General features: G+C 69.5%; 52 protein-coding genes, 1 pseudogene and 1 riboswitch (2 of these 54 cut by a window edge). Of the genes and pseudogenes, 37 read left to right on the top strand and 16 right to left on the bottom strand.

The genetic code is table 11. From position 1 onward, the window contains the following. Nucleotides 1-165: the beginning of a 5-methyltetrahydropteroyltriglutamate--homocysteine S-methyltransferase gene (gene metE / locus ON34_RS18135; RefSeq protein WP_063821700.1), read on the bottom strand. Its footprint begins 2103 nt before the window's first position; the window shows 165 of its 2268 coding nt (coding positions 1-165); the start codon lies at nucleotides 163-165; its stop codon lies beyond the left edge, outside the window. Nucleotides 166-335: 170 nt separating this feature from the next. Then, a riboswitch (cobalamin riboswitch) is annotated at nucleotides 336-518 on the bottom strand. 450 nt (nucleotides 519-968) lie between these two features. Here metE and ON34_RS18130 point away from each other — a divergent pair. From ON34_RS18130 to coaD, 3 genes are read left to right on the top strand one after another with little or no spacing between them, the layout of a single operon-like run. Then, nucleotides 969-4373 (top strand): pyruvate carboxylase, encoded by a 3405-nt coding sequence (locus ON34_RS18130; protein WP_040780717.1) that lies wholly within the window; start codon nucleotides 969-971, stop codon nucleotides 4371-4373. Beyond that, complete coding sequence (gene rsmD, locus ON34_RS18125; protein ID WP_040780716.1) at nucleotides 4370-4933, top strand: 16S rRNA (guanine(966)-N(2))-methyltransferase RsmD; 564 nt, start codon at nucleotides 4370-4372, stop codon at nucleotides 4931-4933. The genes ON34_RS18130 and rsmD overlap by 4 nt, the downstream gene beginning before the upstream one ends. Nucleotides 4934-4985: 52 nt before the next feature. Next, nucleotides 4986-5471 carry a pantetheine-phosphate adenylyltransferase gene (gene coaD, locus ON34_RS18120; protein ID WP_040780715.1) on the top strand — a complete coding sequence of 162 codons (486 nt, stop codon included), beginning with the start codon at nucleotides 4986-4988 and terminating at the stop codon, nucleotides 5469-5471. 22 nt (nucleotides 5472-5493) lie between these two features. Here the strand turns inward: coaD and ON34_RS18115 are convergent, their stop codons facing one another. Next, nucleotides 5494-6012: a GtrA family protein gene (locus ON34_RS18115; protein WP_040780813.1), complete on the bottom strand. Its 519-nt coding sequence runs from the start codon at nucleotides 6010-6012 to the stop codon at nucleotides 5494-5496. Nucleotides 6013-6384: 372 nt separating this feature from the next. On the opposite strand from ON34_RS18115, the gene ON34_RS18110 reads away from it, so the two are divergent. From ON34_RS18110 to ON34_RS18055, 12 genes and pseudogenes are all read left to right on the top strand, one after another. Then, the gene (locus ON34_RS18110; RefSeq protein ID WP_040780714.1) at nucleotides 6385-7131 is read left to right on the top strand and encodes a DivIVA domain-containing protein; all 747 of its coding nucleotides are present in this window, start codon (nucleotides 6385-6387) and stop codon (nucleotides 7129-7131) included. A 97-nt stretch (nucleotides 7132-7228) separates the two neighbouring features. Then, entirely contained in the window at nucleotides 7229-7867 is a 639-nt protein-coding gene (locus tag ON34_RS18105; RefSeq protein WP_083889533.1) for a YceD family protein, read from the top strand. Between the two features lie 2 nt (nucleotides 7868-7869). Further along, nucleotides 7870-8052: a 50S ribosomal protein L32 gene (gene rpmF, locus ON34_RS18100; RefSeq protein ID WP_039799574.1), complete on the top strand. Its 183-nt coding sequence runs from the start codon at nucleotides 7870-7872 to the stop codon at nucleotides 8050-8052. 22 nt (nucleotides 8053-8074) lie between these two features. Continuing rightward, nucleotides 8075-8788 carry a ribonuclease III gene (gene rnc, locus ON34_RS18095; RefSeq protein ID WP_040780713.1) on the top strand — a complete coding sequence of 238 codons (714 nt, stop codon included), beginning with the start codon at nucleotides 8075-8077 and terminating at the stop codon, nucleotides 8786-8788. 1 nt (nucleotide 8789) lies between these two features. After that, on the top strand, nucleotides 8790-9650 hold the full coding sequence (mutM, locus tag ON34_RS18090) for a bifunctional DNA-formamidopyrimidine glycosylase/DNA-(apurinic or apyrimidinic site) lyase (protein ID WP_040780711.1): 861 nt from the start codon (nucleotides 8790-8792) through the stop codon (nucleotides 9648-9650). A 64-nt stretch (nucleotides 9651-9714) separates the two neighbouring features. Then, complete coding sequence (locus tag ON34_RS18085; protein ID WP_040780710.1) at nucleotides 9715-10296, top strand: dihydrofolate reductase family protein; 582 nt, start codon at nucleotides 9715-9717, stop codon at nucleotides 10294-10296. Between the two features lie 4 nt (nucleotides 10297-10300). Beyond that, a complete protein-coding gene (locus tag ON34_RS18080) occupies nucleotides 10301-11362 on the top strand; it encodes a PHP domain-containing protein (RefSeq protein WP_051022808.1) in 1062 nt (353 codons plus the stop codon). Nucleotides 11363-11467: 105 nt separating this feature from the next. Then, a complete protein-coding gene (locus ON34_RS18075; protein WP_051022807.1) occupies nucleotides 11468-13009 on the top strand; it encodes a PstS family phosphate ABC transporter substrate-binding protein in 1542 nt (513 codons plus the stop codon). Nucleotides 13010-13072: 63 nt separating this feature from the next. Next, nucleotides 13073-14181 (top strand): annotated as a pseudogene (locus ON34_RS38540) (winged helix DNA-binding domain-containing protein). Nucleotides 14182-14511: 330 nt separating this feature from the next. After that, nucleotides 14512-15678 (top strand): glycosyltransferase family 4 protein, encoded by a 1167-nt coding sequence (locus ON34_RS18065; protein ID WP_040780805.1) that lies wholly within the window; start codon nucleotides 14512-14514, stop codon nucleotides 15676-15678. A 14-nt stretch (nucleotides 15679-15692) separates the two neighbouring features. Then, the gene (locus ON34_RS18060; RefSeq protein WP_040780708.1) at nucleotides 15693-17804 is read left to right on the top strand and encodes an amylo-alpha-1,6-glucosidase; all 2112 of its coding nucleotides are present in this window, start codon (nucleotides 15693-15695) and stop codon (nucleotides 17802-17804) included. A 98-nt stretch (nucleotides 17805-17902) separates the two neighbouring features. Then, nucleotides 17903-18091, top strand: a complete 189-nt coding sequence (locus ON34_RS18055) for a hypothetical protein (RefSeq protein ID WP_040780707.1) — start codon at nucleotides 17903-17905, stop codon at nucleotides 18089-18091. A 65-nt stretch (nucleotides 18092-18156) separates the two neighbouring features. Here the strand turns inward: ON34_RS18055 and ON34_RS18050 are convergent, their stop codons facing one another. The 8 genes from ON34_RS18050 to ON34_RS38115 all read right to left on the bottom strand — a co-directional run bounded on the left by ON34_RS18050 (nucleotide 18157) and on the right by ON34_RS38115 (nucleotide 25017). After that, complete coding sequence (locus ON34_RS18050) at nucleotides 18157-18612, bottom strand: DUF350 domain-containing protein (RefSeq protein WP_040780705.1); 456 nt, start codon at nucleotides 18610-18612, stop codon at nucleotides 18157-18159. Between the two features lie 65 nt (nucleotides 18613-18677). Further along, nucleotides 18678-19841 carry a glutathionylspermidine synthase family protein gene (locus ON34_RS18045; protein WP_040780704.1) on the bottom strand — a complete coding sequence of 388 codons (1164 nt, stop codon included), beginning with the start codon at nucleotides 19839-19841 and terminating at the stop codon, nucleotides 18678-18680. Then, complete coding sequence (locus ON34_RS37185; protein ID WP_051022806.1) at nucleotides 19842-20651, bottom strand: hypothetical protein; 810 nt, start codon at nucleotides 20649-20651, stop codon at nucleotides 19842-19844. Nucleotides 20652-20682: 31 nt separating this feature from the next. After that, on the bottom strand, nucleotides 20683-20961 hold the full coding sequence (locus ON34_RS18035) for an acylphosphatase (protein WP_040780702.1): 279 nt from the start codon (nucleotides 20959-20961) through the stop codon (nucleotides 20683-20685). Then, entirely contained in the window at nucleotides 20961-21428 is a 468-nt protein-coding gene (locus ON34_RS18030; RefSeq protein WP_040780701.1) for an OsmC family protein, read from the bottom strand. The genes ON34_RS18035 and ON34_RS18030 overlap by 1 nt, the downstream gene beginning before the upstream one ends. A 95-nt stretch (nucleotides 21429-21523) precedes the next feature. After that, nucleotides 21524-22252, bottom strand: coding sequence for a response regulator (locus ON34_RS18025; RefSeq protein WP_281032456.1), 729 nt, complete (start codon nucleotides 22250-22252; stop codon nucleotides 21524-21526). Beyond that, entirely contained in the window at nucleotides 22249-24801 is a 2553-nt protein-coding gene (locus ON34_RS18020; RefSeq protein WP_051022805.1) for a sensor histidine kinase, read from the bottom strand. The genes ON34_RS18025 and ON34_RS18020 overlap by 4 nt, the downstream gene beginning before the upstream one ends. 90 nt (nucleotides 24802-24891) lie before the next feature. Next, nucleotides 24892-25017 (bottom strand): hypothetical protein, encoded by a 126-nt coding sequence (locus ON34_RS38115; protein ID WP_281032455.1) that lies wholly within the window; start codon nucleotides 25015-25017, stop codon nucleotides 24892-24894. A gap of 266 nt (nucleotides 25018-25283) precedes the next feature. Here ON34_RS38115 and kdpF point away from each other — a divergent pair, with 266 nt between their 5' ends. The 4 genes from kdpF to ON34_RS18000 are packed head-to-tail and all read left to right on the top strand — an operon-like array spanning nucleotide 25284 to nucleotide 30178. Next, nucleotides 25284-25478 carry a K(+)-transporting ATPase subunit F gene (gene kdpF / locus ON34_RS38535; RefSeq protein WP_083889526.1) on the top strand — a complete coding sequence of 65 codons (195 nt, stop codon included), beginning with the start codon at nucleotides 25284-25286 and terminating at the stop codon, nucleotides 25476-25478. Then, nucleotides 25479-27149, top strand: a complete 1671-nt coding sequence (gene kdpA / locus ON34_RS18010; protein WP_040780699.1) for a potassium-transporting ATPase subunit KdpA — start codon at nucleotides 25479-25481, stop codon at nucleotides 27147-27149. A gap of 1 nt (nucleotide 27150) precedes the next feature. Further along, entirely contained in the window at nucleotides 27151-29307 is a 2157-nt protein-coding gene (kdpB, locus tag ON34_RS18005; protein WP_040780698.1) for a potassium-transporting ATPase subunit KdpB, read from the top strand. 1 nt (nucleotide 29308) lies between these two features. Beyond that, nucleotides 29309-30178 carry a potassium-transporting ATPase subunit C gene (locus ON34_RS18000; RefSeq protein WP_040780697.1) on the top strand — a complete coding sequence of 290 codons (870 nt, stop codon included), beginning with the start codon at nucleotides 29309-29311 and terminating at the stop codon, nucleotides 30176-30178. A 40-nt stretch (nucleotides 30179-30218) separates the two neighbouring features. Here the strand turns inward: ON34_RS18000 and ON34_RS17995 are convergent, their stop codons facing one another. Next, nucleotides 30219-30848: an MBL fold metallo-hydrolase gene (locus tag ON34_RS17995; RefSeq protein ID WP_218003905.1), complete on the bottom strand. Its 630-nt coding sequence runs from the start codon at nucleotides 30846-30848 to the stop codon at nucleotides 30219-30221. Next, complete coding sequence (locus tag ON34_RS17990) at nucleotides 30842-31927, bottom strand: S-(hydroxymethyl)mycothiol dehydrogenase (RefSeq protein ID WP_040780800.1); 1086 nt, start codon at nucleotides 31925-31927, stop codon at nucleotides 30842-30844. Before ON34_RS17990 ends, ON34_RS17995 begins: the two co-directional genes overlap by 7 nt. A gap of 226 nt (nucleotides 31928-32153) precedes the next feature. On the opposite strand from ON34_RS17990, the gene ON34_RS17985 reads away from it, so the two are divergent. Further along, nucleotides 32154-32579: a DUF1707 SHOCT-like domain-containing protein gene (locus ON34_RS17985; protein WP_040780695.1), complete on the top strand. Its 426-nt coding sequence runs from the start codon at nucleotides 32154-32156 to the stop codon at nucleotides 32577-32579. A 174-nt stretch (nucleotides 32580-32753) separates the two neighbouring features. Here ON34_RS17985 and ON34_RS17980 read toward each other — a convergent pair whose 3' ends face one another. Continuing rightward, nucleotides 32754-34481, bottom strand: coding sequence for a hypothetical protein (locus ON34_RS17980; protein WP_157172328.1), 1728 nt, complete (start codon nucleotides 34479-34481; stop codon nucleotides 32754-32756). Between the two features lie 428 nt (nucleotides 34482-34909). Here ON34_RS17980 and smc point away from each other — a divergent pair, with 428 nt between their 5' ends. Continuing rightward, entirely contained in the window at nucleotides 34910-38530 is a 3621-nt protein-coding gene (gene smc / locus ON34_RS17975) for a chromosome segregation protein SMC (RefSeq protein ID WP_040780693.1), read from the top strand. 223 nt (nucleotides 38531-38753) lie between these two features. On the opposite strand, the gene ON34_RS17970 is transcribed toward smc, so the two are convergent. Then, nucleotides 38754-39671, bottom strand: coding sequence for an NmrA family NAD(P)-binding protein (locus tag ON34_RS17970; RefSeq protein WP_040780692.1), 918 nt, complete (start codon nucleotides 39669-39671; stop codon nucleotides 38754-38756). A 105-nt stretch (nucleotides 39672-39776) separates the two neighbouring features. Here ON34_RS17970 and ON34_RS17965 point away from each other — a divergent pair, with 105 nt between their 5' ends. Continuing rightward, nucleotides 39777-40550: a TetR/AcrR family transcriptional regulator gene (locus tag ON34_RS17965; RefSeq protein WP_040780691.1), complete on the top strand. Its 774-nt coding sequence runs from the start codon at nucleotides 39777-39779 to the stop codon at nucleotides 40548-40550. A 310-nt stretch (nucleotides 40551-40860) separates the two neighbouring features. Here ON34_RS17965 and ON34_RS17960 read toward each other — a convergent pair whose 3' ends face one another. Next, nucleotides 40861-41250, bottom strand: coding sequence for a DUF2237 family protein (locus ON34_RS17960; RefSeq protein WP_019048221.1), 390 nt, complete (start codon nucleotides 41248-41250; stop codon nucleotides 40861-40863). 193 nt (nucleotides 41251-41443) lie between these two features. Here ON34_RS17960 and ftsY point away from each other — a divergent pair, with 193 nt between their 5' ends. The 13 genes from ftsY (at nucleotide 41444) to trmD (ending at nucleotide 54942) form a co-directional block, all read left to right on the top strand. Next, the gene (gene ftsY, locus ON34_RS17955; protein ID WP_040780686.1) at nucleotides 41444-42958 is read left to right on the top strand and encodes a signal recognition particle-docking protein FtsY; all 1515 of its coding nucleotides are present in this window, start codon (nucleotides 41444-41446) and stop codon (nucleotides 42956-42958) included. Nucleotides 42959-43347: 389 nt separating this feature from the next. Beyond that, entirely contained in the window at nucleotides 43348-44676 is a 1329-nt protein-coding gene (locus tag ON34_RS17950; protein WP_085997094.1) for an ammonium transporter, read from the top strand. 5 nt (nucleotides 44677-44681) lie between these two features. Further along, nucleotides 44682-45020 carry a P-II family nitrogen regulator gene (locus ON34_RS17945; protein WP_040780799.1) on the top strand — a complete coding sequence of 113 codons (339 nt, stop codon included), beginning with the start codon at nucleotides 44682-44684 and terminating at the stop codon, nucleotides 45018-45020. Nucleotides 45021-45140: 120 nt separating this feature from the next. Continuing rightward, nucleotides 45141-47567: a [protein-PII] uridylyltransferase gene (locus tag ON34_RS17940; protein ID WP_040780798.1), complete on the top strand. Its 2427-nt coding sequence runs from the start codon at nucleotides 45141-45143 to the stop codon at nucleotides 47565-47567. Nucleotides 47568-47701: 134 nt separating this feature from the next. Then, nucleotides 47702-48016: a hypothetical protein gene (locus tag ON34_RS17935; protein ID WP_040780683.1), complete on the top strand. Its 315-nt coding sequence runs from the start codon at nucleotides 47702-47704 to the stop codon at nucleotides 48014-48016. Between the two features lie 104 nt (nucleotides 48017-48120). Beyond that, the gene (gene ffh / locus ON34_RS17930) at nucleotides 48121-49683 is read left to right on the top strand and encodes a signal recognition particle protein (RefSeq protein ID WP_040780681.1); all 1563 of its coding nucleotides are present in this window, start codon (nucleotides 48121-48123) and stop codon (nucleotides 49681-49683) included. Between the two features lie 51 nt (nucleotides 49684-49734). Beyond that, nucleotides 49735-50829, top strand: coding sequence for an amidohydrolase family protein (locus ON34_RS17925; RefSeq protein ID WP_040780797.1), 1095 nt, complete (start codon nucleotides 49735-49737; stop codon nucleotides 50827-50829). A gap of 122 nt (nucleotides 50830-50951) precedes the next feature. Beyond that, complete coding sequence (locus tag ON34_RS17920) at nucleotides 50952-51935, top strand: LLM class F420-dependent oxidoreductase (protein ID WP_040780680.1); 984 nt, start codon at nucleotides 50952-50954, stop codon at nucleotides 51933-51935. A 49-nt stretch (nucleotides 51936-51984) separates the two neighbouring features. Then, nucleotides 51985-52716, top strand: coding sequence for a class I SAM-dependent methyltransferase (locus ON34_RS17915; protein WP_040780679.1), 732 nt, complete (start codon nucleotides 51985-51987; stop codon nucleotides 52714-52716). Between the two features lie 211 nt (nucleotides 52717-52927). Continuing rightward, a complete protein-coding gene (gene rpsP / locus ON34_RS17910) occupies nucleotides 52928-53362 on the top strand; it encodes a 30S ribosomal protein S16 (RefSeq protein WP_040780677.1) in 435 nt (144 codons plus the stop codon). Between the two features lie 40 nt (nucleotides 53363-53402). After that, nucleotides 53403-53645: an RNA-binding protein gene (locus ON34_RS17905; RefSeq protein WP_040780676.1), complete on the top strand. Its 243-nt coding sequence runs from the start codon at nucleotides 53403-53405 to the stop codon at nucleotides 53643-53645. Then, entirely contained in the window at nucleotides 53646-54170 is a 525-nt protein-coding gene (gene rimM, locus ON34_RS17900) for a ribosome maturation factor RimM (protein WP_040780675.1), read from the top strand. 64 nt (nucleotides 54171-54234) lie between these two features. Further along, a complete protein-coding gene (gene trmD / locus ON34_RS17895) occupies nucleotides 54235-54942 on the top strand; it encodes a tRNA (guanosine(37)-N1)-methyltransferase TrmD (protein ID WP_040780795.1) in 708 nt (235 codons plus the stop codon). Between the two features lie 67 nt (nucleotides 54943-55009). Here trmD and ON34_RS17890 read toward each other — a convergent pair whose 3' ends face one another. Then, nucleotides 55010-55861, bottom strand: coding sequence for a helix-turn-helix transcriptional regulator (locus tag ON34_RS17890; RefSeq protein ID WP_040780674.1), 852 nt, complete (start codon nucleotides 55859-55861; stop codon nucleotides 55010-55012). Between the two features lie 100 nt (nucleotides 55862-55961). On the opposite strand from ON34_RS17890, the gene ON34_RS17885 reads away from it, so the two are divergent. Next, nucleotides 55962-57596, top strand: a complete 1635-nt coding sequence (locus tag ON34_RS17885; RefSeq protein WP_040780673.1) for an AMP-binding protein — start codon at nucleotides 55962-55964, stop codon at nucleotides 57594-57596. Beyond that, nucleotides 57596-57671, top strand: partial view of an AMP-binding protein gene (locus ON34_RS17880; protein ID WP_040780672.1) — the 5' end (the start) only. The gene runs 1574 nt beyond the window's last position; only the first 76 of its 1650 coding nucleotides appear in the window; its start codon is at nucleotides 57596-57598; the stop codon falls past the right edge of the window. The genes ON34_RS17885 and ON34_RS17880 overlap by 1 nt, the downstream gene beginning before the upstream one ends.

The following is a 57671-nucleotide window of genomic DNA, read 5'->3' as shown; positions in this document are numbered from 1 at the left end:
GGTGAGCTGAGCATGCCGTAGATCACGTGCCACGGCGTGCAACTGCTCGGCGTCTATCTTGCCTGCCCAATAGGCCTCCGTGGCCCGTTTGAGCTCTCGCCGCGGCCCCACCCGTGGTAGCCCGAGAACCGTTGCGGTGAACGGCTTTTGCTGTGAAACAGTCACGATGTTTCTCCATTGCTGAGGACGAAAGCCATCGCCATACGGGCAGGCGGAGAACCTTATGACATGCCGGAGATATTCCCGGCCGAGGAGCCCGACACGTCAACTGGTGATCCGCGCGCCCAATCCACGAGGCGGTGGCCGCCGGATACGGCGTACCCGGCACGGCTGGCAGGTCTTCGGACTCGCGGGCACCGGCCGAGGGAGTCCAGCTCGCGCCGCTGTTCCCTATGGCCGACCTACTGGCCGTCGCTTCCCGAGTCGCGGCCTTCCGGCCCGGTGAACTCAGTGCCTGGTGACGGCGGTCGTTCCTGCATACCGCTGCGGGACAGTCCCGGATTCCCACCGGGTTCCCTCTCGCCCGCCGCTCGGACGGGCTCGACTCCGTCGCGCGACGTCGGGGCTCCATCTCGCCGCGCACCGGTGAACCAGCTGCCCCCTCAGCATAGGCTCCCCCGCCTCTCCGGGTCTTTAGGCCGTACTGGTGGGGTGAGACGGAGTTGCGTTCAGGTCCTGCGTTGGGTGCCGCTCGAGTTCTGGGAGTTCCCGGTGAGTTACCCATGTGCTCACGAAATCACTCGTTGCGCTGGGGGGCGTGTGGTGGCTCGGCGTCGATCCGGCGGCAGCGGCCGGTGCGGGCCAGAGGCCGATCCAAGTAGCAAACTGGGGTGCACGGTTGCTGTCGCGAAGCTCATGTGTCGGGCTCGTGAACGCAACTTCGCAACGGTGCTAGGGCCCTTTGTGAAGACCCTTGCGAAGGGGGATTCCTTGTCCGTGCGGTTCACGGAGCCGGGTACCTTAGGTCAATGTTCTCGAAAGTCTTGGTTGCCAACCGTGGCGAGATCGCCATCCGCGCCTTCCGTGCGGCCTACGAACTCGGCATCGGGACGGTCGCCGTGTTCCCCTATGAGGACCGCAATTCGGTTCATCGGCTGAAGGCGGCGGAGTCGTATCAGATCGGGGAGCCGGGCCATCCGGTCCGGGCGTACCTGTCCATCGATGCGATCATCGAGGCGGCCAAGTCGGCGGGGGCGGACGCCATCTACCCTGGCTACGGCTTTCTCTCCGAGAACCCGGACCTGGCGGCGGCCTGCGCTCGCGAGGGCATCACCTTCATCGGGCCCTCGGCTGAGGTACTCGAGCTGGCGGGAAACAAAGCGCGCGCCATCGAGGCGGCCAAGGCGGCCGGGCTTCCGGTGCTGCGCTCCAGCGCGCCGTCGGCCAACGTCGACGAGCTGATCGCCGCGTCCAGGGAGCTGGAGTACCCGATCTTCGTCAAGGCGGTCGCCGGCGGCGGCGGACGCGGTATGCGGCGTGTCGCCGCCCCGGAGCAGTTGCGCGAGTCGATCGAGGCGGCCTCGCGGGAGGCGGAGTCGGCGTTCGGCGATCCGACCGTATTCCTCGAGCAGGCGGTGGTGAACCCGCGGCACATCGAGGTGCAGATCCTGGCCGACCAGCACGGCAACGTGATGCACCTGTTCGAGCGGGACTGTTCGGTGCAGCGCCGCCACCAGAAGGTCATCGAGCTCGCGCCGGCGCCCAACCTGGACCCGGCACTGCGGGAACGCATCTGCGCCGACGCGGTGGCGTTCGCACGCCAGATCGGCTACTCGTGCGCGGGCACCGTGGAGTTCCTGCTCGACGAGCGCGGCAACCACGTCTTCATCGAGATGAACCCGCGCATCCAGGTGGAGCACACGGTGACCGAGGAGATCACCGATGTGGACCTGGTGCAGTCGCAGCTGCGCATCGCCGCCGGCGAAACCCTCGCCGACCTCGGATTGAGCCAGGATGCGGTGACCATCCGGGGCGCGGCGCTGCAGTGCCGGATCACCACCGAGGACCCGGCCAACGGATTCCGTCCGGACACCGGCCGCATCACCGCCTACCGCACACCCGGCGGCGCGGGCATCCGGCTGGACGGCGGCGCGAACCTGGGTGCGGAGATCGGCGCCTACTTCGACTCGATGCTGGTCAAGCTCACCTGCCGTGGTCGCGACTTCCCCGCGGCGGTGGCGCGGGCGCGGCGGGCGCTGGCGGAGTTCCGCATCCGCGGTGTGGCCACCAACATCCCGTTCCTGCTCGCGGTACTCGATGACCCCGACTTCAAGGCGGGCCGGGTCACCACCTCGTTCATCGACGAGCGCCCGCAGCTGCTCACCCTGCGCCAATCCGCCGACCGCGGCACCAAGATCCTCGAGTACCTGGCCGATGTCACCGTGAACAAGCCGCACGGTGAGCGGCCGACCACGGTGTACCCGCACGACAAGCTGCCCGCGATCGACCTGAGCGTGCCGCCGCCGGACGGCTCCCGGCAGCGGCTGCTGGCGTTGGGGCCGGAAGGGTTCGCTCGGGCGCTGCGCGAGCAGAAGGCGGTCGGCGTCACCGACACCACCTTCCGCGACGCGCACCAGTCGCTGCTGGCCACCCGGGTGCGCACGAACGGCCTGCTCGGCGTGGCCGGGCACGTCGCGCGTATGACGCCGGAGCTGCTGTCGATCGAGGCGTGGGGCGGCGCGACCTACGACGTCGCTTTGCGGTTCCTGTACGAGGACCCGTGGGAGCGGCTGGCCGCCTTGCGCGAGGCGATTCCGAACATCTGTTTGCAGATGCTGCTGCGCGGTCGCAACACCGTGGGTTACACGCCGTATCCGGAGCAGGTGACCCGCGCGTTCGTCTCCGAGGCGACCGCGACCGGTATCGATATCTTCCGGATCTTCGACGCGCTCAACAATGTCGACCAGATGCGTCCGGCCATCGACGCAGTGCGCGAAACCGGGACGGCGGTCGCGGAAGTCGCGATGAGCTACACCGGTGACCTGGCGAATCCGGACGAATCGCTCTACACCCTCGACTATTACCTGAAGCTGGCCGAGCAGATCGTCGACGCGGGCGCGCACGTGCTGGCCATCAAGGACATGGCCGGTCTGCTGCGCGCCCCGGCCGCTACCAAGCTGGTCACCGCGCTGCGCAGCAACTTCGATCTGCCGGTGCACGTGCACACGCACGACACGCCCGGCGGTCAGCTGGCCACCTACCTCGCCGCGTGGCAGGCCGGTGCCGACGCCGTCGACGGCGCCAGCGCGGCGATGGCCGGAACCACCAGTCAGCCCGCGCTGTCGGCGATCGTCGCCGCCGCGGCGCACAGCGAGTACGACACCGGCCTCGATCTGCAGAACGTGTGCGATCTGGAGCCGTATTGGGAGGCGCTGCGCAAGGTCTACGCGCCGTTCGAATCCGGGCTGCCCGCACCCACCGGCCGGGTGTACACCCACGAGATCCCCGGCGGTCAGCTGTCGAATTTGCGGCAGCAGGCCATCGCGCTCGGCCTCGGCGACCGGTTCGAGGAGGTGGAGGCCAAGTACGCGGCGGCCGACCGGCTGCTCGGCCGTCTGGTGAAGGTGACACCGTCGTCGAAGGTCGTCGGCGACCTCGCGCTCGCGCTGGTCGGTACCGGCGTCGACATCGAGGACTTCGCCGCCGATCCGGGCCGCTACGACATCCCCGATTCCGTGATCGGGTTCCTGCGTGGCGAACTCGGCACCCCCGCGGGCGGATGGCCGGAGCCGTTCCGCAGCAAGGCGCTCGCCGGTCGCGGCGCGGCCAAGCCGGAAACGCCGTTGACCCCCGCGGACGAGAAAGGGCTGGCCGGTAGCTCCGACGAGCGGCGCGCCACGCTCAACCGCCTGCTGTTCCCCGGTCCCACCGCCGAATTCCTCGCGCACCGGGAGAAGTACGGCGACACCTCCGGGCTGTCGGCCAACCAGTTCCTCTACGGTCTGCGCCGCGGTGAGGAACACCGGGTGCAGCTGGAGAAAGGCGTCACCCTGCTCATCGGCCTGGAGGCGATCTCGGAGCCGGACGAGCGCGGCATGCGCACGGTGATGTGCATCCTGAACGGGCAGCTGCGGCCGGTCTCGGTGCGGGACCGCTCGATCGCCAGCGACATCCCCGCCGCGGAGAAGGCCGACAAGGCCAACCCGGGGCATGTCGCGGCTCCGTTCGCGGGCGTGGTGACTCTCGCTGTGTCCGAAGGCGATTCGGTCGCCGCGGGCGAGACCATCGGCACCATCGAAGCCATGAAGATGGAAGCCGCGATCACCGCGCCCCGCGCGGGCATCGTCGGCCGCGTCGCGATCGGCCCGGTGCAGCAGGTGGAAGGCGGCGATCTGCTCATCGAGCTGACCGTGCGGGAATCCTCGGCCCAATGACCCGGATCGTCGCGGGGACGGCGGGCGGGCGGCGCCTGCGGGTGCCGCCCTCGGGCACCCGCCCGACCTCCGATCGGGTACGTGAGGCGCTGTTCAGCGTCCTGGACGCGCGGCTGGACTTCGCGGGCGCCCGCGTGCTCGACCTGTACGCGGGCTCCGGCGCGCTCGGGTTGGAGGCGCTCTCGCGCGGCGCCGAGCACGCGTTGCTCGTCGAGTCCGACCGCAAGGCGGCCGCGGTGGTGCGCGGCAATATCGCCGAGCTCGGGCTGCCTGGCGCCGAGCTGCGGGTCGCGACGGTCGCGAGCGTGCTGCGGCTGGGCTGTGCGGGCGGCTTCGACGTGGTGTTCTCCGATCCGCCCTACGCCGTCGACAACGCCGCCGTGCTGGACGACCTGCGCGCGCTCGCCGAGCACGGCTGGCTGCGTCCCGGTGCCGTGGTGGTGCTGGAGCGTTCGGCGCGCTCGCCCGAAACAGCTTGGCCCGCAGGCTTCCTCCCGGCGAAGTCGCGCCGGTACGGTGAAACCCGCATCGACCTGGCGGAGTTCGAGCCGGAGGAGTAGACGCGGCGTGGCCACTCGTGCCGCGGGGCCGCGGCCCTGCTAGCGTCGGCTCATGGCAGGAGCACTGTGCCCCGGGTCGTTCGACCCCGTGACCTACGGTCACCTCGATGTCTTCACCCGGGCGGCGGCCCAGTTCGACGAGGTGGTCATCACCGTCATGATCAACCCGAAGAAGCAGGGCATGTTCACCGTCGAGGAGCGCATCGAGATGCTGCGCGAGTCGACCGCGCACCTGAGCAACGTCCGGGTGGAGTCATGGCACGGTCTGCTCGTGGACTTCGCCCGCGAGCAGGGCATCACCGCCATCGTGAAGGGCCTGCGAGACGCGGGCGACTTCGGCTACGAGCTGCAAATGGCGCAGATGAACAAGAAGCTCTCCGGCGTGGACACCTTCTTCATCGCCACCAACCCGTCCTTCAGTTACCTGTCCAGCTCGCTCGTCAAGGAGGTCGCCACATACGGCGGCGACGTCAGCGACATGCTTCCCCCGTCGGTCCACAAACGCCTTCTCGACCGCCTGGCCGAACGCAAGAACTGACTCTCGCCCGGGCAGCGGAGTTTCAGAAAACCAGGCCGCGCAGTGCCAGGAAGCGCATGCCGCCGACCGCGGCGGTGATGGCCAGGATGGCGGCGGCCTGCGCGGTGTCCCCGAGACCGGGCGCCCACACGCCGAGTGCGGCCAGGGCCGCGGTCGTGATGCCGAGACCGACCAGCGCCAGCCCGCCGCCTTCCCACTGCGCGGTGAACCAGCCGACCCGGCCCGCGGCGTGGAAGGTCAGCTGGCGGTGCAGTTCGTTGGCGATCATGGTACTGACGACCGAGCCGGCGACGTTCGCGATCAGCGGCCCGACACCGTGCATGGCGAAGAACAGCAGCACGTAGGCGACGTTGCTTGATCCGCCGACGAGCGAGAAGCGGATCAGCTGGGCGAAGGCGCGGTCACCGCGCAGGTACTGGAGCAGCCGGCCGAACGTCGCCGCGGCCTGCGCCGTCGGCACCAGCGGGTACGGGCTCACCCACGGGGTGAACAAGCTGGTGGCGCTCGCTCCCGCCGATCGCGGTAGTTCCAGAACAGTCATCGTCATTCCGATCGCCCACGAGCCCTCGGCGCGGGCACCTGCGATCGATCATCGCTTCCTTGCCCGTCGATTCTCGGCAGGTTCCGTTCGTGGCGCGTATTCAGCGGTCGCTGAATGGTCGGAGCCTGTCGACACTCGACGGGCAGGTGTCCGTTCCTCCGGCTCTTTGTCCGCGATCCCGGCAGGCTCGCGGTCCGTGCTGAAGATCCGAGTTCGATCTTCCAGACGAATGTAACACGAAGCGGAGAGGAGGGCTCCACTTGATTCTGTGGCGTGCAAGACACTGCCGCGACACACCGGAAATGCACTCGGCACGAGCCGTGACGAGGGGCACACTGGGTTTCGCCGTGAGTCCGCAGGAGGGTAGTGAGCATGTATCGCGTATTCGAAGCGCTCGACGAACTCGTCGCCATCGTCGAGGAGGCGCGCGGCATCCCGCCGACCCGCAGCTGCATCGTTCCGCGCGGCGATGTGCTCGAACTGCTCGACGACGTCCGTGACGCGCTGCCCGGCGAACTCGACGACGCCCAGGACGTGCTCGATCACCGGGACAAGATCGTGTCCGACGCCAGGGCCGCGGCCGAGACCACGGTGCAGAGCGCCAACGAACAGGCCGACCGCACGATCGGCTCGGCCCGCGAGGAGGCCGACCGCATCCTCGCCGACGCCAAGGCACACGCCGACCGCATGGTGGCCGAGGCCAGCGCGCACGCCGACCGCCTGGTCGCCTCCGCGCAGGAGGAGGCCGAGCGCGTGGTGGCCGACGGCAACGCCGAATACGAGGCGCTGACCGGCCGGGCGCGCACCGAGTCGGAGCGGATGATCGAGGCGGGGAAGGCCGCCTACGAACGGTCCGTGGCGGAAGGTCTCGCCGAGCAGGAGCGCTTGGTCACGCAGACCGAGGTGGTGCGCGCCGCGCATGCCGAATCAGCCAGGGTGATCGACGCCGCGCACGCCGAAGCCGATCGGCTGCGCGAGGAGTGCGACCACTACGTCGACTCCCGGCTGGCCGATTTCGAAGAGACGCTCACCAGCACGCTGCGCACCGTCGGCCGCGGGCGCACCCAGCTGCGCACCGGGGCGGGCGCGCCCGACTACGCCACCGAATTCCGCAGGTAGCGGCATCCGGGATGATCAGCAGCGTTTGGGTGAGAACCGCGCGGTCGCGTATTGTTGAGTGGTTGCCCATATCCCCCCGATCGTGAGTGAGTTCGTGATGTCCGCCGGATCCGGTTCCGCGTCGCGTTCCCATTCGGCCAAGCGCCGGATGCCGGACGCGGCTTTCGTGCTGGACACCCGCAGCCTCGGCCGCAGGCCGGGCACGATGCGCGAGCTGCGCCGCACCGTGACCACGCAGGAGCGGATCGGCCTGGATCTGGTCGCCGTCCCCGTCGGCGCGGAGGTGGAGCTCGACCTGCAGTTGCAGGCGGTGTCCGAGGGTGTGCTGGTCACCGGAACGGTGACCGCGCCGATCGAGGGGGAGTGCTCGCGCTGCCTGGAGCCGTTCACCGGCGAGGTCGGCGTGCGACTCACCGAGTTGTTCGCCTATCCGGACAGCACCACCGAGCAGACCACCGAGGACGACGAGGTCTATCGCATGGTCGACGACACCATCGACCTCGAGCCCGTGATCATCGACGCGTTCGGCCTCGAGCTCCCGCTCCAGCCGCTGTGCACAGCGGATTGCGCCGGACTGTGCCCGGAATGCGGGGTGCGGATGGCGATTGCGGGATCCGAGCACACCCATGAGATACTTGACCCCCGCTGGGCCGGACTGGCGAAATTCGCCGCCGGATCGCCCGGCATCGGCAGCCCCGACGAGGGTGACACAGCACATAGGACAGAGGAGAAGTAGTCGTGGCCGTTCCCAAGCGCCGGATGTCCCGTTCCAACACCAGGTCGCGGCGCAGCCAGTGGAAGGCCGCCGCGCCGACCCTGATCACCTGCCCGAACCGCGCCTGCGGCGAGAAGACCCTGCCGCACATCGCCTGCCCGTCCTGCGGCACCTACAAGGGTCGCCAGGTCACCGCCGCGGTCTGATCGTTCGACCTTCCGTAGCGACGTGACCGACGAACCCGACTCGTCCGGTGAACACGCGAGCCTGCTCGCCGCGCTTGGCGTCGACCTGCAGCCGGATCTGCTGCGCCTCGCGCTGACCCACCGGTCGTACGCGTACGAGAACGGCGGTCTGCCGACGAACGAACGTCTCGAGTTCCTCGGCGACTCCGTGCTCGGGCTGAGCATCACCGAGCGGCTGTATCACGAGCATCCCTCCAAGACCGAGGGTGAGCTGGCCAAGCTGCGCGCGAGCGTGGTGAACATGCGCGCGCTCGCCGAGGTCGCCCGCGGCCTCGGCGAAGGCGGGCTCGGTGCCCATCTGCTGCTGGGCAAGGGCGAAGAGCTCACCGGCGGCAGGGACAAGGAGAGCATCCTCGCCGACGGCATGGAGTCGCTGCTGGGTGCCGTGCATCTGCAGCACGGCATCGATGTGGCGCGCTCGGTGGTGTTGCGGCTGTTCGCCGAGTTGCTCGAGCGGGGCCCCCGCATGGGCGCCGGCTTGGACTGGAAGACCAGCCTGCAGGAACTCACCGCCGAGCGTGGCCTCGGCGTGCCCAGCTACGAGATCACCTCGACGGGGCCGGACCACGACAAGGAGTTCACCGCGACCACGGTGATCGGCGGCCGGGCCTACGGGCAGGGCGTCGGCCGGTCCAAGAAGGAAGCCGAACAGAAGGCCGCGGGGGCCGCCTACGAGGCGCTGACCGCCGAAACCTGACGTGCCCGAGCTTCCCGAGGTCGAGGTGGTTCGACGTGGCCTCGCCGAGCATGTGGTCGGCCGGGTCGTCGAATCGGTGGCGATCACCCATCCCCGGTCGGTGCGCCGCCATCTCGAAGGCGCCGCCGATCTCGCCGCACGGCTGACCGGCCTGAAGGTCGAGTCGGCCGAGCGGCGCGGCAAGTTCCTCTGGCTGACCTTCGACGACCCCGAAGCCGCGTTGGTGGTGCATCTGGGGATGAGCGGTCAGATGCTGATCCAGCCCGCCGACGCTCCGCTGGAGAAGCACGCGCACATCCGCGCCACCTTCGGTGACGGCACGCAGCTGCGTTTCGTCGACCAGCGCACCTTCGGCGGCTGGGCGCTCGCGCCGCTGGTCGAGGTGGACGGCACCCTGGTGCCCGAGCCGGTCGCGCACATCGCCCGCGACCCGCTCGACCCGCGCTTCGACCTCGAATCCGTGGTCGCCGTCATTCGGGGCAAGCGCAGCGAGATCAAACGCGTCCTGCTCGACCAGGGCGTCGTCTCCGGCATAGGCAACATCTACGCCGACGAGGCGCTGTGGCGTGCCCGGTTGCACGGCGGGCGGATCGCGGCGGGATTGTCCAGGCCCGCCGTGCGCGCCCTGCTCGCCGAGGTGCGTGCGGTGATGGCCGAAGCGCTCGACGCGGGCGGCACGTCCTTCGACGCACTGTATGTGAACATCAACGGTGAGTCCGGCTACTTCGAGCGCTCCCTCGCCGTCTACGGCCGGGAGGACGAGCCGTGCCGCCGCTGTGGCGCGCCGATCGTCCGGGAGCGGTTCATGAACCGCTCGTCGTACTCCTGCCCGCGCTGCCAGCCGAAGCCGCGCCACCGCTAGCGCGAGCGAGCTACCGTTTCCTCAGGGCGGTTCGGACTGTCACCCGACCCGTGAGGAAGGAAGCATGCGCAAGCTCACCTATTACGTCGCCTCGACCATCGATGGGTTCATCGCCACCGAGGGGGGCTCGGTCGACTTCTTCCCGGTCGGCGGCGATCACGGCCCAGCGATCAACGCGCAGTACCCGGAGACGCTGCCGACCAAGGTGCGCGAAGCGATCGGAGTCGAGCAACGCAATCGCTATTTCGACACCGTGCTGATGGGGCGCAAGACCCACGACTTCGGCGTGCGCACCGGCACCTCCAGCCCGTACGCGCACCTGCGGCAGTTCGTGGTCTCCACCACCCTGCCGGAGAGCCCCGATCCCGCCGTGGAGCTGATCTCGGCGGACCCGGTCGAGAAGGTCAGGACGCTCAAGCGAGAAAGCGGGCTCGGCATCTGGCTGTGCGGCGGCGGCGAGCTGGCGCAGGTGCTGCTCCCGGAGATCGACCAGATCTTCCTCAAGCTGTACCCGATCGTGCTCGGCCGTGGACGCCCGCTGTTCGGCGCGGGGTCGCGGCTGCCGGAACCGGCGAAGTTCCGGGTGATCACCAGCACGGTGTTCGAGGACGGCGTGGCCTTCATCAAGTACAGCCGGATCGTTTAGCCCGGTGCTCGACCAGGATCCGAGCGGGACACCGGACGACGCCACCGCGCCCGGTCCGGTGGCGGCGCTGCGGGAGATCGGCTTCTGGCTGGAACGCGCCCGAGCCGAAACCCACCGGGTCAAGGCCTACCGGCGCGCCGCCGACGCCGTCGACGGGCTGTCCGCCGAGGAGCGCGAGGCGCATCGGGCGGCGGGCAGCTGGCAGGAGATCGCGGGCATCGGACCCAAGACCGCGGCCGTCATCGAACAGGCGTACGCCGGTACGGTGCCGCGGTACCTGGCCGAACTGCGCGCGGCCGCGCAGCCGATCGGGGCGCCGGGCCAGCCGTTGCGCGAGCGGCTGCGCGGCGATCTGCACACGCACTCCAATTGGTCCGACGGCGGCAGCCCGATCGAGGAGATGATGCGCGTCGCGGCGGCGCTCGGCCACGAATATTGCGCCCTGACCGACCATTCGCCGCGATTGACCGTGGCCAACGGGCTGTCCGCCGACCGGCTGCGCAAGCAATTGGACGTGGTCGCCGAACTCAACGACCGGATGGCGCCGTTCCGCATCCTCACCGGCATCGAAGTGGACATCCTCGACGACGGCACCCTCGATCAGCGGGCGGACCTGCTCGCCCGGTTGGACATCGTCGTGGCCAGCGTGCATTCGCATCTGCGCGACGACAGCGCGACGATGACCAAGCGCATGGCCTACGCGGTCGCCGATCCCGATGTCGACGTGCTCGGGCACTGCACCGGCCGCTTGGTGACGGGCGGTCGTGGCACGAGGCCGGAGTCGACCTTCGACGCCGAGGTCGTTTTCGAGGCATGCCGCACCTACGGCACTGCCGTGGAGATCAACAGCAGGCCCGAAAGGCTCGATCCGCCCTCGCGATTGCTGCGCCTAGCGGTGGAGATGGGGTGTCACTTCGCCATCGACACCGACGCGCACGCACCTGGACAGCTCGACTGGCAAGGGTACGGATGCGAGCGCGCGGTCGCGAACGGCGTTGCCGCGGAACGCGTGATCAACACCTGGCCGCTGGCGGACCTGCTGGCATGGACCCGCGCTGGGGCATGACCGCCGGGTTAACGGTGGCCGAACAGTTCGAATCGCGGTGTGCGGGCGCATGATTGCCGCAGAGAATGAGTGTCACATGGTTTTCTCGGGGAGTGGGATCAACTGGTGGGCGACTTGCCGCTCGACACCGTTCTGACGCTGATAGGTACCGTTGCGGCGGTCATAGCGCTCGTCGTGGCGGTTGTCGGGCCGCTATGGGAGTTCGTCCTCGCGGGCCGCAAACGGCTCGGCTACCGGGTGCAGATGGATACGCCCGTCACCGGTGAGATCGAGTCGAGGTTCCCCGGGGTGCTCACGCAGTTGCGTCCCTCGGCCGACGGCGCGAGCCCGGATCTGAAGGACATCTCGGTCGTCTTGGTGCGCATCGAGAACGCGGGCATCACCAGCATCGACATCGAGGACTACACGGCGCCGAGCCAGCAGATCGGTCTGCACCTGCATTTTCCGCAGCGCCGGGTGATCGGCATGGCGGTGAACGAACTGAGCGATCCTTCGGCGCTGGCCGACCATCTCGGTCGCAACTCCGCCATCGACGTGCGCGAGGACACCGGCGGGCACATCGGCGTGATCGATCTGCCGAAAGTGCCACTGCGCAAGGACGATCACTACAAGATCCTGGCGATCTTGCAGCGCTCCGGCGAAGCGGGGAACTACCCGGAGCCGGTGCTGCGCGGCGGTATCAAGGGCGGCCGGATCATCCAGACCCGGGCGGGCACGTCCCGGAGGCTCGTCGTGTTCACGATGTCTCTGGTGCTGGTGATCGGTTTTCTGCTCGTGGTGGTCTGGCGGGAGCCGTCGCCGACGCCGATCGAGTGCGCGTCGGGCAAGCTGACCGTGATCGGGTCCTCGGCGTTCGGCCCGGTGATCGAGGAGGCCGCCGACCAGTATCGAAAGCGTTGCACCGGAGCGGAATTCGCGTTCCGATTCGAGGGGACCGAGCGCGGTCTCGACCAGCTCGCCGAGGAGGGCGCGGGCAAGCCGGGGCTACTCGCGATCAGCGACGGCGCGAAGGGCGGCGGATATCCGGCGCTGGTGCACCGGCCGCTCGCCCTGTCGTTGTTCACGCTGATCGTCCATCCCGGCGTCGGCGTCCGTGATCTGACCGTCGCCCAGATCCAGGATCTCTACCGCGGCAGGATCGGTAACTGGCGCGAGGTGGGCGGTCCGGACCTGCCGGTCGTGCTGGTCAACCGCATTCCCGGTTCGGGTTCGCGAACCACCTTCGAGCGCAGGGTGCTCGAGGGCACGCAGCCGGATCGTCCGCACGCGAGCTGCACGGCGCTCAAAGGCACGGTCATCAGCGCGCCCGCGCACTGCGACGTGCAGGTGACCGCGGACATGCGCAAGGCGGTGGCCGACATCCCGGGCTCGGTAGGCTATCTGGAGTTCTCCGAAGCCATCGACGCGGGCTTGCCCACCATCGCGATCGACGGCGTCGGCGCGGGCCGCGACGCCGCCGTGCGGCGCGCCTACCCGTTCTGGGGCGTCGAGTACGCCTACAGCAATGGGGAACTGCCCGGTGACTCGCTCGCCGCGAGCTTCCTGCACTTCCTGACCGATCAGACCGGCAAAGAAGTGCTGCGAGCGCACGGCAACGCGCCGTGCGCGGACCTGCCCGACCCGGGCCGCTGCCTGCCCGACCGGTGATTCCCGCACGCGGACCGAACCTCGTGCCGCCGATCTGTCGGTGGCCTCAGCGACGATGGACCCATGACGGAACTGTCGCTGCGCGAACTGAATCGGACGCTGCTGGTCCGCCAGAAGCTGGTGGATCGGGTGGCGCTGAGCCCGTTGGAACTCGTCCGGCATCTGGTCGCCGTGCAGGGCCAGGAGCCGAACTGGCCCTACGTGGGACTGTGGTCGCGACTGGCGTCGTTCCGGCACGACGACCTGGCCGCGCTGCTGCGTGCGCGTCAGGTGGTGCGCTCCACCATGATCCGCCGTACCGTGCATCTGGCCGACGCGGCCGACTTCCGCTGGTTGCGGCCCACGGTGCAGCCGGTGGTCGACGCCGCGCTGAAGACGCCGTACTTCCGCGATGAGATCGACGGCGTCGACCTGGCGGAACTCGCGGCGGCCGGGCGCGACATGCTGGCCGGTCGGCTGCTGCGCCGCGGCGAGCTGGGGAAGCTGCTCGCGGAGCGCTTCCCGGGTCGGCACACCCGCAGGCTGGCCGAGACCGTGGAGTTGCTGATCCCGCTGGCGCACGGCCCGGAGACCGGTGCGTGGGGTCGGTGGCGCAACCGGTACGTCACGGTGGGGCTGGCCGAGGAATGGATCGGCGCGCCGATGGCCGCCGGGCCGCGGCCCGAGACGCTGGTGCTGCGCTACCTGGCCGCGTTCGAAGGCCCGCCACGGTGGCCGACATGCAGGCATGGGCGGGCATCACCCGGTTGGCCGAGGTCGTCGACGAGATGCGCCCACGTCTGCGGGTATTCACCGATGACCAGCATCGTGTCCTGTTCGATCTTCCGGACGCGCCCTTGGCCGAGCCGGATGCGCCCGTGCCGGTTCGTTTCCTGCCCGCCTTCGACAACGCGCTGCTCGGCCACAAGGACCGCCGCAGGATCATCAGCGAGGAAGACCGTAAGCGCACCGCCAAGGAGGCCTCCGCGGGCGTGCCCATGTATCTGGTCGACGGCTTCGTACACGGCCGCTGGTCGCTCGACGGCGCCACGCTGCGCATCGTGCCGTGGCATCCGCTGTCGGCGTCGGACGAGGCGGCGGTCCGCGCCGAAGCCGAGGATCTGCTGGCGTTCATCGCGGCGGGCCCGGGCGAGGTGGCCGACGCGGATCCGAAGGTTGTCATTGAGGCTTGACGAATCGGGGCCACCGGACTACCCACTGATAGCGGATTAATTGCTACTGCGTTGACTTTAGTCACCCCGATTGGTTTGAAACGGCGCGTCTGAGGTACCTCCCAGACGGCCCCCCTGATCATGCCGAGGGCGTGACCAGGCCAACCAAGCCCCATGGACGGCGGTGCAGCAAGGTCTTCACCCCCGCCGCGGCGGCCACTTAGTTCAGTTCGGCGCCCGGTACTCCGAGTGCTGGGTGAATGCGAGTGCTACTTGGTTGTCCCTGGAAGGAGGGTCATGAGCGCGATTTCCGTGCCGATTTCGGGGCAGAGGGCGTTGTCCGATCTGCCGATGGCGTCGTCCGATTACCTGTCGGTAGACCATTCCAGCGGTCCGTTCCGCATCGCGATGGTCGTGCCACCGTATTTCGACGTGCCGCCCAAGGCATACGGCGGTGTCGAGGCCGTGGTCGCCGATCTGGTCGACGCATTGGTGGCGCGTGGGCACGACGTGACCCTGTTCGGGGCGGGGGAGCCGGGCACCAAAGCCAAGTTCGTGCCGGTGTGGGATCGCGCCGTGCCCGAGCGCCTCGGCGAGCCGTTCCCCGAGGTCGTGCACGCGATCCGGGTGCGACGCGCGATCGAGAAGGCCGCGGCCACATCGGGTGTGGACCTGGTGCACGACCACACGTTCGCCGGGCCGCTCAACGCGTCGGTCTTCCAGCGTCTCGGCCTGCCCACGGTGCTGACCGTGCACGGACCGGTCGAGGACGACATCTACCGCTACTACCAGGATTTGGGCGACGAGGTGGCGCTGGTCGCGATCAGCGACCGGCAGCGCGAACTCGCCGCGGGCCTGAACTGGACCGGGCGCGTGCACAATGCGCTGAACGTCGACGACTGGCCGTTCCGCGTCGAGAAGGACGACTACGCGCTGTTCCTCGGCCGGTTCAGCGAGTGCAAGGCCCCGCACCTGGCGGTGGAGGCAGCGCACGCCGCGGGCATCCCGCTGGTGCTCGCGGGCAAATGCAGCGAGCGGCCCGAGCAGATCTACTTCGAGGAGAAGGTGCGGCCGCTGCTGACCGAAAACGACCACGTATTCGGCCTCGCCGACGCCACGGCCAAGCGTAAGCTACTGGCCAATGCGCGTTGCCTGTTGTTCCCGATTCGCTGGGAGGAACCGTTCGGCATGGTGATGATCGAATCCATGGTCTGTGGCACGCCGGTGGTCGCGCTGCGCGGCGGGGCGGTGTCCGAGGTGATCGTCGACGGCGTGACCGGCCGCATCTGTGACGACCCCGCCGAGTTGCCCGCGGCCATCGAGGAGGTCCGGACGATGGACCCGTTCGCCTGCCGGGCCCACGTGAAGGCGAAATTCGGTTCCGACACCCTCGGCCTCGGCTACGAGCAGGTGTATCGCCGGGTGCTGCGGTCCAAGAATCGGTTCGGCGCCGTGCCGATCGACGCGGGCGTGCCCGCTGCCGCGCCGGCCCGGATCGCCGCGAGCGGATTGGCGTGACCGGTACCCCACCATTGACTCCCGCCCCCCTGAATTCCGGTGAACCGGCCGGGTTCGGGGGGTGCGGTTCGGTGACCCTGGTGGAGGGCGGCACGTTCTGCCTGTCGAACCGGCTCGGCGATGTGGAACCGGGCAAGCCGCACGGGTTGTTCTTCCGCGACGCGCGCGTGCTGTCCCGCTGGGAGTTGCTGGTCAACGGCAAACCCGCCGAGTCGCTTTCGGTGCTGAGTCCGGAGGCGTTCGCCGCCAGGTTCGTGTTGCGCAGGCCGCCGCAGGCGGGCCTGGCCGACAGCACGCTGCTGGTGGTGCGCGAACGGATCGTCGCCGATGGCATGCACGAATTGCTCACCTTGGAGAATATGGGCCGCGAGCCCACGGCGGTGCTGCTGGAGCTGCACGTGGACGCCGATTTCGTGGATCTGTTCGCGGTGAAGGAGGGCCGCGCGGGACACGCGAGGGCCGACGTGACGGTCGCCGACGGCGAACTGGTGCTGCACGACCATGCCGACCGCACCCGCGGGATCTCGATCTCGGCGACGGTGGAGCCCCAGGTGATGCCGGGCACGCTGCTGTGGCGAGTGATCGTGCCGGTCGGCGAGTGCTGGCAGACCGAGATCATCGCCCAGCCCACGGTGGGCAATCAGCGCTTCCAGGCCATCGCCCCCGGCGAGCACTACGGAATCAGCGCGCCGGGCCGCAAGATCGAGGCATGGCGGGATACCGCCACCGATATCGTCGCCTCCGATCCGGTGCTCACCCGGGTGCTGCGCCGCACCGAAAGCGACTTGGGCGCGTTGCAGATTCACGACGAATCCGGCGACGCCCGCCCGTTCGTCGCCGCGGGCGCGCCGTGGTTCATGACCCTGTTCGGTCGCGACAGCCTGCTCACCGCGTGGATGGCGCTGCCCTTGGAAGTCGACCTCGCGCTGGGCACGCTGCAGCAGCTGGCGGAACTGCAAGGGCAGGAGGTGAACCCGCTCACCGAGGAGGAGCCAGGACGCATCATGCACGAGATGCGCCGGGGCCCGGCGGGCGGTCAGGTACTCGGCGGCAACATCTACTACGGAAGCGCCGACGCCACACCGCTCTTCGTGATGCTGCTGGCCGAATGCCATCGCTGGGGCGCTGATCCCGAGGCGATTCGGCAACTGCTGCCCGCCGCCGACGCCGCGCTGCGCTGGATCACCGACTACGGCGACCGCGACGGCGACGGTTTCGTCGAGTACCGCCGCGCGACCGACCGCGGCCTGATCAATCAGGGGTGGAAGGACAGCTTCGACGGAATCAACGACGCCTCCGGCCATATCGCCGAGGCGCCGATCGCTCTGTGCGAGGTGCAGGGATACGTGCACGCGGCGCTGCTGGCCAGGGCCGACTTGGCCGACGCGTTCGACGACCCGCGGCTGGCCGCCCAACTGCACGAGCGCGCCGAGGAGTTGCGTGGCAAGTTCGCCGAGCAGTTCTGGCTGCCCGACCGCGGCTGGTACGCCGTGGCGCTGGACGGCGGCAAGCGGCAGGTCGACGCGCTGACCAGCAATGCGGCGCACTGTCTCTGGTCGGGTATCGCCAGTGACGAGCACGCGGCCGAACTGGTGCGGCATATGGGCGGTGCGGAGATGGACTCCGGGTTCGGATTGCGCACCTTGGCGTCGAACATGGGCGCCTACAACCCGATGAGCTACCACTGCGGCTCGGTCTGGCCGCACGACACGGCGATCGCGGTGGCGGGTCTGCTGCGGTACCAGCACGTTCCGGGGGCGGTGGAACTCGCGACGCAGCTGGCCACCGGATTGCTGGACGCGGCAGCGGTGTTCGACGGGCGGCTGCCGGAGTTGTTCTGTGGTTTCCCGCGGTCGCGGTTCGCCACCCCGGTGCCGTATCCGACGTCCTGTTCGCCGCAGGCGTGGGCGAGCGCGGCGCCGCTGCTGCTGGTGCGCGCGTTTCTCGGGCTCGATCCGGACGTTCCGGCCCGGACGCTCAGCGTGCGTCCGCACCTCCCGCAGCGGTGGGGCAGGATTTCGCTGCGCGCGTTGCGTCTCGGCGCGAGCACCGTCGACCTGGAGGTGGAGGGAACCCAGATCACCGCGGCGCGCCTCCCCGACGACTGGCAATTGGTGACCCGATGACCGGGTCGGGTTGCCGAGAGGCGCGACGGGGTATGCCTCCGGCGTAAGGATGTTGGCAAGGCCTTCTCGCACTGACACGCAGGCATGGGAGGTGCACGATGCAGACATCGCTGGACACTCAGGACCTGTGGCGCACGCAGCATCGGGACTGCGCCGCGGAGCCCACGACCGATCTCGACCTCGACCGCGCGCTGTTCATTCGCGGCGTGCACGCCGGTCACGGCCCGGAGTGCCGCCAGTACCTCGCGGCGGCGGCGTATTGCCTCGATCACCTGGACGACAACTGACCCACCGGCGAAACCGCTCGGCGTAGGCAAGCCTGCCCCGCGATGGCCTCCGCCTGCGGTGATCGTTACAGAATCGCGAAGGCGACGACCAGCCCGAGCGCGAAATGCGCGGCGGCCACGACGAGGACCTCGGCGGTGTAGGTCTCGGCGTGCAACGCGGCGCCGATATCGATCCCGAGCGCCCGCTCGATGACCCGCACCGAGATGACCTGCGCGACAATGCCCACCAGGCCGAATACCAGCGCCGCGATCAGGCCCTCGGAGAGTTTGCCGCCGCCGCCCACCGCGAAGATGGCGAACACGACGATGAACGCCATGCTGATCATGCCCGCGGCGGTCACGATGATGGCGTTCGGCTTGCCCGCCACCACCAGTCTGCGCAGCTTGCCCGGCGTGGTCAGGTCGACGGCGTAGAAGCCGACGAGCATGAGCACCAAACCGACGAGGGCGTAGAGGATGATCGCTCCCACACCCTCGCCCAGCGAGCTCCAGTACCCCGATTCCAGGGCGACTGCGGTCATTGTGATCCTTCCGAAATGGGTTGGCCTGCGGTCGAGACGGATTCGTGTTTGTCGGGTGGCGATGCTCAGTCGGTGATGCGGTGCGGGACGAAGGCGGAGCCGTCGTCGGTGATCAGTCCCGCGGTTTCGCGGATGCCGAGACCGGCCGCGGTATCGCCGACGATCCACGCGCCGAGCACCGGGCGCATGTCGTCGAATTCCGGTAGCGGGTCGAGCAATTGGTACACGTAGCCTTCTTCGCCGTAGACGCCGCCGGTGGCGGTTTCCAGACCGGCGCCGACGATGGTCATGTTCGCGCCCTCGCGTCCGAGCTTGGGCTTGCGGATGTACTCGGTCAGCTCATGCGGATGGTCCAGGTAGGCGGGCAGCAGATTCGGGTGGCCCGGGTACATCTCCCACAGCACCGCGAGGATCGCCTTGTTGCTCAGCAGCGTCTTCCACAGCGGTTCGATCCACATGGTCTGGGGCAGGCTGTCCACGACGCGCTTGCCGAACTCGTCGTCGAGCACCCATTCCCAGGGGTAGAGCTTGAAGACCGCCTCGATCGGCGCCTCGGCCAGGTCGACGAAACGCTCCAGCTCCGAATCGAACCCGACCTCTTCGATCGGCAGCGCGATGGTGTCGAACCCGGCCTCGGCCGCGGTCTCCTGCATATAGGCCGTCGTGACGTTGTCCTCGCCCGTGGCGTCCGCGCCGGACCAGGTGAAATGCAGCTGCGGGGTGGGCAGCACGTCACGCAGCGCGCTCCACCGCTCGACGAGCTTCTCGTGCAGCGAGTTCCACTGGTCGCCGCCGGGGTAGCGGTCGGTGAGCCAGTGCCACTGCACGATCGCCGCCTCCAGCAGCGAGGTCGGGGTATCGGCGTTGTACTCCAGCAGTTTCGCCGGGCGGCGCGCGTCATAGCGCAGGTCGAAGCGCCCGTAGACGTGCGGGTCGGAGCGTTTCCAGGAGTCGGCGATCGGACCCCAGCTCCACTCGGGCAGGCCGAAATCGGCGAACCGCTCGGTGAGCACGATGTGTTCGACCGCGTTCAGGCACATCGAGTGCAGCAGTTCGACATCGGCCTCCAAGGCGAGGATCTCGGCCATCTCGAACTCGTAATGGACCGATTCGTCCCAGTACGGCCGCGGCTGCCCGCTCGCGTCCCGTCCCGGGGAACCGTAGACGAGGCCTTGGCTTTCGATGGTCTGCTGCCAGCCCGGCCGGGGCGTGTCCCGTACGCGGCGCATCTACGACCCTCCGCCGGTGCTCTTGCTGCCCAGCCCGCCGCGCTGGATCGTGGTCCCGCTCTTGGTCTTGATCTCGGCGCCCTTCGGCTTGATCGTGGTGCCGCCGGTCGGTGGTTTGCCGATGGTGCCGGTGCCGCCGTAGTAGTAGCGGTACTGCGGTCCGCCGCCGAGGATGATCAGGCCCGGTCCGCTGGTGAAGCCGGGACGGCCCTCACCGCAGTAGGAGTCGTCGACCACCAACTCCTGGCCGTTCTCGGTCTTCACGCAGTGCGCCGTCACCCGGTCCGGCGCGGCCAGGGCGCGGTAGGCGAGGTAGCCGCCGCCGACCAGTCCGGCGACGCCGACTATGGCGACGCCGCCGATCATGACCCGCTTGCGCTTGCGCTTCTTGGCTTCCTCGGCCGCCGCGGCCGCGCGCTGCGCTTCTTCGGCGCGCTTACGCGCTTTGTCTCTCGCTCGGGCCTCGGCCACCGTGGGCGGTCGCGGCTGCGTGACGCCTGGTTCCTGACGCTGCACAGAGCCTCGGCGTTGTTGGGGTTCGGCTGGCTGCTGATCGGAACCGGCGGGCTCCTGGCCGGTCCCCGTGCCCGGCGGCACCGAAGTCGGCGTCGACCAGTCGACCTCGGGTGGTTGCCCGGGGCCGCTCGGCGCGGATACGGGCGTCGCCCAGTCCGTGCCGGACGGGGGTGTCGACGGCTCTTGCTGGTCGGCTGATTCGGGCGTGGCGGCAGGCGTCGGCCGATCCTCGTCCGGTCGCCCGGGTTGGGCGTCGTCTCGACGGTTGCCGTCACCCGGATTCCGCGTACTCACCGCTGCTCCCCCCTTGTCGCCCGAATCACCACTACCGCTCCTCGAAACCCGTCAAATCACCCCGCGCGGGCTCCCAGCTTTCCACAACCAACCGCACCCGACCAGGTGTATCGCCGGAACGCAAGAGGTCGAGCAACCGCTCGCAGGCGGGCCGAGGACCCTCCGCGACCACGTGCACCCGGCCGTCGCGGGCATTGGTCGCGTGCCCGACCAGCCCGAGTTCGAGCGCGCGGGAGCGGGTCCACCAGCGGAATCCCACGCCTTGCACCAGGCCGTGCACCCACGCGCTCAACCGGACGGCGCCGTCCATCAGGCCTCGATGTCGAACGACAGCGTCACCTTCGATCCCGCCTTCAGCGTCCGGCCCACCGTGCACACCTTGTCGATGGCGCGCTGCACGGTGACCAGCAACCGTTCCCGCGCCTCCTCGTCGAGTTCGCTGAGGTCGAGCTCGAACACCTCCTCCAGGTGCGGGTAGACCTCGTTCTCCCGGTCGGCGTCGCCGGAGACCCGGATGGTGGCGTCGAAGCTGTCGCCGAGCTTGCGCGACAGCGCGAAGTCCGCGCTCAGTCCCGAGCAGGCGGCCAAAGCGATCTTCAGCAGCTCGCCCGGGGTGAACACACCGGGAACGCCCTGCGAACCGATCAGGACCTCGGCGCCGCGGGAGCTGCGGCCGGTGTAGGCCCTGGTTCCAGTGCGCTCGACCCACAGCGTGGTCGGTCCTTGCTCGATCGGCGCCGCGGTGGCGGTGGCGGGGGTAGCGGTCTGTTCAGCCATGGGTTCGATCCTGCCATTCTCGTCGCAATCGGCTCGCGCCTGGCAACGCCGCGCCAGGCTCTGCCATTCCGGAGGCAGCCGAGCGGTGGCTGGGATTACTCCTGGAAGCGGTACCCCATACCCGCCTCCGTGAGCAGGTGCTTCGGATGCGACGGATCATCCTCCAGCTTGCGCCGCAATTGGGCCAGGTACACCCGCAGATAGTGCGTCTCGGTGGCGTAGGACGGGCCCCACACCTCCCGCAACAGTTCCCGGCGTCCGACCAGCTTGCCCCGGTTGCGCACCAGCATCTCCAACATGCCCCACTCGGTCGGCGTCAGATGCACGGTCTCGCCCCGCTTGGTCACCTTCTTGGCGGCGAGGTCGACGGTGAACGACGCGGTCGTCACGACGGGGGCCGAGGAGTCGCCGTCGGCGGCGCCGCGGCGGACCGCCGCGCGCAGCCGCGCCAGCAGCTCGTCCATGCCGAACGGCTTGGTGACGTAGTCGTCGGCGCCCGCGTCCAGCGCCTCGACCTTGTCGGCCGAGTCGGTCCGCGCGGACAGCACGATCACCGGCGCCGAGGTCCAGCCGCGCAGCCCGGCGAGCACCTCGATGCCGTCCATGTCGGGTAGGCCGAGGTCGAGGATCACCACGTCCGGGTGCCGGTCGGCGGCCGCGCGCAGGGCGGCGGCGCCGGTCGCCGCGGTGATCACCTCGTAGCCGCGAACCGACAGATTGATCCGCAACGCGCGCACGATCTGCGGTTCGTCATCGACCACGAGTACCTTCGTCGCCGCCGCCTCGGGCGTTTTCGTCACGACCGCCGCCTCCTGTGTCGTCACACCTCACCTCCTGCGCTCATCGTCTCGTGCGCGACCTCGCCGATCGCGCCATTCGCGTTCGGCATGCCGTCGGCGGACAGCTCGACCAGCATGGTCAACCCTCCTCCCGGGGTTGGCTCGGCGTGCACCGTGCCGCCCATTGCCTCCACGAATCCGCGCACCACCGAGAGGCCGAGCCCGACGCCGGTGGTGTTGTCCCGGTCGCCGAGGCGCTGGAACGGTTCGAACAGCTGCTCCTCGGTGCCGTGCGGCACGCCGTGGCCGGTGTCGACGACGGCGATCGCGACGCGGTCGCCGGTGCGTTCGGCGGTGACCCGGACGGCGCTGTCGCGCGGTGCGTGCCGCAGGGCGTTGTCGAGCAGGTTGGCCAGCACTCGTTCCAGCAGCCCGCTGTCGGCGCGCACCGAGACGTCGCCGACCTCGACCTTGACCCGGTCCATCGCGGCGCGGCGCAGCCCGCGGGCGCCCATGCCGACGCTCACCAGCGCGCGGTGTACCGCCTCGTCCAGGTACACGCGCCGCAGCTGCGGTGTGACCACGCCGACGGCCAGCCGCGAGGAGTCGAGCAGATTGCCGACCAGCGCGGTGAGCTGATCCACCGATTCCTCGATCGTCTCCAGGAGTTCGGCGGTGTCCTCGGCGGAGAATTCGATGTCGTCGCTGCGCAGGCTGGACACCGCAGCCTTGGCTCCGGCCAGCGGGGTGCGCAGATCATGGCTGACCGCCGAGAGCAAGGCCCGCCGCAAACGGTCGGCTTCCAGCAGCGCCGCGGCGGCGCTGGCCTCTTCGGCCAGGCGCGCCTGCCGTACCAGCGCGACGGCCTGGTTGGCCACCGCGTTGAGCACCGGACGGTCGGCCGCGGCCAGCGGTCGGCCCGCGAGCAACAGCCAGTGATGGGCGTCGCCCGCCTCCACCACGGTGTCCGCGTCCGAGGGCAGCCGCGGCGGATCGGTGCCGACCTCGGCCAATACCTGATCGCCCGAGACGAGGGCGACCGCACGCTGGGCGAAGGTCTCCCGGATCTGCTCGAGCAGCTTGGGCAGGTCCGCTCCGTGCAGGATGGCGCCGGAGAACATGGTGAGCAGCTCCGCCTGCCGAGAGGCCTTGCGCGCCTGTCTGGTTCGCTTCGCCGCCAGGTCGACCAGGGCCGCCACCGCTACGGCGACGATGAGCAGCACGACGACGGTGATGAAGCTGTTCGGCTCGGCGATGGTGAGGCTGTAGCGCGGCGGTGCGAAGAACCAGTTCAACAGCAGGCCGGACAGCAGCGCCGACAACGCCGCGGGCACCACGCCGCCCAGCAGCGCCACCGCGACGACGCCGACCACGAACACCGCGCTGAGCCCGCCGAGATCCAGCACGTCGTCCAGGTACGCGGCGCTGAGCGCGCACACCAGGACGGGCACGAGCACCGCGGCCAGCCACGCGGACACCGGCCGGCGCAGGTGCGGCGTCGGCGGCCGGAATCCGCGATGGGCCTCCTCGTGCGTCACCATGTGGACGTCGATCTTGCCCGACAGCTGCACCACCGTGGAACCGATGCCCTCGTCGAACATCCGCGCCCAGCGCGAGCGCCGCGACGTGCCGAGCACCAGCTGGGTCGCGTTCACCTCGCGGGCGAATTCGAGCAGGGCGGTGGGCACGTCGTCGCCGGTGACGGTGTGCAGCGAAGCGTCCAGGCTGGCCGCGAGTTCGCGCAGCCGCGCCAAGCGCTCGGTGGAGACACCGGCCAAGCCGTCGCCGCGCACCACGTGCACCACCACCAGGTCGGCGCTGGATTTGGTGGCGATGCGGCTGGCCCTGCGCACGATCGTCTCCGACTCCGGCCCGCCGGTCACCGCGACCACGACGCGCTCGCGCGCCTCCCACAGCTCGGTGATCTTGTGTTCGGCCCGGTACTTGGCGAGCGCGGCGTCGACCTGGTCGGCCAGCCACAGCAGCGCCAGTTCGCGCAGCGCGGTGAGGTTGCCCGCCCGGAAGTAGTTGCGCAGCGCCGCGTCGATCTTCTCGGCGGCGTACACGTTGCCGTGGGAAAGCCTGCGCCGCAGCGCTTCCGGCGTGATGTCGACCAGCTCCACCTGGTCCGCCCCGCGCACCACCGCGTCCGGCACGGTCTCGCGTTGCTGGATGCCGGTGATCTGTTGCACGACGTCATTGAGGCTCTCCAGGTGCTGCACGTTGACCGTGGAGATCACGTCGATGCCCGCGTCGAGCAGGTCCGCCACGTCCTGCCAGCGCTTCTCGTGCTTGCTGCCGGGCGCGTTGGTGTGCGCCAGCTCGTCGACCAGCACCACCGCGGGGGCGCGCCGCAGCACCGCATCGACATCGAGTTCGGGGAAGGTGGCGCCGCGATACTCGATCATCTTCGGCGGAATGCGCTCGATGCCCTCGAGCAGCCGCGCGGTCTTCTCCCTGCCGTGCGTTTCGACCACCGCGGCCACCACGTCACGGCCGCGCTCCAGCCGCCGGTGGGCCTCGCCCAGCATGGCGTAGGTCTTGCCGACTCCCGGCGCGGCGCCGAGGTAGATCCGCAACTGACCGCGCTTCACGCGTTCATCATCGCGCGTCGCGCCTCTCCGGCCCAGCGGTCCGCGGCCGATCCGGCGCGCTGTGCCCGATATGCCCGCGTCGTGCGCGCGTCACCGCCGCGCACCCTCCACCTCGATCACGACGGGCCGCGGGCGCCGCGCCTGCTCGCGTGCCCCGAACGCGCGGATGATCAGCGCGCAGCAGACGAATCCGACGACAATCGCGACTGCCGACATGACGATCCTCTCTTTTCCTCCCGGCGGATGCCACCGGCCGTGCTGGAGTTCTCCGCCTCCGGCCCTCCACTTCTACCTGCGTCCCTGGCGCCGACCTCGATCTTTACGGTGTGTTGACAGTTGGGCCGCGTACTTTGACGCGATACTTGCGGCTTTGTCCGGCGTGTCAATGAACCGCAAATGCCGAGCACCGGGCCGTCAAGAAGTCGTCAGGAACCGGTCGAGACAGCCGCGTGGGCGCTTCACTCGCCCTGACGCGCCGAAGCATGGCGCGCGGATGGAGGTTGACGAGTCATGTCGGTCGTCGTGTTCACGGTGCTCACCATCGCGGTGTTCGCGCTGTTGGGGCTGGTCCAGCGCGGGGTGGAGAAGCTGTGACCGCGAATCTGATCGGTCTGGTTCTCGCTGTCGGTGTCGCGATCTACCTGTTCGCGGCATTGCTGTTCCCCGAGAGGTTCTGAGTGAGCACGACAACCGCGGGGATCGCCTTCGTGGCCGCCCTGATCCTGGCGCTGGCGCTGGCGCACGTACCGCTGGGCGACTATATGTACCGGGTCTACAACGGCCGCACGCATTCTCGGGTCGAGCGCGTGGTCTATCGCGCGATCGGCGCGCAGCCCGAGGTGGAGCAGACATGGCCGGTGTACGCACGCAGCGTGCTGGCCTTCTCTGCCGTAGGCATCCTGTTCCTGTTCTTCTTCCAGCTCGTGCAGGGCAGGCTGCCGCTGCACCTGAACGATCCGGCCACCGAGATGACGCCCGCACTGGCCTGGAACACCGCGGTCAGCTTCGTGACCAACACGAACTGGCAGAACTACTCCGGTGAATCGACCCAAGGGCACCTGGTGCAGATGGCCGGGCTCGCGGTGCAGAACTTCGTCTCCGCGGCGGTCGGCATAGCGGTGGCGATCGCCCTGGTGCGTGGCTTCGCCCGCAGGCACACCGGCGATCTGGGCAACTTCTGGGTGGATCTGGTGCGCGGCACGCTGCGCATCCTGCTGCCGATCGCGTTCGTGTTCGCGCTGGTCCTGATCGCGGGCGGCGTGATCCAGAACTTCCACCTGCACGACCAGGTGGCGCAGACCCTGAACGGCTCCCAGCAGACCATCACCGGCGGACCGGTCGCCAGCCAGGAGGTGATCAAGGAACTGGGCACCAACGGCGGCGGCTTCTACAACGCCAATTCGTCGCACCCCTTCGAGAACCCGACGGTCTGGACCAACTGGCTGGAGATATTCCTCCTGCTGGTGATCAGCTTCTCGCTGCCGCGCACCTTCGGCCGGATGGTGGGCAGTCGCAAGCAGGGCTACGCGATCGTCGCGGTGATGGGGACGATCGCACTGATCGGCGTGACGCTGACCAACCTGTTCCAGCTCCAGCACCACGGGACCGTGCCGACCGCGATCGGCGCGTCGATGGAGGGCGTGGAACAGCGCTTCGGCGTGGCGAATTCGGCCACCTTCGCCGCGTCGACCACGCTGACCTCGACCGGCGCGGTCGACTCGTTCCACGACTCGTACACGAGCCTCGGTGGCCTGATGGCCATGTTCGACATGCAGCTCGGCGAGGTCGCGCCGGGCGGCGTGGGATCGGGCCTGTACGGCATGCTGATCCTGGCGGTGATCACGGTGTTCGTGGCGGGCCTCATGGTCGGGCGTACTCCGGAATACCTCGGCAAGAAGATCACGCCGCGCGAAATCAAGCTCGCCGCTACCTATTTCCTGATCAGCCCGCTGATCGTCCTGGTGGGCACGGCCGCGGCGATGGCGCTGCCGGGACAACGGGCCAGCATGCTCAACTCCGGGCCGCACGGCCTGTCGGAGGTGCTGTACGCGTTCACATCCGCGGCCAACAACAACGGCTCGGCGTTCGCGGGGCTGACCGGCAACACCGAGTGGTACAACACCGCGCTCGGCCTCGCCATGGTCTTCGGCCGCTTCCTGCCGATCATCGTCGTGCTCGCGCTGGCCGGTTCGCTAGCGCAGCAAGGCACCACCCCGGAGTCGATCGGCACCTTGCCGACGCACCGGCCGCAGTTCGTCGGCATGGTCGTCGGTGTGACGGTGATCCTGGTCGCGCTCACCTTCCTGCCCGCGCTCGCGCTCGGGCCGCTCGCCGAAGGAATCCACTGACATGTCCAGTCCCGTCATCGAGAAAGACGTCTCCGCGGCGGCCGGACCCCAGCGGCCGCGGCGGGGCAAGGGTGTCCAGGCCGGGGTGCTCGACCCCAAGATGCTGCTGACCTCGTTGCCGGACGCGGTGCGCAAGCTCGATCCGCGCACCCTCTGGCGCAACCCCGTGATGCTGATCGTCGAGCTGGGCGCGGTGTGGTCGACCATCCTCGCGCTGGTCGATCCGAGCTTCTTCGCCTGGGCGATCGTCGTGTGGCTGTGGCTCACAGTGATCTTCGCGAACCTGGCCGAGGCCGTCGCCGAAGGCAGGGGCAAGGCGCAGGCCGACACGCTGCGCAAGGCCAAGACCGACACGGTCGCCAGGCGGCTGGCCGACTGGTCGCCGGGCGCCCGGGTGGTCGAAGAGCGGGTCGCCGCACCGGAACTGCGTCCCGGCGACCATGTGGTGGTCGAAGCGGGCGAGGTCATCCCCGGCGACGGCGACGTGGTCGAGGGCATCGCCTCGGTGGACGAGTCGGCCATCACCGGCGAGTCGGCGCCCGTGATCAGGGAGTCCGGCGGCGACCGTTCGGCGGTGACCGGCGGCACCACCGTGCTGTCGGACCGGATCGTCGTACGGATCACCCAGGAGCCGGGCCAGAGCTTCATCGACAAGATGATCGCCCTGGTCGAGGGCGCGAGCAGGCAGAAGACGCCGAACGAGATCGCGCTGAACATCCTGCTCGCGGCGCTGACCGTCATCTTCGTCTTCGCGGTCGCCACGTTGCAGCCGCTGGCGATCTTCAGCAAGGCGAACAACCCAGGGGTGCCGGACAGCTCGGCGCTGGACGTGCACGGCGTCACCGGCATCGTGCTGGTCTCGCTGCTGGTGTGCCTGATCCCGACGACGATCGGCGCGCTGCTGTCGGCCATCGGCATCGCGGGCATGGATCGCCTCGTGCAGCGCAATGTGCTCGCCATGTCCGGCCGTGCCGTCGAGGCCGCGGGCGATGTGAACACATTGCTGCTGGACAAGACCGGCACCATCACCCTCGGCAACCGCCAGGCCGCGGACTTCGTCCCGGCGCCAGGCGTGAGCAAGGACGAATTGGCCGACGCCGCACAGCTTTCCAGCCTCGCCGACGAGACGCCGGAGGGCCGCTCCATCGTCGTCTACGCCAAAGAGGCCTATGGTCTGCGGGAGCGGACGGCGGGTGAGCTGACCCACGCGGAGTGGGTCGAGTTCACCGCGCAGACCCGGATGTCGGGCGTGGACCTGGACGGTCGCCAGTTGCGCAAGGGCGCGGCGAGCGCGGTCACCGAGTGGGTGCGTGGCAACGGCGGTGCGGTGCCCGACGAACTCGGCGCGACCGTCGACGGCATCTCCGCCGCGGGCGGCACGCCGCTGGTCGTCGGCCAGATCGTCGACGGTGCGGCCAGGGTGCTCGGCGTGATCCACCTCAAGGACGTGGTGAAGCAGGGCATGCGGGAGCGGTTCGACGAGATGCGCCGGATGGGCATCCGCACGGTGATGATCACCGGTGACAACCCGTTGACCGCCAAGGCGATCGCGGACGAGGCCGGAGTCGACGATTTCTTGGCCGAGGCCACGCCGGAGGACAAGCTCGCGCTGATCAAGACCGAGCAGGACGGTGGACGCCTGGTCGCGATGACCGGCGACGGCACCAATGACGCGCCCGCCCTGGCCCAGGCCGACGTGGGCGTGGCGATGAACACCGGCACCTCGGCGGCCAAAGAAGCGGGCAACATGGTCGATCTGGACTCCGATCCGACCAAGTTGATCGAGATCGTGGAGATCGGCAAGCAGTTGCTCATCACCCGCGGCGCGCTCACCACGTTTTCCATCGCCAACGACATCGCCAAGTACTTCGCGATCATTCCCGCGTTGTTCGTGACGCTGTTCCCCGGCCTGGACGTGCTCAACGTCATGCGGCTGGCCAGCCCGCAGTCGGCGATCTTGTCCGCGGTGATCTTCAACGCCGTCGTCATCGTCGCGCTGATCCCGCTGGCGCTGCGCGGCGTGCGCTACCGGCCGTCGAACGCCTCGAAGCTGCTGACGCGCAACCTGACTCTGTACGGGCTCGGCGGCATCATCGCGCCGTTCCTCGGCATCAAACTCATCGACCTCGTGGTCCACTTCCTCCCCGGGATGTCCTGACATGCGCTATTCGACCTGGATCCGGCAACATGTCGCCGCGCTGCGCGCGCTGCTCGTGCTCACGGTGATCACCGGAATCGTCTATCCGCTGGCGGTTTTCGCGGTCGCGCAGCTGCCCGGTCTGCGTGAGAAGGCGGACGGCTCGCTGGTCGGCGCGAACGCGACGACCGTGGGTTCCAGCCTGATCGGGCAGTCGTTCACCGACGCCGACGGCGCCGCCCTGGTGCAGTACTTCCAGAGCCGTCCGTCCGCCGCCGGCGACGGATACGACCCGCTGTCCACCGCGGCGAGCAACCTCGGCCCGGAGGACATCGTCGACACCGCCTCGCGCAAGAGTCTGCTGACCCAGGTGTGCACGCGGAGCAAGGAGGTCGGTGACCGTGAGGGGGTCGACGGCAGCCGTCCGTTCTGCACGAAAAACGGTGTGGGCGCGGTTGTCTCGGTGATCGGCCCGCGTGACGCCGACGGAGACGTGTCGCGTCCGGTGCAGGTGGTCAGCGTGAACGAGGCATGCCCGGCGCAGCCGTTCCTCGGCACCTATCGCGGCGTGCGGGTCGAATGCGCCGAGCCCGGCCAGGACTACTCGGTCGGCCGCATCGTGCCGATCCACGGTGATGCCCCCGCCGCCCCGGCGGTGCCCGCCGACGCCGTCACGGAGAGCGGCAGCGGGCTGGACCCGCACATCTCCCCGGAGTACGCGGCCATCCAGGTCGCTCGCGTCGCGAAGGCGCGCGGCGTTCCCGAGGAGCAGGTGCGCGCTCTGGTGGACGCACACACCAACGGCCGGACCTTCGGGTTCCTCGGCGAGCCGCACGTCGATGTTCTCCAGCTGAACCTGGACCTGGACCATCGCTATCCGTACCGGGGCTGACGCATCCTGTGGCCTGGGCGAAGTCGTTCGCCCGCGGTCGTCAGTGGCCGCGGGCGATCCACTCGGCCAGCCCGGGTTTCTCGGCGCCGATGGTGGTGGAGTCGCCGTGTCCGGTGTGCACCGTGGTGTCCTCCGGGAGAGTCAGCAGCCGATCACGGATCGACTCGATGATCGTGCCGAAATCCGAGAACGAGCGCCCGGTCGCGCCGGGTCCGCCGGAGAACAGGGTGTCTCCGGTGAACACCGCCTTCGCCTCGGGTACATGCAGCGAGACCGATCCGGGGGAGTGGCCAGGCGTGTGCAGGACGTGAATCTCATTTCCTGCCAAGCGAATCCGCTCGCCGTCCGCAAGTGGTCGGTACCCGGCGTCCGGATGGGTCATCCGCCACAGCGGTTCGTCGCCGGGATGCAGCAGGATCGGGGCGTCCAAGCGCTGGGCGAGTTCGGGGGCGACCGTCACGTGATCGTTGTGCCCGTGGGTGCACACGATCGCGCGGACGGACCGGCCCGCCACCGCCGCGACGATCGGATCGGCGTCGTGCGCGGCATCGATGACGATCACCTCGTCGTCGTCGCCGACCAGCCAGACGTTGTTGTCCACCGCCCAGGTGCCGCCGTCGAGAGTGAAGGCGCCCGAGGTGACCACACGATCGATGCGGGCCGTCACCAGACCACCACCGAGCGCAGCACGTCACCGGTGTGCATCTTGTCGAAGGCCTGCTCCACCTCGGCCAGTCCGATGCGTTCGGTGACGAACCGGTCCAGCGGCAGGCGGCCCTGGCGGTACAGGTCGATCAGGGCGGGGAAATCGCGTTCCGGCAAACAGTCGCCGTACCAGGAGGATTTCAGCGCGCCGCCGCGGGAGAACAGGTCGAGCAGCGGCATCTCGATGACCATGTCCGGGGTCGGCACGCCGACGAGGACCACCGTGCCCGCCAGGTCGCGGCCGTAGAACGCCTGTTTCCAGGTCTCCGGTCGGCCGACCGCGTCGATGACGACGTCGGCGCCCCAGCCGCCGGTGTATTCCTGGATCTTCTCGACCACGTCCTCGGTGGTCGCGTCCACCGTGTGGGTGGCACCGAATTGGTCGGCCCAGGACAGCTTCCTGGCGTCCCGGTCGACGGCGATGATGGTCTTCGCTCCGGCCAGGCGCGCACCGGCGATCGCCGCGTCGCCGACGCCGCCGCAGCCGATCACCGCGACGGTGTCGCCGGGCGAGACGTTGCCGGTGTGCATCGCCGCACCCAGGCCCGCCATCACGCCGCAGCCGAGCAGCCCCGCAACCGCCGGGTCGGCTTCCGGGTCGATCTTGGTGCACTGCCCTTCGTGCACCAGGGTCTTGTCCACGAACGCGCCGATACCGAGGGCGGGGGTCAGTGCGGTGCCGTCGGTGAGCGTCATCGTCTCGCTCGCGTTATGACTGTCGAAGCAGTACCAGGGACGGCCGCGCTTGCAGGCCCGGCACTCGCCGCAGACGGCGCGCCAATTGAGGATCACATAGTCGCCCGGTGTCACGTGGGTGACCGCGCCGCCGACGGTTTCCACCACGCCCGCGGCCTCGTGGCCGAGCAGGAATGGGAAGTCGTCGGTGATCCCGCCTTCGCGGTAGTGCAGGTCGGTGTGGCACACCCCGCAGGCCTGTACCCGCACCACCACGTCGTGCGGTCCCGGATCGGGAATCACCACGTCGACGAGCTCGACCGGCGCGCCTTTGCTGCGCGCCACGACCCCACGCACGGTTTCCGACATCTGTGCCTCCTGAGCGAATTCACCGATGACACGGTCCGGCCGCTCGGCGGGCCCGCGAGCTGAACACTTGTCCATACTCCTGTACCCGAGGCTCCGAACACTACCGCCAGGCCGTGCGAAGTCGCCTTTTCCGCACGAGAAGCACGCAGAGTTGACATTCCACTTTGGAGGGTTATGCTGGATTTACATTCCACTATGGAGTATGGAACCGTCGATAGGACCAGGCATGGACATCTCCACCGCTATCCGCGCCTCGAACGCCGAACGCGAGACCGTGGTGCGCCTGCTCGGCAGGCATATGGCGGACGGGCGCATCGATGCGGCCGAGTACGACCAGCGCGTCGCCCAGGTGTACGCGACCACCTCTCGCGACGACCTGCGATTGGTGCTGTCGGATCTGCCCGAATTCGCCAAGGACGCCGCCGAACCGGCCACACCGCGGCCGCGCATCCCGATCTGGCAGCGCATCGAGGGCGGCACCTGGCTCGGCGTCAGCGTGCTCGTGCTGGTGATCTGGGCCGCGATCTCCCTCGGCGTGGGCGCCTTCACCTACTTCTGGCCCATGTGGGTGATCGGCCCGTGGGGCGCCGTGCTCGCGTTCCGCGTGCTGACCGGCTTCGAGAGCGGTCGTTTCGGCCGCCGCGCGAACTGAGCGGGATTCGGCGTCGTCATCGGACCGATGTCATGCCGACAACCCGAGCCGTGCGGGCGACCCCGGTCGCGTCGCGACCACTGCTCGCCGGTTCGACAGCGCACGGATTGAGCGCGTCGGCGCTGAATTCGGCGCTGTCATCGGGTCATCCGGTGGCGGCGCCGATCGCGTGTACTACCACCTGCGCCGCGACGTCGACTCATGCGACGGGGTGGGTTGGTCGCGCCGCGACCGCTGATCGCCGTTGCGACGGCGCGGCGGAGGTTGGTCGCGGTGCGGTTCGGCGGCTTGGTCGCCCGGCGCGAATCGGTCGCGCCGTTGGAGTTCGGGCTGGGCGCGTCGCCCCGGCCTCGAATCGAAGTCTGTAGCCGCGTACGGATTCCGCTGGCGGCGGGGTTCTCGATGCGATGGGTGGGCGTCGGCCTCGTAGTCGGATCGTGGGTCCAGGCTCGGCTGCGGCGTGTGGCGCCCGGCGTACCGCTGATCGGCGGGTTCGCCGGAGGGTTCCTGACGTCGACGTCGTGGCAGATCAGGACGTCCAGGGGTGGGACGAAGGGACAGGCCGGGGTCTTCGGCGGCGGTTGCCGGAAACGGGCCACTGGGCCGGGCCGGATCGGGATTGTCGCGGTGGCGGCGCGCCGAGCGGGACTGCCTGTCGTTTCCGGACCGCTGCTGCGTGGATCGGGAGGCGCCGCCGCGCGATGGCCGATCGGCGTCGGCGCGGCGCGAGGAGGACCGCGGATCGGCGGCATTCTTGCGCGGCGAGCGGCTTTCTCGGGGGGACGGTAGGGGCTCCGCGGCGCGGGCGGGAACCGGATGTCTTTCGCGGCGGGCGGGGAAACGGGCATCGCGGACGTCTGCCGGTTCCGCGGACCCTGTACGAGGGTGTCTGGTGGGGGGCGCGTCTTCCGACAGCCGGTGCGGCTTACCTGGCCGGGGCGGCTGCGGCGGTAGCCCGGGCCGGATCACCGGAAGTTCCCGGGTGACCTGAGAGGCGCTGACGCCCTTCTCCCGGTACGTCGCGGGAATGTCGTGCGCACGCAGCCATGCGCCCGGATCATGGCGGGCACCGGCGTCCAGCCACGGAATGGTTTCCTCGAGCAGGTCCAGCAGATCACCGGACCGGTCGCCGAGCGCGGCGCGGATGTCGTGGAACGTGTCGGGTGGGAATGTCCACCTCCATTCCGACCGCGGATGCGGACCACCGGTCACGCGGCCGTGCACCACGAGGTCACCGGAGCGGCCGATCTTGACGCGGATCGTCCGTGTGCCGGACTCCACGACGAGTTCCCCCGTTTCGGTGCGCGTGATCTGTTCGATCTCGTCGTCGAGATCGTCGATCTCATCGTCCTCGTCGGGCTCGCCGCGACGCGCCCACTTCGTCACGGCGTTCCAGGTGGACAGCAGTGGACGCTCGTCCTCGGCGTCGGGGCGGCCGATCCGCAATGTCCGCGCAATCCCGGCGACGAGGTCGGGACGGGCGGAGTATTCGTCGGGTTCCGAGTGGTCGTCCGCCCTGGGCATAGACCGCGCCGCGCGACCGACGCGCTCGCCCGGCTCGTCTTCCGGGTACTCCTCGTCTGCGAATCGGCGGCCTCGCCGGGAAAAATTCCCACGAATGGGAGCCTCGGCCTGCTCCGCGTCATCGACCCACCGGCTGGCGGGGCCGGGACGCGCCACGTCGTCGTCGCGCTCCTGCGCCCTCAGCTCGATTTCGAACCACGCCGCCACCAGTGCCGCCGCGACGAACACCGCCGCGACGACGACTTCGCCCCACACGTCGCTGAGCACCGCACTCTCGCTGCGCTCGCAGGCATGGAGAAACACCAGGCTGCCCAGCACGAGCGCCGCGATGCGGGCAAGGCGGAACGCCGTGGGAGACCCTGGTGAGGGGGCAGACATGGTGTGCGCTCCAGAACGTGCCGCTGGCGAATCAGAGGGATCGTATGTGGCGGGACGGCACGGCGTCAGTGCCAGTTCGAGACTGCTCGGCGCCGGTGCGGCGTGGCCGGTCGGATGTGCGGCAGCTCCGCCCACCGCGTCAGGTCCTTCCGGGGCTGCGGCGGGACGGCCCCGCAGTATGTCATGCTCGCGTTGCGCGGGACGTCCGAGCGCGGTAGACAGCGATGCGGGCCGTTTCGGCAAACCTGGGGCACAGTCGCAATGCGGGGGATCCCGGGCAAGTCGATAACCTACGGAGTGCCGAACCGCCACTCGGCCCGCGCTGTCGGGCCCAGGGGAGTTCCGGCACGCGACGGAATACCATGGCTGGTTGCCGAAAGCGCTACCGAGCACAGGCAGGCGGGCGCGATACGGAAAGGTCGTCGAATTTGCACCTGAAGAGCCTGACGTTGAAGGGCTTCAAGTCCTTCGCGTCCGCGACGACGCTGCGATTCGAGCCGGGCATCACCTGTGTGGTCGGTCCCAACGGATCGGGCAAATCGAACGTCGTCGACGCGCTCACCTGGGTCATGGGCGAGCAGGGTGCGAAGGCGCTGCGGGGCGGCAAGATGCAGGACGTGATCTTCGCGGGCACCGCGGGACGCGCCCCGCTCGGCCGCGCCGAGGTCACGTTGACGATCGACAATTCCGACGGCGCGCTGCCGATCGACTACGCCGAGGTGTCCATCACCCGGCGGATGTTCCGCGACGGCGCGGGCGAATACGAGATCAACGGCAACTCCTGCCGCCTGATGGACGTGCAGGAACTGCTCAGCGACTCCGGCATCGGTCGCGAGATGCACGTCATCGTGGGACAGGGCCAGCTGTCGGCGATCCTGGAATCCCGTCCGGAGGACCGCCGCGCGTTCGTCGAAGAGGCCGCCGGTGTGCTCAAGCACCGCAAGCGCAAGGAAAAGGCGGTCCGCAAGCTCGAGGCCATGCAGGCCAACCTGGCGCGCCTCACCGACCTCACCACCGAGCTGCGCCGCCAGCTCAAACCGCTGGGCAGGCAGGCCGAGGTGGCCCGAAGGGCGCAGACCGTGCAGGCCGATCTGCGCGACGCCCGGCTGCGCCTGGCCGCCGACGACCTGGTCACCCGCCGCCGGGAACTGGAAAGCCAGCAGAGCAAAGAGGCCTACGCCCGCGAGCAGCAGATCACCGTGCAATCCGAGCTGGACGCCGCCAACGCGGCGCTGGCGCAGCACGAGTTCCAGCTGTCCCGGCTGACCCCGAGCGCCGAGGCGGCCGCGCAGATCTGGTTCCAGCTCTCCGCGCTGGCCGAGCGGGTCAACGCGACCATCCGCATCGCGGGCGACCGCGCGCGTCACCTGGACACCGCGGTTCCGGTCGGCGCCGGTCGCGACCCCGAGCAGCTGGAAGCCGAGGCCGAGCGGGTGGAGGCCGAAGAGGCCGAGCTGCGCGAGGCGGTCGAGATCGCCGTCGAGACGCTGGAGGCGGCCAGGGACCAGCTGGCCGAACGCGAACACGCCGCCAAGGCCGCCGAGCAGGCGCATCTGGCCGCCGTGCGGGCGATCGCCGACCGCCGCGAAGGCCTGGCCCGGCTGTCCGGCAAGGTCGACACCCTGCGCGCCAGGGCGCAGTCGGTGGACGCGGAGATCGCCAGGCTCTCCGCCGCCATCGCCGAGGCCCGGCATCGCGGCGAGGCCGCGCAGGCCGAATTCGACACGGTGCAGGCCGAGCTCGCCGAGCTGGACGCGGGCGAGGTCGGCCTGGACGCTCAGCACGAGCACGCGGTGCAGGCGCTGGAACTCGCCGATCAGCGCGTCACCGAACTGCGCGAGCAGGACCGGGACGCCAGCAAGCGGGTGGCGTCGCTGAGCGCGCGCATCGAAGCGCTCGGCATGAACCTGGCCCGGCGTGACGGCGTGGCCTGGTTGGTGGAGAACCGGGAACAAGGGTTGCTCGGCCCGCTCTCGGCACTCCTGCGCGTGCACGGTGGCTACGAGGCGGCGGTCGCGGCCGCGCTGGGCCCGCTGGCCGACGCCATCGCCGCCGACACCGACGAGGCCGCGCATGCCGCGATCAGCGCGCTCAAGGACGCCGACGCCGGACGCGCCGCCGTCGTATTCGGCGCCGCGGAGGCCGATCGGCCGTCACTCGGCGCGCTGCCCGGCAACGCCCGCTGGCTCATCGACGTGGTGGATTGCCCCGACAGCGTGCGCGGCGCGATGGCCGCCTTGACCGCTGACATCGCCGTGGTCGACGATCTGCCCACCGCACGGGTGGTCGTCGCGGCCCGGCCCGAGGTCCGCGTGGTCACCCGGGACGGCGATCTCGCCGGAAACGGCTGGCTGCTGGGCGGTTCCGATCGCGCGCCGAGCCAGTTGGAGATCCAAGCCGACATCGATGCGGCCACCGCCGACCTGGCCGCGGCGCAGCGGCGGGCCGAGGAACTCGAGGCCGCGCTGTCCGGCGCGCTGGACGAGCAGGCCGACCGCAAGGACGCCGTCGATCAGGCGCTGCTCGCCCTGCACGAATCCGACCAGGCGCTGGTGGCGATCTACGAGCGGCTCGGCAGGCTCGGCCAGACCGCCCGCACCGCGCAGGCCGAGAGCGAGCGCCTGCTGGCCCAGCGCACCGACGCGGAGACCAGCCGGGAGGACGCGCTCGCCTCGCTCGCCGAACTGGAAGATCGCCTGCGGCACGCGGAACTCGAACAGTCCGAAGTCGACGCCGACGGCGCTGGCGCGGCGGGCACCGAGTCCGCGGGTCGCGCGCGGGAAGAGGCGGCGGCCGCGCTGGCCGAGGTGCGGGCCATGGAAGTCGAGGCCAGGCTCGCCGTGCGCACCGCCGAGGAACGCGCGGAATCGGTTCGCGGCAAAGCGGATTCACTGCGCCGGGCAGCGCGCGCGGAACGGGAGACCCGTGCCCGCGCCGAACGCGCCCAGGCTGCGCGCAAGAAGGCGGCCGAGGTGGCCGCCGCGGTCGCCGAGTCGGGGGCGAAGGTCGCCGCCGAACTGGCGAAAGTGGTCGCCGAGGCGGGCGCCCGCCGCGACGAGCTGGTGCGCAGGCGCTCCGAATGCGCCGCCCAGGTCGAGCAGGTCAAGGAGCGGGTGCGCGCGCTCGGAACGCAACTGGCGCAGCTCACCGACGCCGTGCACCGTGACGAGGTGGCCAAGGCCCAGGCGGCGCTGCGCATCGAGCAGCTGGAGGCGACCATCGCCGAGCAGTTCGGCATCGCGCTCGACGATCTGATCGCCGAGTACGGTCCCGACGTGCCGCTGCCGCCCTCGGCGCTGGAAATGCAGGAGTACGAGCAGGCCAAGGAACGCGGCGAACAGGTCAGCCCGCCCGCTCCGATGCCCTTCGACCGGCAGACCCAGGAGCGCCGCGCCAAGCGCGCCGAGAAGGACCTCGCCACCCTCGGCAAGGTGAATCCGCTGGCGCTGGAGGAGTTCGCCGCGCTGGAGGAACGCTACAACTTCCTGGCCACGCAGCTCGAGGACGTCAAGAACGCGCGCAAGGACCTCCTGGACGTGGTCGCCGAGGTCGACGCCCGCATCCTGCAGGTGTTCACCGAGGCCTACGCCGACGTCGAGCGCGAATTCGTCGAGGTGTTCGCGAAGCTGTTCCCCGGTGGCGAGGGCAGGCTGCTGCTCACCGACCCCTCGGACATGCTCACCACCGGCATCGAGGTGGAGGCCCGCCCGCCGGGGAAGAAGGTCAAGCGGCTGTCGCTGCTGTCCGGCGGCGAGAAGTCGCTGACCGCGGTCGCGCTGCTGGTGGCCATCTTCCGCGCGAGGCCCTCGCCGTTCTACGTGATGGACGAGGTGGAGGCCGCGCTGGACGACACCAACCTGCGCCGCCTGATCGGCCTGTTCGAACAGCTGCGGGAGAAGAGCCAGCTGATCGTCATCACGCACCAGAAACCGACGATGGAGATCGCCGACGCCCTCTACGGCGTCAGCATGCGCGGCGACGGCATCACCCAGGTCATCTCGCAGCGGCTGCGCGGCGAGAACCTGGCCCCGGTGGGCGCGGCGAGCTGAGACGGCACGCATTCCGCCGTCGATCACGCACCCGCAGTCCCAGCCCGGTCAACCAGCTCGCGTTGCGTTGGAGAACTCGAACGTCGAGGGGAGTCAAATGGCGGTTGTCGCGGTGGTTCGATCCGCCATTTGACTACGCCACATGATGTTCGGCAGCGCGCCATCGACCTGGTTGGTCGGCCGCGGCGACGCCAGGCCGTGCAGGGCGGTTAAGGTCGGCGGATCACCGTGCTGGAGTCATCTTTTCGCTGTCCAGGAGGGCTTTGATCTGTGCGGCACCGGTTTCGGCCAGCCAGGTGTCGAATGTCCGCAGACCGGGATGGAGTTCGCGGATTTCGGCGACGTCGGCGTGCCAGCCGCCGGTGTGGCGCATCAGTCGCCAGGTGTTGCCGATCTCCGTGCCGAGCGCGTCCGCCTCGGCTTCGGTGACCTCCTGGTAGCGGACGTGGTGCCCGGTGGCCTTGCTGATCGCCTCGGCCGCCGCGGGCGGGGTGAGCGCGTCGCCCGCGAGTTCGAGGACGCGGCCGTGGAAGCGGTCCGGGTCGGCGAACGCGAGGCCCGCGATGTCGCCGATGTCGGCTACGGCGATGATCTTCATCGGCCCGGCGGCGGGGAAGAGATGCCGGTGTACGCCGCCGAAGATGCCGTCGACCGGCGAGGTGCGCAGCAGGTAGTTCTCCATGAAGCGCACCGGACGCAGCAGCGTGTACCGGACACCACTGGCGATGATCGCGTCTTCGATGCGCTTCTTGCCGGTCGTGCCCCACGAGGTGTTGTCGCCCATCGACGCGATGCCGGTGAACACGATCTGCTCGACACCAGCGCGGCGAGCCGCGTCCACGAGCGCCTCGCCGCGCGTGGCTTCCAGTTCCACGTCCCAGCCCTGCGGGCCGTACGCGGCAGGCGGAACCGCGAACAGTCCGGTGACACCGTCCAGCGCCGCGGACACGGTGTCGGGGGCGTCGAAGTCGCCGATAGCGAGTTCCGCGCCCGCCGCGGCCAATTCCCGTGCGGCGGGCGCCTGCGCGTCGCGGACCAGCGCGCGCACCCCGTGGCCGTCGGCCAGCAGCCTGCGGGCGGTCACGCCGCCCTGCTTGCCGGTGGCTCCGGTGACCAGGATGAGATTGTGCTGAGGGGACATGCTTCGCCTTCTCTGCTCGATAGAATCGGGTCGGATAACCCGGATTCGAACGATACGGGTGGCTCGACCCGATTCAACCAGTCGAACTAGGAAGGCCGTAACGAAATGACCGCATCGTCGGCCCCCGGCACGACGGCGCGTGCCGATGCCCGGCGCAATCGCGCTCTGGTGCTGACGGCCGCGCAGCGCGCCTTCGCCGAACAGGGTGTCTCGGTGTCGCTCGCCGAGGTGGCCCGGCGCGCCGGAGTGGGCGCGGGCACCGTGTACCGGCACTTCCCGACGAAAGGCGATCTGCTGGAAGCGGTTATGCAGCAGCGCATCGATCGGTTGGCCGAACTCGCCGCCGAACATCTCGGCGCTCCGGACGCCGGGGCCGCCTTCTTCGACTTCTGCGGTGCGGTGATCGCGACGACGCCCGGTAATCAGGCACTCTGCGACATGGTCCGATCCGACGACGGATGGCCGCGTGTGCTGGTGCGGAGCGCGGGCGAACGCTTTCACCGCGCGCTGGCGGCCCTGCTGGCCGCGGCCAAGCGTGACGGCGCGGTCCGCGCCGACGTCGAGCTGGAGGACGTGCTGGCGATCTTCACCGGATGCGTTGCGATTCAACAGCTCCGGAAGACGAGCGACGGTCTCGACCGCACCGCCGCGATCGTGCTGGACGCGCTGCGGGCGCGGCCGGGCGAACCGGTCGTAACGAAACAGGACCGGGACGCAGGAAATCGTAACGAATCAGTCGATCGTAACGAAAGTGGTGGCGACCGCTGCCCGGTGTGTCACGCGGCGGTGCCGCGGGCCAGGACCGGTCGCCGGGCCACGTATTGCTCGGCGGCGTGCCGCCAGAAGGCGCACCGGCGCCGCTCCGCCGCGGCGCGCTGACCCGGATGGCGCATTTGCGCCATCGGCGTCTCTGCTGCGTCATGAACCCATCGCAACCCGGCGAGTGTCCCGGTGCGACGGAGGGATGAGGCCGCCGTCACAGGCGAGTGGGAGAAGGAGATGTGCCGACCGCCGTGCCGCCCCATCGCGACGGCAGCGCGGCGGCGGGCAGGGAGATAGGCGCGAGGACGAGTCACGGGATACCGGCGTAGCCCTGGGTCGGTTTCCGGTGCGGTCGGCATTCAGCACTGCGCCGGAACGTGCCGGACGATGGCTCGGACGCGCTGAGCCCACACCGCATCAGACCAGCTCAGAGCAGGTCGCTGACGTCGTCCGGCACGTCGACGGCGTACTTGCGCAGGATGTCCATGGAGATCACTTCCAGGGCGTTCTCGTGCGTGGCGGCCAGGACGACGGGCGCGGCGACACCGTCCTCGTGCGCGTGCAGCCACCGCACGGCCACGACGCACCAGCGGTCGCCCGGTTGCAGGCCGGGAAAGTTGTTCTCCGGACGCGGCGTGCTCAGATCGTTGCCGATGGAGGCTTGATGCTCCAGGAACTCCGCCGTGACGACGGTGCATACGGTGTGGCTGCCCAGATCCTCCGGCCCGGTACTGCAGCAGCCGTCCCGGTAGAAGCCGGTGAGAGGATCGGTGCCGCACTCTTCCAGCGGCCCCCCAAGCACGTTTCGATCGGTCACGTCGCCGATCCTATTGTCACTTCGCGAGAAGTTCCGCAGGACAAGAAATCTCAGGGGTTGTGTCGGTGCCCGCCGAAGCCCGCCCGCGGCTCGGGACGCGCGGTGTTCGCCGGGCATCTGCCGTGTTCGCGGGGGCGCGACGCGACCGTTCGGTGCGGCTCGGGGCCCAGCCCGTGACGACCGGTCTGCAAGGATGGTTCGCGTGAGTCCCGAAGTCTGGATCCTGATCGCCGCGGTCGCCGCACTGCTGCTGGTGGTGCTTGTCGCCGGTTTCGTCCGGTACAAGCGCGGCCGCGTGTCGCTGACCCCGCCCGCGCAGGACAAGGAGGTGACCGACCGGTCCGGTGGTTACACCGCGACCGGCGGATTCAACTTCAGCCGGGGCGGCACCGCTACCGCGCCGCCACCGCTCGAGCGCACCGACACCGAAGGACAGCCGCACATCGGCGACGACGCCGCGATCCCGCGCGACGCGCCCAAGCGCGGGATCACCAACGTGCCGCTTCCGGAGGCGGACGTCGCCGAAGCGCCCCCCGTGTCCGGCGGCGCCGCGCCGACGACGCCCATCGAGGCCGAGGCCGAGTCTCCGGCCACCGAGGCGCCCGCGCCGACCGACCAGGTGGAGACTCCGGAGGACGTGGCCGACACCGCGCCCGTCATCGAGACCGGTGCCCCGGAGACCGCGCCCGAAACCGCCCCTGCGGACACCGGCGCCGCCCCCACCACGGAAGTCGTCGCCCCGGACACCCCAGCGGGCGTCGAGACCGCCGCGGCGCTGGAGGAGATCGAGCCCACCGAGGGCCGTCTGGTCCGCCTGCGCGGACGCCTGTCCCGCTCGCAGAACGCGGTCGGCAAGAGCCTGCTCGGCCTGCTCGGCGGCGGCGACCTGGACGACGAATCATGGGAGGAGGTCGAGGACACCCTGGTCCTGGCCGACCTCGGCACCGCGAGCACCACCGCGGTCGTCTCCCGGCTGCGCGCCGAGATGGCGGCGCGCAGCGTCCGCACCACCGACCAGGCTCGTGCCGTTCTGCGCGACGTGCTGATCGAGCAGCTGCGGCCGGAGCTGGACCGCTCGGTCCGCGCGCTGCCGCACCCGGATCACCCGTCCATCCTGCTGGTGGTCGGCGTGAACGGCACCGGAAAGACCACCACCACCGGCAAGCTCGCCCGCGTGCTGGTCGCCGACGGCCGCCGGGTGCTGCTCGGCGCCGCCGACACCTTCCGCGCCGCGGCCGCCGATCAGCTGCAGACCTGGGGCGAGCGGGTCGGCGCCGACACCGTCCGCGGCCGGGAAGGCGCCGACCCGGCCGCCGTCGCGTTCGACGCGGTGGCCGCGGGTGTCGAGCGCGGTGTCGACGCGGTGCTCATCGACACCGCGGGCCGGCTGCACACCAAGACCGGCCTGATGGACGAGCTGGGCAAGGTCAAGCGCGTCGTGGAGAAGAAGGCCGCCGTCGACGAGGTCCTGCTGGTGCTGGACGCCACCGTCGGCCAGAACGGACTGAACCAGGCGCGGGTGTTCGCCGAGGTGGTCGACATCACCGGCGTGGTGCTCACCAAGCTGGACGGGACGGCCAAGGGCGGCATCGTCTTCCAGGTCCAGCACGAATTGGGCGTGCCGGTGAAGCTGGTCGGTCTCGGTGAGGGCGCCGACGACCTGGCCCCGTTCGAGCCCGCCGCGTTCGTGGACGCGCTGCTGGGCTGATCCACCTGTCCTCCGAAAAGGGTTGAGCCCGCGGCCTTCCGCGTAAGCGGCGCGCCGCGGGCCGGAGGCCGCACGTCCACCGCATCGGTGCGAGACACATCACACCCCGGATGTTTGCCGACTCCAACTCGGCGGTAATGAATGTCCGATTTCGCGGACACGCTGCTCACAGCTTCGGCAAACACCCGGTGTACATCGCGAAACGTGGTAGCAACACAGCTGCGCCATCCGTTCACACAGGTGAAACACGACAGCTCAACGGATGAAACACCGAGTGAGGACCCTTCTGTGCAGGTCCATTTGCCGGAATCGGCTGGGCCCGAGATGAGGAGGACATTAAGGTGGCATTTCCGCTTACCGGTGCGCCGGACACCGGTGATACCGCATGGATGCTGGCGAGTTCGGCGCTGGTGTTGCTGATGACACCGGGCCTGGCATTCTTCTACGGCGGCATGGTCCGGTCGAAGAATGTGCTCAACATGATCATGATGAGCATCAGCGCGATGGGTCTGGTCGGCGTGCTGTGGTCGCTGTACGGATACTCGACGGCCTTCGGCGACAACAAGTTCGGCGTGATCGGCGACCCGACGCAGTTCTTCGGCCTGAAGGGCTTGATCGGCGGTAACTCCGTCGCCGAGGTCAAGGACGCGGCCGGCGCCGTCACGACGGAGGCGGTGAACATCCCGCTCGCGGGCACCATTCCGGCGACGGTCTTCGTCGCGTTCCAGCTGATGTTCGCCATCATCACGGTTGCCCTCATCTCGGGCGCGGTCGCCGACCGCCTGAAGTTCAGCGCGTGGCTGCTGTTCGCGGGCATCTGGGCCACGGTGGTCTACTTCCCGGTCGCGCACTGGGTGTTCGACTTCGACGTCAAGGACGCCGACGGCAACGTCGTGCACGAAGGCGGCTGGATCGCCAACAAGCTGCTCGCGGTCGACTTCGCAGGCGGCACGGCGGTGCACATCAACGCCGGTGCGGCCGGTCTGGCGCTGGTGCTGGTGCTCGGCAAGCGCAAGGGCTGGCCGACCACGCCGTTCCGCCCGCACAACCTGCCGTTCGTCATGCTCGGCGCCGGTCTGCTGTGGTTCGGCTGGTTCGGCTTCAACGCCGGTTCCGCGGTGACCTCCGGCGGCCTCGCCGGGTCGACCTTCATCACCACCACCATCGCGACCTGCGCCGCGATGCTGTCCTGGCTGCTGGTGGAGAAGGTCCGCGACGGCAAGCCCACCTCGCTGGGCGCGGCCTCGGGCATCGTGGCAGGTCTGGTGGCCATCACCCCGTCGTGTTCCTCGGTGAACGTGCTCGGCGCGCTCGCCATCGGCGTGGTCGCGGGCGCGCTGTGCGCCCTCGCGGTCGGCCTCAAGTTCAAGTTCGGCTTCGACGACTCGCTCGACGTGGTCGGCGTGCACCTGGTCGGCGGCATCGTCGGCACCCTGATGGTCGGTTTCGTCGCGGCGCCGGAGGCGGGCGCGGCCAAGACCGGTCTGCTCTACGGCGGCGGCGTCGACCAGTTGTGGCGGCAGGCGGTGGGTGCCGGTGTGGTGCTTGCCTTCTCCTTCATCGCGACGCTGATCATTGCCTATATCGTGAAGTTCACCATTGGGCTGCGCGTGAGCGAGGAAGAAGAGTCGGTGGGCTTGGACGAGTCCGAGCACGCGGAAACCGCCTACGACTTCGCCGCTCTGGGTAGCACGGCACGTTCGGCCAAGGAGGCATGACGAACATGAAGTTGATCACCGCCATCGTCAAACCGTTTACGCTCGAGGACGTCAAGACCGGGCTCGAGCAGGCGGGCGTGTTGGGCATGACCGTCAGCGAGGTGCAAGGGTACGGCCGCCAGAAGGGCCACACCGAGGTGTACCGCGGCGCCGAGTACTCGGTCGATTTCGTGCCGAAGGTCCGCGTCGAGGTCGTGGTGGACGACGCGTCCGTCGACAAGGTCGTCGAGGTGATCGTGGAGGCCTCCCGGACCGGCAAGATCGGCGACGGCAAGGTCTGGGTCACTCCGGTGGAGTCGATCATCCGGGTGCGGACCGGCGAACGCGGTACCGACGCTCTGTAACGAATATCGAGTAGAGCGGCGGCCCCGCTCCCACCGGAGCTCCCGGTCGGAGCGGGGCCGCACGCGTGAAATGGGCGGTGGGTTGTGGGTAGTCAGTACGAGCACGACGGTGACCCGAAGGTGACCGGAGAAGTCAGCGGCAAGATATCCAATGGGGCGGCCGACCTGGTCCGCGCACGAACCCAACTGCTCGACGGCGGCCTGCCGCGCAACCCTCGGCTCGACGCGGAGTCGCTGCGGCAGGCCCTGGTCGACCTCTACGAACTCTGGCTCACCAGCAAGGGCGCCGAACTGGGCATCACCGCCGACAGCGGTCTGGCCGTGGTGGCGGTCGGCGGCCTCGGGCGCGGCGAGATGCTGCCGTACTCCGATCTGGATCTGATGCTGCTGCACGACGACGTCGATCCCGCCCGGGTCGCCGAGGTCGCCGACCAGCTCTGGTACCCGCTGTGGGACGCGCACATCAAGCTCGACCACAGCGTGCGGACGGTGCCGCAGGCGCTGCGGGTGGCCGCCGACGATCTCATCGCCGCGCTGGGCATGCTCGAAGCCAGGCACATCGTCGGCGACCAGGAATTGAGCAGCCTGTTGATCGGCGGCGTGCGCCGGGAATGGCGTACCGGAATCCGCAACCGCTTCGACGACCTCATCGCCCAGGCCCAGGCCCGATGGGAGCGCAACGGCGAGATCGCGCACCGCGCCGAGCCCGATCTGAAGAACGGGCGCGGCGGCCTGCGCGACATCCAGCTGCTCGACGCCCTCTCCATCGCCCAGCTGACCGACGCCATGCCCGGGCTCGGGCCGGACGTGCCCGGCGGCGGATTGAAGCAGGCGCGTCGCCGCCTGTTGGACGTGCGCACCGAACTGCACCGGGTCGCGGGCCGTTCCCGCGACCAGCTGCGCGCGCAGGACGCCGACGAGATCGGCGCGGCCCTGCGTATCGGCGACCGCTTCGACCTGGCTCGCACGCTGAGTGATTCGGCGCGCACGGTGAGCTATTCCGTGGACGTCGGGTTGCGCACCGCGGCCAACGCGCTCCCGCGCCGGGGGCTGGCGCGGCTGCGCCGCATGCCGGTGCGCAGGCCACTCGACGAGGGTGTCGTCGAGCATGCCGGTGAGGTGGTGCTCGCCCGCGACGCGCGCCCCCAGCGCGACCCCGGGCTGATCCTGCGGGTGGCGGCGGCCTCGGCGCAAACCGGGCTCCCGATGTCGGCCACCACCCTGAACCGGCTGTCCGAGGACGCGCCCGAGCTGCGCGAGCCGTGGCCGAAAGACGCCCTCAACGACCTATTGGTCCTGCTCGGCGCGGGCCGCGGCGCCATCGACGCGATCGAGGCGCTGGACCGGACCGGCCTGTGGGGCAGGCTGCTTCCGGAGTGGGGCGCCGTGCGCGACCTGCCCCCGCGCGATGTCCTGCACACCTGGACCGTCGACCGCCACCTGGTGGAGACGGTCGCCTACGCCAGCGCGATCAGCACCAGGGTGGCTCGGCCGGACCTGCTGGCCCTCGGCGCGCTGCTGCACGACATCGGCAAGGGCCGCGCGGGCGATCACAGCGTCGTCGGCGCGGAGCTGGCCACCCACATCGGTCGGCGTCTGGGTCTGTGGCCTTCGGACGTGCGCACACTCAGCGCGCTGGTCCGCCACCATCTGCTGCTGCCGGACACCGCGACCCGGCGCGATCTGACCGATCCCGAGACGGTGCGGTTCGTGGTCGACACGCTCGATGGCGATCCTCAGCTGCTGGAACTGCTGCACACGCTGGCCGAGGCGGACTCGCTGGCCACCGGTCCGGGCGTGTGGGGTGACTGGAAGGCGTCGCTGATCGGCGAGCTGGTCCGGCGCTGTCGGTTGGTGATGGCGGGCGATCCGCTGCCGACGCCGGAGCCCATCGCGCCGGAGCTGGTCGAGAAGGCGCAGGCGGGCGGGGTGCACGTCGATCTGAAGCCGGGGGACAGTAAATACACCTATACGGTCACCGTGATCGCGCCCGACACTCCGGGGCTGCTCTCCGATGCCGCGGGCGTGCTCGCGCTGCACTCGTTGCGTGTCCTGTCGGCCGCTCTGGGCGTCGAAGGCGATTTCGCCGTGGACACTTTCGTCGTCTCGCCCAAATTCGGCGACCCGCCGGACCCGGGATTGCTGCGACAGGAACTGATCCGCGCCACGGCGGGGGACCTGGACGTGTCCGCGGCGCTGGCGAAACGCGAGCGCGAGGCGAGCGGCATCGGCCGGACCCGCTACGCGCAGGCGCCACCCCGGGTGATCTGGTTGGACACCTCGGTGCCCGGCCAAGTCATCCTGGAGCTGCGCGCCGAGGACCGGATCGGGTTGCTCAGCCGCCTGGCCGCCGAACTGGCGAGCTGCGGAGCGAACGTCCGCTGGGCCAAAGTGGTCACGATGGGGTCGGCGGTGGTGGACAGTTTCTGCCTCGATCTGGGCGCCGAGGACGGTCCCGCGCGCCGGGAAGCGATCGAGAAAGCGATTCTCGCGGTGGTTCCCAGAACTGCGCCAAAGCCGCCGGAAAGCGACTCGACGAACCCATGAAATCCGGTTTGACCTGCTAATTTCCCTGGTGATCAATCTGTTGCCAGATATTTGCTGGATATGAGCTCCGGTCCGGCGGCGCGCCCCTACGATCTAGAGCGTCCGGCTATCGCGAGCACGAGGGGAGCAGGTCGGTGGCAATTGAAGTCGTTTCGGCGTCGACGATGACAAGTGACGAGACCACGCACATGGCGCGCTGCGTAGGCGGCGACCGCTGGGTGGTCTCCTGGCTCCCCGGGCGCACCCTGACCGGACGGCAGGCGGTGACCGCGATGACGATCGCGTCCACCGTCGCCACCTCGCCCATCCCGAGCACGGCGGAGTGGGCGCTGCTCGACGACCTGGCCCTCGAGCTGGGGCTGACCGCCAACGAGGCGGTGTTCATGGTCGTCGAGGAGAATCACGACTACCGCGCGACGCCCAAACCGCGCCGTCGCGTGCTCGACTAGCGGGCCCGCCGCATCGGAAAGGACGCACCGCCTGCGCGATCACACGGGCGATCCCATTACCCTGGGAGAGAATGTGACGTCCCCCGAGATCAGGAGCGCGATCGGTGTTCGAATCCCTGTCCGACCGGCTTACCGGTGCCCTCAAGGATCTGCGTGGTAAGGGGCGTCTGTCACCGGCCGACATCGACGCCACCTGTCGCGAGATCCGCCTCGCCCTGCTCGAGGCCGACGTCGCGCTGCCCGTGGTGCGCGGTTTCATCGGACGCATCAAGGAGCGCGCCAAGGGCGCGGAGGTCTCCGCGGCGCTGAACCCGGCCCAGCAGGTCGTGAAGATCGTCAACGAGGAGCTCGTCGGTATCCTCGGCGGCGAGACCAGGCGGCTGAATCTGGCCAAGAATCCCCCGACGGTGATCATGCTCGCCGGTCTGCAGGGTTCCGGTAAGACCACGCTGGCGGGCAAGCTGGCGAAGCTGCTGAAGGGGCAGGGCCATCAGCCGCTGCTGGTGGCCTGTGACCTGCAGCGTCCCGGCGCCGTCACCCAGCTGCAAGTGGTCGGCGAGCGCGCAGGCGTGCCCGTCTACGCGCCGCATCCCGGCACCTCCGTCGGTGGCGGCGACAACCCGCTGGGCATCTCGGCCGCCGACCCGGTGAACGTGGCGCGCGGCGGCGTCGAGGAAGCGCGGCAGAAGCAGTACGACGTGGTCATCGTCGACACCGCGGGTCGTCTCGGCATCGACGAAGAGCTGATGCGGCAGGCCGCTGGCATCCGCGACGCCGTGCGGCCGGACGAGACCCTGTTCGTGCTCGACGCGATGATCGGTCAGGACGCGGTCACCACGGCCGAGGCGTTCCGCGACGGCGTCGGCTTCACCGGCGTGGTGCTCACCAAGCTCGACGGCGACGCCCGCGGTGGTGCGGCGCTGAGCGTCCGCGAGGTCACCGGCGTGCCCATCCTGTTCGCCTCCACCGGTGAGAAGCTCGAGGACTTCGACGTCTTCCATCCGGACCGCATGGCCAGCCGCATCCTCGGCATGGGCGACGTGCTCACCCTGATCGAGCAGGCCGAGCAGGTCTACGACGCCAAGCAGGCCGAGGAAGCCGCCCGCAAGATCGGCAGCGGTGAGCTCACCCTCGAGGACTTCCTCGACCAGATGCTGGCCATCCGCAAGATGGGCCCGATCGGCAACCTGCTCGGCATGCTGCCCGGCGCGGGTCAGATGAAAGACGTGCTCGCCCAGGTCGACGACAAGCAGCTCGACCGCGTGCAGGCGATCATCCGCGGCATGACCCCGGCCGAACGGGAGAATCCGAAGATCATCAACGCCTCGCGCCGCCTGCGCATCGCCAACGGCTCCGGTGTCCAGGTCTCCGAGGTCAACCAGCTCGTCGACCGCTTCTTCGAGGCCAAGAAGATGATGGCGATGATGGGCCGCCAGATGGGTCTGCCCGGCTCCCGCCGCGGCAACGCGAAGAAGGGCAAGAAAGGCAAGAAGGGCGGCCGCGGCCCGACCCCGCCGAAGGTGCGTGGCGGATTTCCGGGGATGGGCGGCATGCCGGGAATGCCCGCGGGGATGCCCGACCTGTCCAACATGCCCGCCGGGCTCGACCAGCTGCCTCCTGGCCTCGACGGCTTCGACCTGTCCAAGCTGAAGTTCCCGAAGAAGTAGATCGGGCCCGGCAGTAGGTTGGAGGCAGCCGACGACGTCCGGGAGGTTGCTGTGCATCTGCGAGGAGTGGTTCTCCCGGGCGACGAGGTGCGCGATCTCTGGGTGCGGGACGGGCTGGTGTCCTTCGAGCCCGTTCCCGGCGCCGAAACCCTGTGCCGCACCGGGTGGATCGTGCCCGGACTCGTCGACGCGCACTGCCATGTCGGCATCCGGTACGGCGGAGGCCACGAGGACCGGGCGGGCGCCGTCGCGCAGGCCGAGATCGAACGGGAGGCCGGTGCGCTGCTGCTGCGGGACGCGGGTTCGCCGATCGACACCCGGTTCATCGACGACCATCACGAGCTGCCGCGCATCATCCGCGCGGGCCGTCATATCGCACGGCCGAAGCGCTACATCCGCGAGCTCGGCATCGAGCTCGACGACGAACGCGACCTGCCGGAGATCGTCGCCGAACAGGCCCGCTTCGGCGACGGCTGGGTGAAGATCGTCGGCGACTGGATCGACCGCTCCGTCGGCGACCTGCGCCCGCTGTGGAGCGACGCGATCCTGAAGGAGGCCATCGACGCCGCGCACGCCAATGGCGCCCGGGTCACCGCCCATGTCTTCGGCGAGGACGCGCTGCCCGGCTTGATCAACGCGGGCATCGACTGCCTGGAACACGGCACCGGCCTCACCGAGGACACCATCGAGATGATGGTCGAGCACGGCACCGCCTTGGTCCCGACCCTGGTCAATATCGACACCTTCCCGGAGATCGCCGACAGCGCGGGCAAATTCCCCGTCTACGCCGCGCACATGCGCGACCTGCACCGCCGGGTGCGCGGCACGGTCGCGGCCGCCCACGAGGCGGGCGTGCCCATTTTCGCGGGCACCGACGCCGGCGGTTCCATCCGGCACGGGCGCATCGCCGACGAGATCGCCGCGCTCGGCGCCGCGGGCCTGTCCCGGCACGACGCGCTCGGCGCGGCCTCCTGGGATGCCCGCGGCTGGCTCGGACGCCCTGGCATCGAAGCGGGCGCGCCCGCGGATTTCGTTGTCTACCAGCAGGACCCGCGCACCCACCCGGAAACGCTCACCGCACCGTACGCCGTCGTGCTGCGCGGACGCGTGTACGGCGGGCGCGGTCCGGTCACCGGTCATCGGTAACTCGTCGTTCGCGGCTCACCCGTTCGTCTGGCGAATGAGGCGGATGCGGCTGCCTCGCCTTGGCTCGGCCCGGCGCGGGCTGTTGCCGGAATTCATCCGGCTGCGCAGGTAGGGTCGATTACGTGACCATTCGCCTCGGTTATCAAATGCCCAACTTCAGCTACGGCAAGTCGGTGCGTGAACTGTTCCCGACGGTCATCGCGCAGGCCAGGGAGGCCGAAGCCGGCGGTTTCGACACGGTCTTCGTGATGGACCACTTCTATCAGCTGCCCGGCATCGGCACGCCCGACGAGCCGATGCTCGAGGCGTACACCGCCCTGGGCGGCCTCGCCACGGCGACAGAGCGAATCCAGTTGTCGGCCTTGGTCACCGGCAACACCTACCGCAACCCCGCCATGCTCGCCAAGACCGTCACCACGCTCGACGTGGTCAGCGGCGGCCGCGCGGTGCTGGGCATCGGCGCGGGCTGGTTCGAGCTCGAGCACCGATCCTTCGGCTATGACTTCGGCACCTTCACCACCCGATTCGAACGGCTGGACGAGGCACTGCAGATCATTCAGCCGATGCTGCGCGGCCAGCGCCCCACCTTCGACGGCAAGTGGTATCGCGTCGAGAACGCGATGAACGAGCCGCGCGTGCGCGACGACTTGCCGATCCTGCTCGGCGGCAGCGGCGAGAAGAAGACCTTTCGGCTGGCCGCCCGTTTCGCCGACCACCTCAACCTCATCTGCAACGCCTCCGAGCTCCCACGCAAGATCGAGATCCTGCGTGGGCGCTGCGCTGAGGTCGGCCGCGACCCGGCGACCTTGGAGACCAGCTATCTGTGCTTCCTGATGGTGGACGAAGACGGCGACCTGGCCCGCAAGCAGCAGCAGGACTATTTGAGTCGCATGGGGATCGACCTGTCGGCGCTCTCGGAATCCGAGCGCGCGCAGACTCCGGCCGACCGTCAGTTCGTCGGCACGCCGGATGAGGTTGCCGAGCAGCTGCGGACCCGCGTTCTCGACCACGGCGTCGATGGCCTGATCGTCAACATGGTCTTCCAGGGACACGAGCAGGGCGCGGTCGAACTCATCGGACGCACCCTGGCGCCGCTGGTGGCCTGACGAGCGGGAACCGGACGCGAATGCCGTTGCCGCCGGATACAATCGGCCGATGATAGCCCCTCCGTGGCGAGCGTCGTACGGTGTCGACGCGCCGTCGGTGCTGCTGTTGCTGGGAGTTCTCGCGGTCGCCTACCTTGCCGCCGCACTGGTGGTGGCGCTGTTCCAGCAGCTGCGTCCGAGCCTGCTGCTCCTGCTGATCGGCATCGTGCTCGCCGCGCAGTTCGGGCTGTTCCTGCACGCGACCCTCCGGGGCAAGTTCCGGGTCTGGGCCGGGCTGCTCGACGAGCTCGAACTGCGCGGCGACGAACTGCTACTCGACATGGGCTGCGGGCGCGGCGCGGTGCTGCTCGCGGCCGCGCGGCGGCTGCCCGCCGGGCGCGCGGTCGGCCTGGACCTGTGGTGCTCCACCGATCACTGCACTCCGGCCACCGCCGAACAGAACGCGCTCGCCGAGAACGTCGCCGACCGCATCGAACTGCGCACCGGCGACATGACCCGCATGCCGTTCCCCGACGGCGCCTTCGACGTCGTCGTGTCCAGCCTGGCCATTCACGCCATCAAGTCCGAGCAGGGCCGCGCCGACGCCGTCCGCGAGGCATGCCGTGTCCTGCGTCCCGGGGGGAAGCTGGTCATCGTCGATATCGGTAACACCCGGCACTACCGCGCTACGCTGGCCGGAAACGGCGCGACCGGACTGACCCACCGCACCCTCGGGTGGCGGATGTGGTGGGGTGGCCCCTGGGTGCCCACCCACGCCCTGACCGCCACCGTCCCCGGATAGCCCGGTGACGTATCGCCGCGAACACCGAACGCGATTTCTGGCGCGACCGTCCCTTCTGGCAGAATGGACCACCGTCCTTCCGGACAAGTGTCAGCCCGTCTCCGGTTACGTACCGCGCGGCGGTCACACACTCGAAAGCGCAAAACCGGGCTCGCAGACCATGCGGGTCGCCGAATTGCGTCGTGACCAACCAACGAAAGGCAGATCAGCAGTGGCTGTTCGCATCAAGCTCACCCGCCTGGGCAAGATCCGCAACCCGCAGTACCGCGTCGTCGTCGCGGACGCCCGCACCCGCCGGGACGGCCGGGCCATCGAGTCCATCGGCAAGTACCACCCGAAGGAAGAGCCCTCGCTCATCGAGATCGACTCCGAGCGCGTGCAGTACTGGCTGGGTGTCGGCGCGCAGCCGACCGAGCCGGTCCTCCAGCTGCTGAAGATCACCGGTGACTGGCAGAAGTTCAAGGGCATCGACGGCGCCGAGGGCACCCTGAAGGTGAAGCAGGCGAAGCCGTCGAAGCTGGATCTGTTCAACGCCGCGCTGGCCGCCGCCGACAACGAGCCGGTCGCCGAGGCGGTCACCCCGAAGAAGAAGGCCGCCAAGAAGGACGCCGAAGAGGGCGCCGAGGCCACCGAGGCCACCGAGTAATGAGTGGGTCCTATCCGTCGCGTCTCGAGGTGATGGAGCAATGAGCGCCGTAGTCGCCGATGCCGTCGAGCACCTGGTGCGCGGCATCGTCGCCAACCCCGACGACGTCCGCGTCCATTTGATCACCGGTCGCCGCGGACGCACGGTCGAGGTGCACGTTCATCCCGATGACCTGGGCAAAGTGATCGGTCGCGGCGGACGCACCGCGACCGCGCTGCGCACCCTCGTCGCCGGTATCGGCGGCCGGGGCATCCGGGTCGACGTGGTCGACACCGACCAGTAGATGGAACTCGTCGTCGGACGGGTCGCCAAGGCGCACGGTGTGCGCGGCGAACTTGTCGTCGAGGTGCGCACCGACGAGCCCGAGGCGCGTTTCGCGCCCGGCGTCACGCTGCGCGGTCGACTGCCGCGCACCGACGATGTCCGCGACTTCACCGTGGAGTCGGCCCGCGAGCACTCGGGCCGGCTCCTGGTGTTCCTCGCCGGGGTCGCCGACCGCACCGCGGCGGACGCGCTGCGTGGCATGCTGCTCGTCGTGGACAGCGCGGACCTGCCGCCCTCGGAGGACCCGGACGAGTTCTACGACCACGAGCTGGAAGGGCTGGAGGTCCGCCTCACCGACGAGACCGTGGTGGGGTCCGTGCGCGAGGTGCTGCATTCCGCGGCGGGCGAGCTGCTCGCGGTGCGCGCCGCCGACGACGGCCGGGAGATCCTGATCCCGTTCGTCACCGCGATCGTGCCCACGGTGTCGATCGCCGACGGCGTGATCGTCATCGATCCGCCCGAGGGCCTGCTCGACCCGGAATGACGTGCCGGCAGACCCGATCGCGCCGCGCCCGCCCGGCTCGTGGACGCGGCGGCAGGAGACAGGCATGAGAATCGACGTCGTCACGATCTTCCCCGAGTATCTGGAGCCGCTGCGCACGGCGCTGCTCGGCAAGGCGATCGATAAGGGGCTGATCTCGCTGACGGTGCACGATCTGCGCCGTTGGACGCACGACGTGCACAAGTCGGTGGACGACGCGCCCTACGGCGGCGGTCCCGGCATGGTCATGAAGCCGACCGTCTGGGGTGACGCGCTCGACGAGGTCTGTCCCGACGACGCGCTGCTGGTCGTCCCCACACCGGCTGGCGTGCCGTTCACGCAGGCCACCGCGCACCGGTGGGCCGCAGAGCGGCACCTCGTCTTCGCCTGCGGTCGCTACGAGGGCATCGACCAGCGCGTCTTCGACGACGCCGCCCGCCGGGTCCGCGTGGAGGAGGTCAGCATCGGCGACTACGTGCTGATCGGCGGCGAGGCGGCGGTGCTGGTGATGACCGAGGCCGTGGTCCGGCTGCTGCCCGGCGTGCTCGGCAATCAGCAATCCCACCAAGAGGATTCGTTCTCCGACGGCCTGCTCGAGGGCCCCAGCTATACCCGCCCGGTCTCCTGGCGCGGCCTCGAGGTTCCGCCGATCCTGCTCTCCGGCGACCACGCGAAGGTGGCCGCCTGGCGCCGCGAGCAATCCCTCGCCCGCACTCGCGAACGGCGCCCGGACCTGCTCGCCGATCACGACAGGGAGTCCGGCTCCCAGCACTAGGCACTCCCCGCCGATCACGCGCAGCTTCGCACCTGCGGATAAATCTTGTGGCTCCGGCGCTTCGCCCTCACGGCAGCAAGCCGTGACGCCGCGCCGCCACCACCGCCTCGTGCCTGGAATGGGCGTCGAGTTTGGCCATCGCGTTGCGCAGGTAGCTCTTCACGGTTTCCGGTCCGAGCGAGAGGCGTTGTGCCGCTTCCTGATTCGTACAGCCCAGGGCGATCTGGGACAGCACGTCGAGTTCGCGGCGGGACAGCCGCGGACTGTCGGGATGCGGTTCGCCGACCAGGACGCGGGTCAATCGTTCGCACACCGCGTGCAGTCGCCCGCGCAACCGGTCGTCCTCGGCCGAGCGCGCCATGCCGCGGAGTTCGGCGTGGATGTCGCGCAGTTCCTCGGTGACGGCCGGTGCGGTACCGGCCGACGGCGTGGCCAGCTCCAGCATCCGCAAACGGCGGTCGACCTCGTCGCGAATGGCGATCTCGGTGGCCAGGCGGCGACCGGCCTGGACGACGAGATCCGCGGTGCGGTCACCCAGCGGAGTCGCGCCCCTGGTGGCGGCATAGAGCACCGCGCGGGCACGCTGGTCGACGACCACCGGGACGGCGAGCACCGAACGGATGCCTTCGCCGGAGACCGGCCCGTCGTAGTCGTGGGTGATCGACGACGACGTGCGGTAGTCCGACACCGCGGCGGGACGCCCCGAATCCATCACCCGGCCACCGAGCCCCGACGTGCGCACGACCGCCAACCCGCGCAGCCCGGTGGTGACCGTGCCCACGAACTCCGACAGCAGCAGGGCGTCGCCATGAACTTCGCCGCCGAAGGCCACCGGCACGCCCGCAGTGCTCGCCACCCAGCGGATCTCGGCGCGTAACGCGTCGGCGTCGCGCGGACGCAGCAGCGCGGTGTGGGTCACGGGGACTCACCCCTTTTCGGGGGTAGTGGCCGACGGGATGTGACCCACATCCTATTGCACACCCGGGTAGCGCTGGATCACAGATGAAGGAGAACTGACGATGGGCACCGATCCGAATCAGCGGGTGCGCGAGCTGCTGGACTGTTACGACCGCGCTGACGCGTCGGCGGCGGACCTGCTGTGTGATCGGCACCCGGCCGACCGGGTGGCCTTCACGATCGTCGAGGCAGACCTGTCCTCGACCGACCTCACCTATGGCGAGCTGCGCGAACGCTCGGCCCGATTCGCCGCCGCGCTCGCCGGACTCGGCGTCGAACCGGGCGACCGGGTCGCCACCTTGATGGCGAAGTCGGCGGACCTGGTGGTCGCGCTGCTCGGCATCTGGCGCCGCGGCGCGGTGCACGTCCCGCTGTTCACCGCGTTCGCGCCGCCCGCCATCGCGCTGCGGCTGGACGCCGCCGAGGTCTCCCTCGTCGTCGCCGACTCCGATCAGGCGCCGAAGCTGGCGCCCGGCCCGGATCTGCCCGCGGACCCGCCTTGGCGGCTGATCGTGTCGGGCGCCGACATCCCGGACGGGGCGCTGCGGATGGCCGATCTGCTCGACACCCATTCGGCGACTCACCCGCAGGCACGCGCGGTCGCGGTCGGCGGCGACGGCCTGCTGGTCCAGTTGTTCACCAGCGGCACCACCGGCACGCCCAAAGGCGTCCCGATTCCGCTGCGCGCGCTCGCCTCCTTCCACGCCTACCAGGAGTTCGCGCTGAACGTCCGGCCCGACGACGTGTTCTGGAACGCCGCCGACCCGGGCTGGGCCTACGGCCTCTACTACGCCATCCTCGGCCCGCTGGCCACCGGCATGCGCAGCATCCTGCTGCACGCGGGGTTCTCCGCTCCGCTGACCTGGCAGGTGCTGGAGACCTTCGGCGTCACCAATTTCGCCGCGGCGCCGACGGTCTACCGCGCGCTGCGCGCCGAAAGCGCCGCGCCGCCGGTGCACTCCCGGTTGCGCCGCGCCTCCTCGGCGGGTGAGCCGCTGACGCCCGAGGTCGTCGCATGGTCGGTGGAGCACCTGGGTGTCGCGGTGCGCGACCACTACGGCCAGACCGAGCACGGCATGGTCATCTGCAACGCCTGGCACGACGACCTCGACACCGAGACTCCCGCGGGCTCGATGGGTCGCACGCTGCCCGGCTGGTCCTGCGCGGTGCTCGCCGATGACGCCGACACCATCGCTGCCCCCGGCACGGTGGGCCGGGTCGCCATCGATACCGCGCACAGTCCGCTGCTGTGGTTCCTCGGCTATCTCGACGCCCCGGAACGCACAGCGCAGCGCTACACCGCCGACGGCCGCTGGTACCTGACCGGCGACGCGGGCTCGCAGGACGCGAACGGCTTCTTCCGTTTCTCCGCCCGCGACGACGACGTCATCATCATGGCGGGCTACCGCATCGGCCCGTTCGAAGTGGAGAGCGTCCTCGTGCTGCACGAGCAGGTCGCCGAGGCCGCCGTGGTCGGCATGCCGGACGACCTGCGCGGCGAGGTGCTGGAGGCGTTCGTCGTGCTGCGCGACGGCGCCGTGGCCAGCCCCGAGTTGAAGTCCGAACTGCAGAGTTTGGTGAAACGGAAATTCGCCGCGCACGCCTACCCGCGCAGAGTGCACTTCGTGCCGAGCCTGCCGAAGACGCCCAGTGGCAAGGTGCAGCGATTCGTACTGCGACAGGGAGGTATCCGGTGATGTCGGCACACGAGCCGTCCCTGCCCAGCTACGCGTCCGGCGTTTCCGACGTCCCGCTGCTCGGCGACACCATCG

The sequence above is a fragment of the Nocardia pneumoniae NBRC 100136 genome, from assembly GCF_000308755.1.
Taxonomy (GTDB): Bacteria; Actinomycetota; Actinomycetes; order Mycobacteriales; family Mycobacteriaceae; genus Nocardia; species Nocardia pneumoniae.
Note: the sequence above shows the minus strand (reverse complement) of the source record. Positions and strands in the feature narration are given on the sequence as shown.

Coding starts and splice junctions, on each gene's coding strand:
- ON34_RS17985 (WP_040780695.1), top strand. CDS start 32,154: ATGGACATCTCCACCGCTATCCGCGCCTCGAACGCCGAACGCGAGACC.
- ON34_RS17905 (WP_040780676.1), top strand. CDS start 53,403: ATGAGCGCCGTAGTCGCCGATGCCGTCGAGCACCTGGTGCGCGGCATC.
- kdpF (WP_083889526.1), top strand. CDS start 25,284: ATGGCGCGCGGATGGAGGTTGACGAGTCATGTCGGTCGTCGTGTTCAC.
- ON34_RS18045 (WP_040780704.1), bottom strand. CDS start 19,841: ATGCGCCGCGTACGGGACACGCCCCGGCCGGGCTGGCAGCAGACCATC.
- ON34_RS17970 (WP_040780692.1), bottom strand. CDS start 39,671: ATGTCCCCTCAGCACAATCTCATCCTGGTCACCGGAGCCACCGGCAAG.
- ON34_RS18115 (WP_040780813.1), bottom strand. CDS start 6,012: ATGACTGTTCTGGAACTACCGCGATCGGCGGGAGCGAGCGCCACCAGC.
- kdpB (WP_040780698.1), top strand. CDS start 27,151: ATGTCCAGTCCCGTCATCGAGAAAGACGTCTCCGCGGCGGCCGGACCC.
- rsmD (WP_040780716.1), top strand. CDS start 4,370: ATGACCCGGATCGTCGCGGGGACGGCGGGCGGGCGGCGCCTGCGGGTG.
- ftsY (WP_040780686.1), top strand. CDS start 41,444: ATGGTTCGCGTGAGTCCCGAAGTCTGGATCCTGATCGCCGCGGTCGCC.
- ON34_RS17990 (WP_040780800.1), bottom strand. CDS start 31,927: ATGTCGGAAACCGTGCGTGGGGTCGTGGCGCGCAGCAAAGGCGCGCCG.
- ON34_RS17885 (WP_040780673.1), top strand. CDS start 55,962: ATGGGCACCGATCCGAATCAGCGGGTGCGCGAGCTGCTGGACTGTTAC.
- ON34_RS18065 (WP_040780805.1), top strand. CDS start 14,512: ATGGCGTCGTCCGATTACCTGTCGGTAGACCATTCCAGCGGTCCGTTC.
- coaD (WP_040780715.1), top strand. CDS start 4,986: ATGGCAGGAGCACTGTGCCCCGGGTCGTTCGACCCCGTGACCTACGGT.
- ON34_RS17950 (WP_085997094.1), top strand. CDS start 43,348: ATGCTGGCGAGTTCGGCGCTGGTGTTGCTGATGACACCGGGCCTGGCA.
- ON34_RS17980 (WP_157172328.1), bottom strand. CDS start 34,481: ATGTCTGCCCCCTCACCAGGGTCTCCCACGGCGTTCCGCCTTGCCCGC.
- ON34_RS18055 (WP_040780707.1), top strand. CDS start 17,903: ATGCAGACATCGCTGGACACTCAGGACCTGTGGCGCACGCAGCATCGG.
- ON34_RS18105 (WP_083889533.1), top strand. CDS start 7,229: ATGTCCGCCGGATCCGGTTCCGCGTCGCGTTCCCATTCGGCCAAGCGC.
- ON34_RS18085 (WP_040780710.1), top strand. CDS start 9,715: ATGCGCAAGCTCACCTATTACGTCGCCTCGACCATCGATGGGTTCATC.
- ON34_RS17945 (WP_040780799.1), top strand. CDS start 44,682: ATGAAGTTGATCACCGCCATCGTCAAACCGTTTACGCTCGAGGACGTC.
- ON34_RS17965 (WP_040780691.1), top strand. CDS start 39,777: ATGACCGCATCGTCGGCCCCCGGCACGACGGCGCGTGCCGATGCCCGG.
- ON34_RS18050 (WP_040780705.1), bottom strand. CDS start 18,612: ATGACCGCAGTCGCCCTGGAATCGGGGTACTGGAGCTCGCTGGGCGAG.
- ON34_RS38115 (WP_281032455.1), bottom strand. CDS start 25,017: ATGTCGGCAGTCGCGATTGTCGTCGGATTCGTCTGCTGCGCGCTGATC.
- rimM (WP_040780675.1), top strand. CDS start 53,646: ATGGAACTCGTCGTCGGACGGGTCGCCAAGGCGCACGGTGTGCGCGGC.
- trmD (WP_040780795.1), top strand. CDS start 54,235: ATGAGAATCGACGTCGTCACGATCTTCCCCGAGTATCTGGAGCCGCTG.
- ON34_RS18130 (WP_040780717.1), top strand. CDS start 969: ATGTTCTCGAAAGTCTTGGTTGCCAACCGTGGCGAGATCGCCATCCGC.
- ON34_RS18035 (WP_040780702.1), bottom strand. CDS start 20,961: ATGGACGGCGCCGTCCGGTTGAGCGCGTGGGTGCACGGCCTGGTGCAA.
- ON34_RS18030 (WP_040780701.1), bottom strand. CDS start 21,428: ATGGCTGAACAGACCGCTACCCCCGCCACCGCCACCGCGGCGCCGATC.
- ON34_RS18000 (WP_040780697.1), top strand. CDS start 29,309: ATGCGCTATTCGACCTGGATCCGGCAACATGTCGCCGCGCTGCGCGCG.
- ON34_RS17915 (WP_040780679.1), top strand. CDS start 51,985: ATGATAGCCCCTCCGTGGCGAGCGTCGTACGGTGTCGACGCGCCGTCG.
- ON34_RS18110 (WP_040780714.1), top strand. CDS start 6,385: ATGTATCGCGTATTCGAAGCGCTCGACGAACTCGTCGCCATCGTCGAG.